This is a genomic window from Sphingopyxis sp. 10G20-10 (assembly GCF_057365075.1).
The window spans coordinates 1,701,623-1,758,699 of record NZ_CP195117.1 but is presented as its reverse complement, the minus strand read 5'-3'; the positions used below and the strand labels follow the sequence as shown (position 1 = coordinate 1,758,699).

Sequence of the window (57,077 nt, the reverse complement as noted above, 5' to 3'; positions counted from 1 at the left end):
TAAAAACCCTGTTGAATGATGGGCCGGGTCGGCCGTCCCCAGTCGTCACGTGCCAGAAACCGCTGGCGAAACCAGCGATCACCATTACTTGGCTTGGTCCAGTCTGAGGGAGCCGTGCTGCCATAAAGGTCATGGGCCAAACGCGCTGCACGATGTACCGCATAAACTAGCCCATGTCTCTCAGCACGCACATCCAGCTTGTTCCAAAACGTCTTGTCCGCCGCAACAAAATCGCGAGTCAGGCAATGAAAATCCCACAGGTTGCGCAGCCCGCCCTGCAAATCGCCGTCCGCCATCATATGCGCCGCGCAATGACAGACCATGTCGGTCGGGGACAATATGCGCAGCCCCGACTCCAGCGTCATCGCTTCCGCCATCATGGCGACGGCGTCGGGCGTCACGCGATGAGTCACTGGCAAAATCGTATGGTGGACATCGATCATGCGGTCGCGGTCCTTGTGGATCAACGGCGGCAGTTCATGCATATGGTCGCGGTAATAAGCGTCGTCATAGGGGTCGGGTTTGACCCATTCCCACCCCGCCGCCAGTAACGCATTTTCCGCCCGCGCGAGATTGTGTACAGCGACCATGATGTCGAGGTCGCCTATCTGACGTCCGGCGGCGCAGGGCATATCGGCGGCGGCATAGGCCGTGCCCTTGAGCAGCACAAACTCAAGGCCGAGCGGCGTCAGCGCACGGCGCGCCATTTCGCCCTCCCACAAAGCCTGTTGCCGCGCCAGATCAGAGGAGACGCGCAAATCGGCAAACAGCGCCGCCACGCTATCGGGCATGTCGTCCGCTTTGAGCTGATGCGCCAGTGTCGATAACAGCGCCTCGGCGCGGGCGACGCTGATCACCGCGTCCCAGTCGCGCGGCGTCAGGCCGCCACTCTTTCGCCGTCCGGCCAGTAAATCGACGAGGCAGCTCATCGCGCTCACCGATCCACCTCCGCCCATAGCTGCTCGACCAGCGCCAGCCCGCTGGCGCTATCGGGATAGGAAACGGCAAAGGCCGGCATGCTACGCACCAAATTGGTCAGCGCGGCAAAGCCAACCTCGCCCAGTGTCCCATAATTTGTCGAGGCTTGGGTCAGACGGACAAAGGCTTCGCCTTCGCCCAATCGCTCAATTCCCGGCGCTCCGCCAAAGGCCGGAAACAACAACAGCGCCGGACGGGCGGGTTCATGCATGGCGGCGATGGCATCGGATCGCGGAATCAGGTGCCGAATATCGCCTTTCGGTGTTCCCGCCAACAACGGCCCCAGTCGCGGCGCATCCACGCGCGCCGCCACTTCGGCAATCGCCTCATTCTTCAAACTGACCGCGCGCGGAAAAGCCAGAGCATCGCCGCTTGTCGGTTCGATCAGCGTGAATTCATCCCCCATCAGCCGCCAGTCACCCTCACCCAGCAGCGCCGCCAGCGTCGATTTTCCCGACCCCGACTCGCCTGACAGGATGAGTGCGCGTCCATCGCGCGCGACCGCGCTGGCGTGGAGCATCATATGCCGCCGCCAGCCGAGCGCGAGCTGCAAATTCATCGCCATTTCCGCAGCGAGCAGCCCCATCGGCAGCGGCAGCGGCAGCGCGTCGGGCACAATATAATCGCCGCCGATATGCACCGACGGCCGCAACCAGCGCCGCCATGGCCGCGCCGCGAACAACCGCACCGTGGCATCGGCGGGGCGTTCAGGATCTTTCGGATAATCGGCGTAGAGCCGGTCGAGCGCGGCAATCGGTTCCGCCCAGTCGCTGCCGATCCGGAATTGCACCGGGCCAACGGCAAGGCGGGTGTGATGCCTCATAGTGACTCGACCAGACCGAGCGCGACCAACTCATTCAGCCGTTCGGTCAGAAGGGCCTTGGCATCACCTTCACCGCCCAGATCAAATTGCTGGGCCAGCCGCTCGGCGATTTCGATCACGCTGCAAATATCGTCGCCCATGGCGCGCAACATTTCGGGCAAAGGCGACGCCAGCACATGCGTCTGCGTCGAACGACGGTCATAAAGGACAACCAGCGGTCCCAAAGCTTCACGTCTCAACGCTTCACGGGGGGCGGCCCGATAGTGCCGTTCAATCATATTCTTCGGCGGCAATCGTCATCTTGGTCAAAAGGGTCATCAACGTCGTGCGCTCGTCATCACTCAACCGTGATTCGAGTCGCGCCTCCATTGCCAGCGTCGCCGGCACAATCTCGTCGTAAAGCGATTGCCCGGCGTCAGTGAGTTCCAAATGGTGCGATCGCCCGTCGGCTTCATGCGCTTGTCGCGCAATCAAGCGCCGGTCAGCCAATCCCTTGGCCGCGCGATTGACCGTCACCTTGTCCATCCGTGTTGCCGCGACAAGCTCGCGCTGGGTCAGCGGCTTGCCCTCACCCAGCACCGCCATCAACCGCCACTCGGGGACTTTAAGCCCGAAGCGGCTTTGATATTCGGATGCCAGCCGCCCGCTGACCGCATAGGACGCAATCGACAGCCGATACGGCAGGAATTGATCAATATTGAGCGAATTAGCAGCCATAGCCCTCATCTTATCGCTTATCTGACGTCTGTGAAGGTCAGAATGACAGGCGCCCACCAATCCACAAGGTGCGTGGGGTCGCACGTTCCAATATGCCCGCCGACGAAATGGCGGCAGGGACAAGCGCATTGAACAGATTTTCGCCGCGCGCTTCGATGCTCATGGACGCCGCAATTTGCCATGCGAGCATCGCATCAACGGTCACCGCATCGTCGAGCACCTGCAGCCCCAGATCATCCTCATTCTGCGCACCGACGTAGCGCAAAGTCGTCGACGCGCGCACCGGTCCGTGGTCATAGCGCAGTGACGCGCTGCCATTATGTCGGGCAATCTGCGCCGGACGGCGGCCATCAAGCGCCGCCGCCACGCCCGACGCGTCAACGCGCGCATTGACATAGGCATAGGTCGCCCGCAGCGTAATCGCGCCAAGCGATTGTTCGACGCTCAACTCCATGCCCTTGCTGGTGATCGCATCTAGATTCTGACGCTGGCTGTAAGTCGCGCCTGCCGCGACAAATCCAACACCCGGAAACAGGCCCGGCCCCTGCCCCAGCGTAACATTCGCAATGGCATTGTTCAGGCGATTCGCAAACAGGGTCGCCGACAATTGGGTACCCTCAGCCTGCCATTCGATTCCGGCCTCTCCGCCCCACAATCGTTCAGGCTTCAGCATCTCATTCGCGGCGGTCGCATCGGGGCCGACCCGAAAGGGGCGATATAATTCATTCAGCGTCGGCAAACGCCACTCGCGATAGGCGGCGGCGCGGAACGCGACAGGTCCGGCGCTCCAACGCACGCCGGCGCGCCCGCTGGCTTCCCAACCCTGCCGCGCCGCAAAACTCTCGTCAGACCGGATACTACCGCCAATGTTGCGTTCGGTGCGATAGCCTGTGCCGAGCCACCAATGGTCGAGCCGACCGCTCACTGTCCACAGCAAGTCGTCGGCGGACGAGCCCGACGTCCATTGGGCAAAGCCGCCCAGCGTATCGCTGGTGCCACCGGCATCGCGATGACGCGCTGGTGTCAGGTCGCTGAACAGGAAATCTTCGGACGTGCGCCCGACAGTGCGCCGCCAATCCATGCCAAGACGCAACGGGTTTGCACCGGCGATGGCGGGCCGCAGTTCGAGCCGCGCGCCAAGCCCCGTTGCTGGCACATGCTGGCGCAGCGCGGGGTTAACGCTGTTGCGGTCGGCAGCGACGCTGCCAAAGCCTGTGTCAAAGGTGCGGAGCTGGATATAGGCCAGCGCAATGGCCTGCGTTTCGCCTGCCGGATCATGGACAAATCGCGCGCTGGCATCGACACCATCGACCTTGCTTTGCGAAAAATCGAACCCGCGATCACGCCGGTCGAAAAAGCCTCGCATGCTGACATCGACCCGGCTGTTGTCGCCCGCATCAATACGCGTGCGCAGCCCCAAACCGCCTTGCTCATAGGGGGCGGCGCGATCAACGAGTCCGCGCTGGCTGGCGACGATCGGAGTGAAACCATCGCCGCGCGCATAGCGGCCATCAATCGCAACTTGCCCGTTTCCAAGGCTTGTCCCAACGCTCGCCGCCGCATCCCAACTGTTGCGGCTGCCATAAGCCAGACTGGCCGCCGCGCCGTCGGTCATATCGGATAGCAGAGCGATGGTTCCCGCCAGCGCACCCGGACCATCGGCCCCGCTGCCGCCGCCACGATTAATCTGGATGCCGCCAAGGCTGATGGCGTCATAGGCGGTCCACGCGACCCAGCCGCCGAACGGATCGGCCTGCGGTATACCGTCGAGTGTCACCAAGGCGCGGCTGGATGCATTGCCGCCGAGACCCCGCAGCGTCACGCCCTGACTCGTCGGGTGGGCCGAGCGTGCATCGGATCGACGGAACTGGGCGATCCCCGCCTCGTCGCGCAATCGGTTTTCAACGCGAACACCCAATCCGGGGTCGAGGTCGGTCAAAAGCGCTCCCGCCTGAATCTCATCGCCGCTATCAATACTCAACAGCCCACTGGTGCGCACGACAATGATCTGTTTGGAGCTTGGGTCCGCCACGCCACTGTTGTCGTCTGCGGACTGTGCCAAGGCCGCCGCTGGCAAGACCAGCGCGGCTGTACCGATCAGGAAACGGATCATTTCGCTTTGACGGCGTCCGGGTGCGCGCGCTGAAAAGCTTCAATTTCGCCGCACGCGGCCTCGATTTCCAGCAGGCGCGGATAGGTGTCGAGCGGCACATCAAATCGCCGGGCGTTATAGATTTGTGGGATCAGGCAGGCGTCGGCGATATTGGGGGCATCGCCGCCCAAAAATGTTCCGTTTCCGGCCATCGCCTCAAGCGCGTCAAATCCTTCGAGAATCCAATGGTGATACCAGCGGTTTTTCGTTTGCTCGTTGAGCCCCAGATCCTTGGTCAGATATTTCAGCACGCGCAGATTGTTGAGCGGGTGGATGTCGCACGCCACGACATGCGCCTGCGCCAGTGCGACGGCGCGGGGCATCGGATCGTCGGGGATCAGGCGCGGATCGGGGTGCGTGCGATCGATCCAGTCGATAATCGCCAGACTCTGGATGATAACATCATCGCCCGCGACAAGCATCGGCACAAAGCCTTGGGCATTTTGCTCCAGATAGGCATCGCTGCGTTGCTCACCGGCGATCAGGCTGACTTCGACACGGCTGTAATCAAGCCCTTTGAGGTTCAGCGCGATACGCACGCGATAGCTGGCGGTGGATCGAAAATAATCGTGAAGGACCAATTCTGTCATGATCCCGCGCCCTGCACGTCTTTGGGCATTTCGGCAATCCATTGCCGCAACAGCGCGACGCCTTCTTTGTGCACCGTCGACCGTCCCAGTTCGGGCATGGCGATACCAGGGTCGAGGCTTTCGAGGCGATAGATCAAGAAACTGCTCTCGGGCTCACCGGGCGCGATGGCAAAGTCGCGGTCGCCGCTCCCGCGCCCTGCGGCCGTCGGGCGCTTGTATATCCCGAAATTGGTTCCCATCGGGTCGGTCCAGCGCAAGAATAATCCGCTGTTTGATGCGCTGCCTTCGGGATTGTGACAGTGGCTGCAATTACCCTCTAGATAAGCGCGCGCGCGTTCGGCCACCGTGCCGGTGCTGGGGTCATCCCAGCGCGGCAAGGTGGGCTTAAGCACCGCGGGGTCGGCAAAGAATCGCGCCAGTTTTTGCGGACTAGCGGCGGGATCGGGCGTGAAGTTGCGCTGTTTGGGGCCGATGGGCAACACGACGCCGGCGCGATTATGACATTCCTTGCACTGGTTCTTGTTCGGAACGGCATAGTTTATGCTGTACGCATCGCCGTCCGGAGCGGTAAATTTGACCGGAACACGGCGTCCCGCGAGCGCCAGCGAGGCGTCCTTGCCATCGGCGTCCCAGATATAGGGCAAACCCACCCACCCGTTCGCGCGGTGGATCAGCAGCCGCGTTTCCACCGGCTTGGCGTCATTGCGCCCGACCCAGCCAAAGCTTTTGATGAGTACACTGCCAACCGGAAAGTCGATCGCGCCATCCTGTCCGACCTTCGCCTTTTGCCCTGCCGGGGTCCACACTCCGCGATGTTTGTCGGCATAATCGCTGAACAACGGCGTTTGCAGCGTATAGGGCAGCACCGCCTCGTCCAGCTTGCTCGTCCCCGGCTGAAAAAAGCCAAAGGCGGACAATTTGGCAGGCATGGTGGTGCCGTCGATCAGCGCCTGATCGGGGGCAGAGGCGGGCAAGGCAGTCACCCCGCTGGCGCAGAGCCAGGCCGCCGCCAGCGCTGCGCCAATCCGCTTCACTTAACCTTGTCTTCCATGCTTGCTGGCAGCGTGATGCCCGGCAAGGCAGGGGGCACTGTCCCTTTCGACAGGTCGACCGGCGTTGGCTTGGCCTCGCTTTGCGGGGTCGATACGTCCGGAAGGTTAAGCGACAATGTGCCGACGCTATCGAGCACGACCGCATTGCCCGACCCGTCCCACAGGATCGGCAAAATGCTGCCGCCCATGGCCTTGGCAATCGCGGCCCCACCTTCGAAATCGGGGGCATATCCGGCTTTGCCATGCATATTGTCGCGGACCACAATGTCACGCGGCAGCGGCAGATATTTGGCGTCGTCCGTTTTGTTGCGATAGCCGACGATCATCACATTGGCGGTGCCGTTATCATTCAGCACATTGTCAAACACCTCGACGTGGCGATTGGCCATCACCAACACCCCGGTGCCGGTCGGTACGCCCGCGACAATATTGCCCTTCGGCGCAAAATTTGGCGTCATATTGTTGAGCACCAGATTATCAAAAACGCGGACATTATGCCCGCCCTGTTGCGGTAGGCTGGGCAGGTCGAACACCAATATGCCGCCCGTATTCATCGTCGCCAGATTATCGTGAACATCGGCATCATAGCAATTTTCAATTTCGATCCCGGCGACATTTTCTTTCGCAATCGAATCGCGCACGACGACATTGCGCGATTGGCCGACATAAATGCCCGCATCCGACGCCCCCCGCACATAGACGCTGTCGACCAGCACATCCTGACTTTCGACCGGATAAATGCCATAGGCGCCATTGGTGGCCTTGGGACCGGCGGTCCATTCGACGCGCAGGTGGTGATAGACGATACGGTCGGCGTCCTTGGACTTGACTCCATCGCCGCGCGTGTTGAGGACAGCGAATTCGGTCAGCATCACATCATCGGATGTGACAAGCAGCCCCTCGCCCGACCCCTGCTGGTTCGTGAAGTCCAATATGGTGCCGCCATCGCCCGCGCCAGCCCCGCGCAGCGTCACGCCATCTACATCGAGCGACAGGCCATCGGTCAGATGCCAAGTCCCCGCGCCCATTTCAACCACGTCACCCGGTTCGGCAAGGATCAGCGCTTCCTGCAATTTTTCGGCGGGTCGATCACTGTCGGCGGATACCGAAAGCGTTTTGGCACAAACCGGACTGGCGGCCAAAACCGCAACACAGGCCAAAGTTGCCAGAGGCCCGCTGCTCAAAGAATGGAATCGCATATCTCTCTCCCTGCTTTTATGCTGTAATGCTTCAATTGCATATTAAAACCAAGTCGCCAAACCGCTCGCTTCCTTTCCCTGATCGAGAATATTATGACCCGCCCCCTTTTATTGGCCGTTGCCGCCTTTTGTTTTGCCAGCCCTGCGCTTGCCGCGCCAACCGCGATCACCGGCCGCTGGACAACCGACGATGGCAAAGCGATCGTAGAGATCGCGTCCTGCGGTGCCAAAATTTGCGGACGCATCGTCCGCTTGCTCGGTACAGAGCCAACGGGCGGCCAACGCGACGAGCGCAACCCTGACAAGGCAAAGCGCGGACGCAAACTGCAAGGTTTGCGAATTTATTGGGATCTGGCGCCCGATGGCGATAGCTGGAAAGGGCAAGGCTATAGCCCAGAAGACGGCCGTTATTACAAAGCCAATTTGAGCACATCGGGCAACCGACTCACCATGAAGGGGTGCGTGGCGATATTCTGCCGCACCGTCACCTGGACACGGATGAAATAGAAACGGCGCCGGTTCTGGCCTTAGGCCGAGTCGCCCACTATCCAATCCACCCCTGCGGCGGCGTGGATGCGTGTGGTGTCGTAAATCGGCAGCACATTGGCGTTGGCATCGACCAATATTTCCAATTCGGTGCAGGCAAGGATCAACGCCTGCACGTCCTGCTTGGCAATATCCGTAATAAAGGTCCGCATCGTCCGGCGCGAATTCTCGGTCACCTTGCCCTGCGTCAACTCGTCATAAATGATGCGGTCGATCTCTTCGGCGCGCGTGGCGTCATAGGGGGCTAGGGTCAGACCATGCTGGACAAGCCGCTGACGATACCAGCGGCCTGTCATCACATTCTGGGTACCAATCACCGCTGCGGCCTTGATGCCATCGACGCGCATGGCGTCACCAGTTACATCGACAATATGGATGAGCGGAACAGAGATGGCCGCAGCGACCTCGCTCGCGACCCGATACATGCTGTTGGCCGCGATCATCACGGCAGTGGCCCCCGCCGTTTCCAACCGCTGTGCCGATTCAATCAGCACATCACGCGCATGGTCCCATTGCTCGGGCGTCGTCAATCGCGCCAAATCGCAAAAATTCAGGCTTTCGATCAGCAAGGGTGCCGAACAAGCAGGTCCGACCCGTTGCTGAATCCCTGTATTGATGCGGCGATAATAACGCTCCGTCGAAGCCCAGCTCATCCCGCCGATTAAGCCAAGCTTTCGCATCAGTGCGCCATCGCTTTGACAATATCGTCGACCATCTTTTTCGCATCGGCGAGCAACATCATCGTCTGGTCCATGTAGAATACGTCATTGTCGACGCCAGCATAGCCGACACCGCCCATGCTGCGTTTCACGAACAATACCGTCTTTGCCTTTTCAACGTCGAGCACCGGCATCCCGTAAATCGGCGATGTCTTGTCGGTTTTGGCCGACGGATTGGTGACATCATTCGCACCGATGACAAAGGCGACATCGGCTTGTGCAAATTCGCTGTTGATATCCTCCAGCTCGAACACCTCGTCATAAGGCACATTCGCTTCGGCCAGCAGCACATTCATATGCCCCGGCATACGACCGGCGACCGGATGGATCGCATATTTGACCGTCACGCCCTCTTTCTTCAGCACATCGGCCATTTCGCGCAGCGCATGTTGTGCCTGTGCAACCGCCATGCCGTAACCGGGAACGATGATGACGCTGTCGGCCTGTTTCATCAGGAAGGCCGCATCTTCGGCGCTGCCCGGTTTCCACGGACGCTGTTCCTTTGATCCGCCATCGCTGGCACCGGCATCGGCCCCAAAGCCACCAGCAATCACGCTGATAAAGCTGCGATTCATCGCCTTGCACATGATGTAGGACAGGATCGCACCCGACGAACCAACTAGGGCGCCCGTAATGATCATCGCGGTGTTGCCCAGCGTAAAGCCCATCGCTGCGGCGGCCCAGCCCGAATAGCTGTTGAGCATCGACACAACGACCGGCATGTCGGCGCCGCCAATCGGTATGATCAGCAAGAAACCGATGGCAAAGCTGAGGCCCGTGATGGTCCAGAACACCCAAGGCGACTGGTCGGCGAGGAAATAGCCGATCAGCCCCAATATGGCGGCCAGAACCGCCAGATTGATGACATGCCGACCAGGCAGGGTAATCGGCGCGCCCGACATGTTCCCGTTAAGTTTAAGGAAGGCGATGACCGAACCCGAGAAGGTGATCGCACCAATGGCTATACCGAGGCCCATTTCGATGCGGCTAACCGCAAAAATCTGACCCGCTGAATCGGCGATATGAAAGGCTGAAGGGTTAAGATAGGCCGCCGCCGCCACCGCGACCGCCGCCAGACCGACAAGGCTGTGAAAAGCGGCAACGAGCTGCGGCATCGCGGTCATCGCAATGCGCCGCGCCATCACGATCCCGATCGTCGCGCCAATGCCGATGGCAATCAGCAGTTCGATCAGCGCCCTACTGTCCAAAGTCCAGCCAGCGCTGCCGACCCCGGCATCACCACCCGATCCCGGAATATGAGTCACCAGCGTCGTGACGACGGCAATCGTCATCCCCAACATGCCAAACTGGTTGCCGCGACGGCTACTCGCCGGTGACGACAGTCCGCGCAGGGCGAGAATGAAACACACCCCCGCGACCAGATAGGCCAGTGCCACCCATGGATTGATTGGTGCAACCTCGTGCATAGTCTTCTTCCCCTGTCGAGCCGGTGCGTAGCCGGGTCTGACCCTTCAAACTAACGTCGTTTTGCGCTTTAACGCTCTTTTTTCTTGTACATCGCCAACATGCGCTGGGTGACCGCAAAGCCGCCAAAGATGTTGATGCTGGCCATCACCACGGCAGCCAGCCCCAGCCACTTCGACGTCGCCGATCCGGCGGCGGCGCTAGCGATCAGCGCCCCGACGATAATCACAGACGAAATGGCATTGGTGACGCTCATCAGCGGTGTGTGCAGCGCCGGCGTCACCGACCAGACGACAAAATAGCCAATAAAACAGGCCAGAACGAAGATCGAAAAAATGGCAATGAAGTCCACGGGCTGTTCCCCCTGTTGATTCCGCAATCCTCCCCTATTGCCGCTCCGCCGCGCCGCTGTCGACCCCCAGAATAGGGCCGCGCCATCTTGCAAGGCAGACATTCCACAGGCTGGCGATTGATTGAGTGCCATGAAGTGATTCCCAGCGACACTTTATTACGTTCGCTAGCTACCAGGTCGGGACCAGCACGCCGTTTACGACATGGATGACACCGTTCGACTGCATGACGTCCGGCGTTGTAATATAGCCCGTACTGCCGCTCATCCCGTCAATCTTTATGCTGGTGTTGACCTGGGTAAAGGCCAGTTTTTCACCCGCAAGCGTAGTCAGCGTGGCGCGCCCGTCGCCCTCTTTGATCTTGTCCATCAGATCGGCAAAGGTGATGCGACCGGGCACAATATGATAGTTCAAAACCTTGATCAGCGTTGCCCGGTTGCGCTTTTTTGTCAGATAACTGGTCACATCTTTCGGCACCGCGGCAAAGGCTTTGTCGGTCGGTGCAAACAGGGTGAAAGGCCCCGCGCTGTTGAGCGTGTCGATCAGACCGGCCGTCGTGATCCATTGCACCAACGTCTTGTGAACCGGTGAATTGGTCACATTATGTATGATTGAGCGATCAGAATACATCGTAGCGCCATCAACTTCGGTCACTACGACTTTGTTTTCAACAACAGGTTCAGGCTGCGCTTCCACGTCGACGCCCGCCGGACCGCTCATCATCGAACAGCCTGCTATCGCAACAGACAGCATGGTAAAGGCGACAAGCTTCGCAACTCGCATAGTTCAATTCTCCATCAGGCGGGAAAACTCCCCCGAACTTATGACGTATGAATCGGGCGAATTGTTGCTGAGAGGAGGAAATAATTTCGCCGCGGATTCAACCCAGAAGGCGTGCGTTCACAACCTTGCCACCCTGCGTCAGTCGCACCGCGTCGCCGATTTCTTCATCAAGCACCGGTTTGCCCGCTTCCTTGTCCCAAAAAGCCGACAGGAAATTGAACAGATTGCGGCTGAACAGCGCACTCGTATCGGCAGGCATCAACGCAGCAATATTCTTTGCCCCAATGACAGTGACACCATGAATTTGCACAGTTTCGCCGGAAACAGCGCCCTCGACATTGCCCCCGCTTTCGGCTGCCATATCAACGATGACGCTGCCAGCACGCATCGTCGCCAGTTGCGCGTCGGAAATCAGCCGCGGCGCGGGGCGTCCGGGAATCAGTGCGGTGGTGATGACAATGTCTTGTTTTGCGATATGCGATGACACCAGCTCTGCTTGCGCGGCCTTATATTCATCGGACATTTCCGTGGCATAACCACCGGCCCCTTCGCCTTCGATGCCCGCGACATCCTCAACAAAGATCGGCTTGGCCCCCAGCGACATAATCTGCTCTTTGGTCGCGCTGCGCACATCGGTCGCACTGACCTGTGCGCCCAGCCGCCGTGCGGTGGCGATGGCTTGCAGTCCGGCGACGCCGACGCCCATGACAAAAGCCTTGGCCGCGCTGACGGTGCCAGCGGCGGTCATCATCATCGGAAAGGCACGGCCATAGGCGCTTGCCGCCATCAGCACCGCTTTATAGCCGGCAAGATTGGCCTGACTCGACAAGATATCCATCGACTGAGCGCGGGTGATGCGCGGCATGAACTCCATCGCCAGCGCCTCGATTCCCAATTTGGCGTAGGCATCAATCCGCTCACGCTCGCCAAAGGGATTAAGGCCTGCCGCAAGCCATGCGCCCTCCGCCATATCTTTCAGCGACGCCGGATCAGGGCCTTGGATCGCAAGGATGATATTGGCGCCTTTCAGGGCTTTGGCGCGCGTTTCGACTGTGGCGCCTGCGGCCTCATAGTCGGCGTCCGAAATCGATGCCGTCACTCCAGCATTGGACTCGACGACAACTTCAGCCCCCAAGCCAATGAATTTACGTGCCGTTTCAGGAGTCGCGGCAACCCGCATCTCACCAGCAGCTTGTTCTTTCAGAACCGCAATGCGCATATCCCGCGTCAGCTCAGCTGATCAGCAGGACGACAATGATGGTCGTGATTGCCACTGCAACGCTACCAACCTTGAACAGCTCGATGAAACTCGAATAGGTTTGCTCTGCTGCTTTCATTTCCTGATTTGCCATGGCGATCTTCCCCTTGTTGATAGGACGGCCCGCTTTATGCCGCGCAATATTACTCTAGCCAAGAATCGGCCTTCGCTGCGGTCTTACCCACGCAGGACGGGATGCTCAATAGATGGTTTGACCTCACCGCGCTCCGCCCAAATAATCTTTTGGCTTAATCGCCCCTTTACCCCTCCCCGTTATGCCGGGCGGACAGAGCGGGGAAAATGGCTCTGTACGGACATTTTACAGGGCGATGAACAAGATGGCATCTGCGCGCGACACGCGAACAGTCATGGTGGTTGACAATGAAGCGGCGCAGCAGCGCTTCATGGCGGCCCTTCTGTCGCGCGGAGGCTGGCGCACTGTTTTGGCCGCCGATACCGATACCGCGCTTGCAAAACTCGGAACCCAGGAAGGACTGGCGCTTGACGCGGTGATCGTCGATCAAGGCGCTCCCGGCATGGCGGTCGACAAATTCGTCACCGAACTGCGCCGCTGGCGACCGGCCCTGCCGCTTATTGTTGTCACTATGCGCAATAATGTCGAAGTTGCCGTAGGCGCCATGCGCGCCGGAGCCAGCGATTTCGTCCAAAAGCCCATCGCCCCCGATCGCCTGCTCGGCGCGCTGGACCGCGTGACCTCTGACACAGGACCGCAAGCAGAGCTTCGTCCGCTGACCGAAAAACTCCGTGCGCCTCTGGCATTCGAAGAAATTATCGGGTCGAGCCCCAATTTCCGTAGCGCACTGGCCATTGCGGCCAAGGCCGCACGCGCACGCGTCCCCGTGCTCATCAATGGCAAGCCGGGTGTAGGCAAGGAAGTCTTTGCCCGCGCCATCCACAGCGCTTCACCGCGTGCCAAAGCGCCGCTGGTAATGGTCGACTGCTCGGCGGTATCACCGGGCCTCATCGGCTCGGGCCTGTTTGGCCATGAACGCGGTGCTTTCCCCGGTGCCTTTGACCATCAGGTCGGACGGTTGGTTCAGGCCGACGGCGGCAGCATCATCATCGATCATATCGAATGCATCCCGCTTGATACACAAGAACGCCTTGTCGAATTCATCAAAAGCGGCGAAGTTCAGACCATAGGCGGCACGATCCGCGCCAGCGTCGATGTGCGGATTATCGCAACCAGTGCCAGTCCGCTCGACCAGTTGATCGAGGCCGGCCATTTCCGCGAAGACCTGTTCTATGCGCTTTCAACCGCGCAACTCATCCTGCCCTCGCTCTCTGAACGACGCAGCGACGTCGGGCCACTCACGCGTCATTTGTTGACCCGGATTGGCGGCTTGCCGACAATGCGGCCGCTGGGCGTTACCGACGATGCGCTGCGCCTCCTCGCCGCCTATGCCTGGCCGGGAAATGTCCGTCAGCTTCAGGACGTCCTGTTCCGCGCCGCTGTCGCCAGCGAAACCGATGTGCTGACCAGCGCCGACTTTCCCGCCATAGAGGCCGCGCTTGGCGGCGGCACATCCAGCAGTGACAGCGATGTCGCTATCAACGGCGAAGCCATCGGCATCACGCTTTATATGCCTGACGGCAATTTGCGCCCGCTCGAAGAGATTGAGGCCGATGTTATTCGGCTTGCGATTGGCCACTATCGTGGCCGGATGAGCGAAGTTGCACGGCGGCTGGGTATCGGTCGCTCGACGCTCTATCGCAAACTCAGCGATCTGGGAATCGACACTGCCGCCTGATAAGCATGGCGAGATTTATCCCCCCGCGAAAGCGTGCTAAGAATCACGCTGCTGCAATCGCCTTTTCAATTTGCACCGTTTCGACATTGGTCAGCGTATTGGGCAGCTCGCCGACCAGCCGCTTTTCCAGTTCGCCATGATAATGGCTACGCATCACGCCCAGAGTGGCGGGGTCCGCGATGACCAGTAATTTTTCAATCTCATGGGCCAGCACCCGGCGATTAAGCAACTCTGCCACACCGGCGGCATGTCCCCGTTCGTCAATGTTGCGCACTTCGGGATTGGCTCCGCTGCGATTGCTGTCGCTGACTTCGGGCGTGGTCGCGTCGACAAGGTTCAATATCGCCTCATCACCATCGTTGCGAAACAGAACAAAGCGCGTGCCGTCGGCAACGGCGATATGGGTTCCGTGGGACAGCTGCATATAAATCTCCAGTTCGATAACGGTCGGAATGACCGTGATAGGAAAGATACGCGGGACCAGCGTCCGAAGTTGCTGCCTAGCCATTAGTCGGCTGCGGTTTTGTCATTTCGGCTGGCACCGATCTGAGAATCGACACCGCCGATTGGCGTCTTTATGATATTGGCATGACCCATGATTTTTCAGGCAAGACTGCGCTCGTTACCGGCGATGCTTCGGGCATCGGGCTAGCAGTCGCAGACGCGCTGCGGGCCGCTGGTGCCACGGTAATCGGCGTCGACCTCGTCCGTGATCAGGATGTCGGCGACCCCACCCTCTGGCAAGCAATGGCCGGTGATCTGGCCGCTATCGATATCGCAATCGTCAATGCGGGGATGAGCGATGCTGCGCCCATTGCCGACATCGAACTAGGGCAATGGCGGCGGTTGATGCACAGCAATCTCGATGGCGCGATGCTGACGCTGCAAGCCGCGCAGCGCGCGATGATTGCGCACGGGCGCGGCGGTGCGATTGTCACGACGGCTTCCATCTCGGGCATAAAGGCCGAGCCGGGAACGGCGGCTTATGGTGCGTCAAAGGCGGCGCTGATTCAAATGACCAAGGTCGCTGCCAAAGAAGGCGCGGCGCATAATATTCGCGTCAATGCCGTTGCACCCGGCGGTGTCGACACACCGATCTGGGACAATATGTCCTTCTTTGCCGATATGATAAAATCAGAGGGCAGCCGTGATGCCGCTATCGCAGCGCTCGCACGCATGGCGACGCCGCTTGGCCGCTATGCCAGCGCGTCGGAAATTGCGGCGCAAATCCTGTTTCTCTTGTCCGATGCTGCCGCGACGATCACCGGAACGGTGCTCACCAGCGACGGCGGATACAGCCTCTAACCGACCAGTGCCGCATCGCGCAGACCGCGCCAGACGCGAAGCGCCTGACGATTTTCGGCGATATCGTGAACGCGCAGCAACTGTGCGCCCTGACTCGCAGCCTGATAGTGAAGCGCCACAGTGCCGCCCAGCCGCTGATCTGCGGCGGCCTCATTGTCGAGCGCCCCAATCATCCGCTTGCGGCTCGCCCCGAACAACAACGGGCAACCCAGCGTGTGGAACAACGCCAATCCGTTGATTAGCGCCAGATTGTCGGCGACGCCTTTGCCAAAACCAATGCCCGGATCGACCAAGATCCGGCCCGCATCAATGCCACCCGCAATGCACGCTGCAACACGCTCGGCCAGCAAATCATAAACATCAAACAGCACGTGCTGATAGTCGCCGCCTTCATGCGGATCGCTCTTGGCGCTAGGCGCGTGCATCAACACCACGGCGCAGCCGGATTTCGCCACCACCTCCATCGCGCGCTCGTCATAGCGAAGCGCCGAAATATCGTTGACCATCGTCGCCCCGGCGGCAAGCGCCGCCTCCATCACCGCGGCTTTGCGGGTATCAACCGACACCGCTACGCCGCCCTTGGCGAGGCCCGCGACCACGGGTTGCACCCGCTCAATCTCGTCACCTTCCCAGATCAACGGTGCGCCCGGTCGGGTGGATTCACCGCCAACGTCGATAATTGCAGCCCCAACCGATGCCATCGCGAAACCGGCATCAATCGCTGCCGCCGCATCGACATGTTTGCCACCATCGGAAAAGCTGTCGGGGGTTGCGTTGATGATCCCCATCAATTGCGGCTCGCTCAGCCGGACATTGCGCTCTCCCAGCGTCAAATTGTCGCGCGGACGCGCGACCGCATCCCGCTGCGCTGCGGCAGAGACGCCCAATGGATCTGGCAGAGCCGCAATCCAGTCATCGAGTGCGGGAGCAGCAATAATTGCGCTTTTGACCGCATCACCATCGTGCACGCTGACGTGCCAGCTGGCGAACCAGACCATCGTGTCGGCAATCCGCAGCGCATCGTCGTCCATTTCGTGCGGACGATCAACAAAACAGGTCGGGCGGCAATAGATGCGGGCTTCGGCAGAAAGCTTGCCAAGATCGGCCTTCGTCAAGGGCTGAAACATCCCCTACGCCTCGTTGGCGAGCAGCCATTCCTGTCGGACCTTGTCGATCAGCCGCAAGCCCTTGGGTGTGTCGACGTGCCAGAATGTCCAGCCGTTACAGCTTGGTGCACCTTGCAGCGCCGCCCCCATCTTGTGGATAGAGGCTTGCTCTCCCTCACAATCAAGGCTGCCATCGGCGCGCACCTTGGCTTTCCAACGCCGCTTGGCGTCGGTCAGTACCGACCCCGGCGCAATCATGCCGCCTTCGACCAGCGTGCCGAACGCAACCCGCGTCGCGGCCTTGGGCGCCTGCATCGTTTTGATCGTGCTTTCGTCAAGCGGCAGTGCCATGGCGATGCGTTCTTCGGCGACAGCGATATAATCATCCTCGCGCTCGATACCGATGAAATGGCGGCCCAAACGTTTGGCCACTGCGCCGGTCGTTCCTGTCCCGAAAAACGGGTCCAGAACGACATCGCCGGGGTTCGAGCAGGCGAGCAGCACGCGATACAGCAAAGCCTCTGGCTTTTGCGTCGGATGCGCTTTGGTGCCGCCCCTTTTGATCCGCTCCTGCCCGCCACAAATCGGGATCAGCCAGTCAGACCGCATCTGCAATTCGTCGTTGAGCGTCTTCATCGCCCGATAGTTGAAAGTATAGCGCGCCTTTTCGCCCATCGACGCCCAGATCAGCGTTTCATGCGCGTTGGTAAAGCGGGTGCCCTTGAAATTGGGCATCGGGTTCGCTTTGCGCCAGACAACATCATTGAGGATCCAATAGCCTTGATCCTGCAACGCAGCTCCGACGCGGAAGATGTTGTGATAGCTGCCTATTACCCAGATGCTGCCACCCGGCTTCAATATCCGGCGCGCTTCGGCCAGCCATGCGTGGGTAAAACGGTCATAGACGGCTAGACTGTCGAATTTGTCCCAATCATCATCCACCGCATCGACCTGACTGCCATCGGGACGATGCAGATCGCCACCAAGCTGAAGATTATAGGGCGGATCGGCGAAGACTAGGTCGACGCTTGCGGCTGGCAGGGCGCGCATCTGTTCGATACAATCGCCCTTCAAAATGCTGTCGAGCGGTAAGCTGGGGGCTGTTTTGCCCGACTTTGCCGTCCGAGTGCCGACGCGTTCCAAAACCCCCATAAATTCCCCCACGATGATGCTGCGATGCGATTTGCACCGCCCATATTCGGGCAAAGTGAATCCGGCAGAGTCCGCCGTCAAGTTCAAAAGCTTAGGGATTCCGCGTCACGAAATGGTTAACGCGGTGAGAACGAAACGAGTCTGGCGCGACATATGGCGTCTGGGTGGTGGTGTAGACTCAAGGACTAGTGGTGTGGCGCGGAAAACTCACACACCCAAAAAAGGGCAAATTTTGTTCGATCATCGAATGTAGCCAACGCTAGTTCACGTCGATCAAATTCCGGGGTCAACTCCAGTCAGATCGACCGATCGTTCCCACAATTCGCGCGCCAGCGCAGGATCGCGCGCTGTACGGGTCGAACGCGCCGGTCCCGATTTCCCCGACACTTCGCCCAGACCCTGTGGTCCCAGATAGTCGCCGCCCTGCACGTCGGCGCCGGTCGCGGCTTGCAATGTCGGCCACGCCCCATGCGCCGCGCTGTTGAAAAAGGGCGCCGCAAGCGGGGTGAACATCCTGAGCGGCAGGGGCACATGACGCGTCAATTCGGTCAAGGCGACGCCGGGGTGACACCCGATGGCTTGCGTCGCCCGTCCCGCTGCGCCGAGCCGACGGTCGAGTTCATAAAGGGTCAGAAGATTGGCGAGCTTGCTCATCTGATAACGCCCCCACTGCTGATAGCCGCGCTCCGCCGGCAGATCGCTATAATCCATCTTGCCGCCCTTATGCGCCAGACTAGCGGTGATGACGATGCGGTCCTCTACATGACCATGGACCAATCCCGTGAACGCAAACGTGCCGAGATGATTGACCCCGAATTGCAGTTCAAAGCCCTGCTTGGTCAGGGTGCGCGGCGGGATCATCACGCCGGCATTGTTGACCAGAACGTCAATGCGCGGCCCCGCCAGCACAGCCGCCGCCGCTTCGCGTATCTGATCCAGATCAGCAAGGTCGAGCGCGAGGAAGGATAGATCGGCATCAGGCAGGTCGGCGCGTATTTTGTCCATCGCCGCGCTCGCTTTGCCCTGGTCGCGGCACGCCAGAATGACGGTCGCACCGCGCGCCGCCAATCTTTTGGTCGTCTCGAACCCCAAGCCAGCGTTGGCCCCCGTAACCAGAAAGGTTCGGCCGGTCTGCGTGCCGACATCATCGGCCGTGAATCCGCTGCTCATGCTAATGCTCCTGCCTTAAACAAGCTGCATTTGCGCCACGGGAGCAAAGCTTGTCCGGTGGAGCGGCGTCGGGCCAATTTGCCGCAACGCCGCCAGATGCTGAGCCGTACCATAGCCCATATTGCGTTCCCAACCATAGCCGGGGTAATCGCGCGCCGCCGCTACCATCATCCGGTCGCGATATTGCTTGGCAATGATGCTCGCCGCCGAGATGCAGGGATGAATAGCATCGCCGCGCACCACCGCGGTTGCGGCGTAACGCCATTGCGGCAACCGGTTGCCATCGACCAGCACTTCGCCGGGCTCGATCCCCAGCGCATCTACGGCGCGCGTCATCGCCAGCATCGTCGCCCGCAAAATATTGATGCTGTCGATTTCGGCGACACTGGCCTCGCCAATAGCCCATCGGCATTTTGCCTTAATCTCGGTATCCAGCGCCTCACGTCGGCGCGCAGAGAGAGTTTTGCTGTCGGCCAGCCCTGATATGCCGCCCTCACACAAAATAACCGCACCCGCGACCACTGGTCCCGCGAGAGGACCGCGCCCTGCCTCATCGACACCGACGATCATATCCGCCACGGCGGAAAACGGCGATATTCACCCGCCTGATACAGGCAAATCGGGTTGCCTGCCGGATCGGAAAACCGCGCCTCGCGCCAGCCCCAATCCTCATCGCGCGGCGCAGAATCAAAGCGCACGCCCTTGCGACACAAATAGGCGTGCCACGCATCGAGCGCACCCGATTCCAGATAGGTCACCGCACCGCCCGCCTGCCCCTCACCGACATGGATCGACAAGGTCACGCCATTGATGGCTTCGAGGCGCGCATAGCCATTTTCCGGGCTGTCAACGATCTGCGTCAGCCCCAGTAATTTGTAAAAGGCCACCGAAGATTCATAATGAGCGGCAGGCAATGTTATCTGATTGAGAGCCGGTCCCGGAAAAAGGCCGTCATTGCGCGTGGCTTGCTGACCCATCGGTCCATGCCCCTGCCCCAAACCGGGCGCATTGAGCAGCGACAGGCGAACAAAATCGCGCGCCCGCGCAACCGCCGGAACCAACGCCATTCCCTGCCCCAGTCCGACCGCAATAGCACTCGCCAAGGTACAGCCGGTGCCGTGCGTATGCAGTGTGTCGATACGCGGCGCTTCCCAGCGCGCAACCTCACCTTCGTCAGGTTCGAGCAGTCGGTCGACAATCGTCTCGCCCTCGCCATGTCCACCCTTAACCAGCAAAGCGCATTGGTGAGCCATGATCGCAACCTCGCCACCCAGCGCTTTCATCTCAGGCAAGTTCGGGGTGGCGATGGTGGCGAGGTCGAGCAATTGTTCAAAGGCAGCGATGGTCGATGCATCGGCGAGGGCCGATCCGCTCGTCGCCACCATCACCGGATCAAAAACAATCGGCACCGCCAAACCGCGCAAGCGATCTGCCACCGCGGCGGCAGTTTCGGCGCTGCCGATCATGCCGATCTTGATCGCATCGACGCCAATATCGCTGACGACACTGTCGATCTGCGCCAGCACCATATCGGTGGGGATTGGATGCACCGTCTGCACGCCCAGCGTATTTTGCGCGGTGATCGCGGTGACCGCGGTCATCGCATGACCACCAAGCATGGTAACGCTTTTGATATCAGCCTGAATGCCTGCCCCGCCGCCGCTATCCGAACCGGCGATGATCAGGATGCGCGCGGTCACGCTGTCACTCCGTCACGCGTTGCGTGCGCCGGGATGTTTGCGCTCGGTCGAGGCCGGGAATTTTGCGAGTTGCGCGCCGTGACGCATCGGCCGGTCGAGAAGGTCACCGCCGCAATTGGGACAAGTTTCTTCTAACTTGTCGGCGCAATTGGCGCAAAATGTGCACTCAAAGGAGCAGATAAAAGCACCGTGCTTATCGGCAGGCAAATCACGGCCGCACCGTTCACAATCGGGTCGCATTTCCAGCATATCAGTTCACTACCTTTCTTACCGCCGCACAGATGCTGTCGACGACAGCTTCAACCTCTGCGGCATCATCACCTTCGGCCATCACCCGGATGAGGGGTTCGGTACCCGACGCGCGGATCACCAGCCGTCCCTTGCCTTCCAATGCGCGTTCGCCATGCGCAATGGCGGCTTTCACACTGGCATCCTCCAATGGTGCACCTCCAGCGAAACGCACATTCTTTAACAATTGCGGCACCGGGTCAAACAGGTGCAGCAATTGGCTCGCCGGCTTGCCCGATGCAACCAGTTCGGCAAGCACCTGCAGCGCCGCCAATGTCCCGTCACCTGTCGTCGCATGATCGGTCAGGATCATATGTCCCGACTGCTCGCCTCCGACATTAAACCCGCCAGCCCGCATTTTTTCTAGCACATGCCGGTCGCCAACCGCAGTGCGCTCCAGTGTCAGTCCCTCGCTTTGCAAGAACCGCTCTAGCCCCAGGTTGGACATCACCGTTGCAACGACACCGCCGCCTGTCAGCCGCCCATCCTTGACCCAGCTTGACCCCAGCAGCGCCATAATCTGGTCGCCATCAATGATCGCGCCTTTCTCATCGACAAGGATAAGACGGTCGGCGTCGCCATCCAGCGCGATACCGATATCCGCCCCGCTAGCCACAACGGTTTCCTGTAACAGGCCGGGTGCGGTCGACCCGCATTTATCATTGATATTGGTACCATTGGGTGTGACGCCAAGCGTCACGACATCGGCCCCCAATTCCCAAAATACCGTCGGCGCGCTGTTATAAGCGGCACCATTGGCGCAATCGAGGACGATTTTCAGTCCATCGAGGCGGACATCCTCGGGCAAGCTCAACTTTACGGCATGGATATAGCGGCCGCGCGCATCCTCGATCCGCTTGGCACGGCCAATCTGTGCTGGCTCGGCAAGCCTCGGTTCACTGGCCAGCAAGAGTTCAATCTGGGCTTCATCCTCGTCAGACAATTTATACCCATCGGGGCCAAACAACTTAATGCCATTATCGTAAAACGGATTGTGGCTCGCCGACAGCATCACGCCCAAGTCGGCGCGCATCGAACGGGTGAGCATTGCCACTGCAGGGGTTGGCATCGGCCCAACCTGCACCACATCCATGCCGACGCTCGTAAAACCCGCAACCAGCGCATTTTCGAGCATATAGCCCGACAAACGCGTGTCCTTACCAATCACAACCCGATGCTTGTGGTCGCCACGCAGAAAATAGGCGCCTGCCGCCATGCCGACCCGCATCGCGACCTCGACCGTCATCGGAATCTGGTTGGTCAGCCCGCGAATCCCGTCGGTGCCGAAAAACTTGCGCATTGCGTAGCCGCTCCTTACGCCCATGAATCATGAAACCAGCGCCTGACGTCCGCCTCCGCCCGTTCCCATCCCGCCTAGGAAAGCAGACCGCGCTTGGCAAGCGGGGCAAGGGCATTCGGGCATGAAAGCAGCGCTGTTTATCGTCGGCGCTTTGCTTGCCGGAATATTGCTCGGCGCGCTGGCGGGGACCACTGTGCCCGATTTTGCCGTTAACTCGGCGGCCATAGCCCAACCAATAGGCGGGCTATGGCTGTCGGCTCTGCAAATGACGATCATTCCGCTGATTGTTTCGTTGTTGATTACCGGCATCAACGCGGCATCAAGCGCCGCGCGCGCCGGACGCATCGCGGCGCGATCGGTCGTGACATTCATTGTCATCCTTTGGTGTTCGGCAATTTTTGCGGCGATTGTCATGCCCTTGATCCTGCAGGCCTTCCCTGCTTCGGCCGAGGCAGCCGCCGCGCTCCGCACAGCGGCGGGGGTTGATAGCGCAGGCGCCAATGTTCCGGGTTTTGCAGACTTCCTGCAATCGCTCGTCCCGACCAACCCGATTGCGGCCGCCGCCAATGATGCAATCCTGCCGCTGATCGTCTTCACCACCGTCTTTGCCTTTGCCATCACACGGCTTCCCGAAGAAAAGCGCGCGCCGCTGACCCGCTTTTTCGACTCCCTGGGCGATGCGATGCTGGTCGTTATCGGATGGGTGTTGCTGGTCGCCCCGATCGGCATTTTCGCACTCGGCTATGCCGTCGCCGTCAAAACCGGACTCGCGGCGCTCGGCGGTCTCGCCCATTATGTTGCGACCGTATCGTCTATCGGCGTCCTGCAAACTCTTATCGCATTGGGGTTGGGAATATGGGTCTCGCGCGGCGGAGCGCGTAATTTTGTCCGTGCCATATTGCCATCGCAAGCCGTGGCCGTATCAACCCAAAGCTCGCTCGCCTCGCTCCCCGCAATGCTTGAATCGGCCAAAGCCATCGGCGTGCCAGAGGAGCGTTCGGACGTGACATTGCCGCTCGCGGTTGCTCTGTTTCGCTTCACCGGTCCCGCGATGAACCTTGCGGTTGTCATCTATGTGGCGCATCTATTCGATATGCCGTTGACGCTGCCCATGTTGGCAGCGGGCGTAGCGGTGGCGGCTACGACAACGCTGGCTTCGGTCAGCCTGCCCGGCACGATCAGTTTTATCACCGCCATCGCGCCGATTGCCGCCGCGATGGGGGTGCCTATCGCCCCGCTCGCCATATTGGTCGCGGTGGAACAACTGCCTGATATCTGGCGGACGGTCGGCAATGTTACGATGGATGTGGCGGTGACCAAAATGGTCAGCAACGGCATCAAAGAAGAGGAAACGGCACCATGAAATATCGCAATCTCGGCCACGGCCTGAAAGTGTCGGCCATCGGCATCGGTTGTATGCCGATGATCAAGGGGGGCAACATCCTCTATGGCGAAGCGGCCGATCTGGATGAATCTACGCACACTATCCACCGCGCCATCGATATGGGCGTCACCTTCTTTGACACCGCACAAATCTATGGCCCGTTCAGCAATGAAGAATTGTTGGGCGCCGCCATCAAAGGCAAACGCGACGGGTTGGTCATCGCCACCAAATTCGGATTCAAATTCGACGGCAATCAAATTACCGGCGTCGATGGGTCGCCCGCCAATGCCCGCGCGACGTGCGAGCAGTCGCTCAAACGACTGGGCGTCGACACCATCGACCTCTTCTATCAGCATCGCGTCGATCCCGCACTCCCCATCGAAGAGGTCGTGGGCGGCATGATGGAATTGGTGAACGAGGGTAAGGTGCGTCACATCGCCCTGTCCGAGGCTGGTCCCGACACGCTGCGCCGCGCTGCCAATGCGGCACCGATCAGCGCCTTGCAGAGCGAATATTCGATCTGGGAGCGCGATGTAGAAGACGAAATATTGGGCATCTGCCACGAACATGGCATAGGTTTCGTCCCCTATTCGCCGCTTGGTCGTGGTTTTCTGGCCGGTGCAGTGCGCAGCCGCGATGAGCTGCCCGAAACAGATTGGCGCCGCAATGATCCACGCTACTCTGATGAGAACCTGCCTGCCAACCTCGCCATCGTCGATGCGATTGGCGCGGTTGCCGATGGACATGGTGTATCAAAGGCACAGGTCGCACTCGCATGGCTGCTTGCGCAGGGCGAAGACATTGTCCCCATCCCCGGCACCAAACGGCGTGCAACGATGGAAGATAGCGTCGGCGCGGCTGACGTTGCGTTGACCGCCGACGATCTCGCCGCCATCGACGCCGCCGCCCCGCGTGGAGGCACCAGTGGTCCACGTTACGGCGAAATGGGAATGCGGATGGTGCGGATCTAACCGATCCAGCGCCAGAATTCGGCGGGCATATAGCCGAGCGCACCATGCGCCCAGCTTGCGGCCAACCACAGCGAGATCCCGCCGAACAGCGCGCGCCCGCGCAGGATTGCATCGCCCCATGGGCTGCGGCCGCTAAACTGGCGTCCCAGCGGAACAAAACTAGTGCGCGCCGCCCAATGCCGCCAGCTATCCCCCATCAATCGCGCCTTTTTGGCGTCCTGCCCAGCCGATCCGGCAAGCGCGAGAAAGGATATGGTGCCCGATAAAATCCATTGTCCAAGCGTTGGCACGACCAAAGCATGTGCCAGAGCCCACAATGTAAAACCCCACATCATCGGATGGCGGGTCATGGCATAGACTCCGCGTGGTGCACCTTGCGCTACTTGAGCCGCATTTGACACAGGCAAGGCAGGATTTCCGACCAGCGATCCGACAAACAGGACCGACGCAAACAGGACCAATATCGAGGAAATCATCCACAAGGCATGGCCCGCCACCCAATAAGGTTCATCGGGCGGCAGGCCCCGAAAGGACTGAACCACTATCAGAAAGGTTGCGATCGCGATGAGCGAATAGACGATCTGGAACCCTGCCGTACCGATGCGATCAGCCAACGGCGCACGCAAGGGATGCGACAACAGGAAATGGGTACCGACGAATAGCAGACAGGCCATCAGTAAGGAATAATGCGGGTCCACAGCCGTTATCCTCCTCGCTATCTTATGAGCGGCGTCACGCTCAATGCGTATAGGCTTTGGGCAAGGCCCCTTCCTGCAGCGTTCTATACCGATCGCGTAACCGATCCTGCCGCGTCGTCAGTGACTGGGGCTTGCCGTCGATCCAAATCGCGGTCGGGCGGCTGCCAAGTTCCAGAGGGTCGCCATCCCAAATTACCACATCGCCGACCCGTCCGGGTTGCAAAGAACCGATTGTGTCGCCCATCCCGACGGCACGTGCCGGCGCGCTGGTAATAGCGGCAAAGGCCTGATCCCAGCTCAACCCCGAAGCGCCTGCTATGCGCGACTGGCCCACGATGTTGCCGGCATATTGCATGGCATAGCCCATTTTGTGCGCGTCGTCGTCGTCAAACACGCCGATGGACACATCCACCCCGGCGGCTTCCAACCGCCCAGCATTGGATTGGGTCGCCGCCAGCCGTTCAAAAGTCTCCGGCAAATCGGTCAGCGGCGACACCAGCACCGGCACCTTTGCCGCAGCTATATCGCGCGCAACCAGCCAGCCCTCGGTCGCACCGACCAGCACCAGTTTCAACGCAGGAAATTCTTGGCGGAGTTTCAGCACATTCAAGATATCGGCGGCGCGGTCGACGCGAACGAACAGACGATCCTCGCCTTTAATCACCCGCACCAGCGCCTCGGCATCGGCACGCTGAATCAGCGCATCGGATGACCATTCGGCAAAGCTTGCCGGATTGCGCGCATAGCTTCGCGCGGCGAGCAATTGCTCGCGAAACAACAGGAAGGTTGCGGCACGACTGCCGCCCGCGTTCGACGCGCCATCCTCGCCAAATTCCACAAATTGGAAAGCGCGCGGTTTGGTCACCATATCATTGTCATCGCCCAAGTCGACGACCGCGCCCAGCCCATCGAACAGGCCGCCACTGTCGCCCGGCGCAACAATGGCGCGGGTGACGCCCGTTGCGCGGTTGACGGCGATCGGCGACCCCATGGGGTTGAGCGCTGGTGAAATATCAATCGCGGCCGAAAAGCGCGACCGGCGCGACGACCTATCATTTGACCCGCTCACCGCATCAACTTCAACCAGCCCTATGCGACTGAAGGCTGCGACAACACCGGGGGTCACATATTGCCCCTTGGCGTCGACGGCGGTCATCCCACCGGGAACCGCAACGCCGCTGCCCGCTGCGACAACCTTGCCGCCACGGATAACGACAGTTCCATTCTCAATCGGCGCACTGCCATCGCCAATCACCAGCTTGGCATGAGTGATGGCGACATCCTGTGCCGCGACCGGAGCAGCGACCAGCATCGCCGCGGACAACATCAATGCGCGGATCATTTCACATCCCCTTCACCGGGTTGGCCGAGTTCGAAATCGCTCACGGGCCGATATTTGGGGTTCAGCGCATCATACATCAGTGCGCCGTCAATCCATACTTTCTCGGGCCGCGAATAGACGCTGAACGGATTGCCGTTCCACAGTACGACATCGGCCATTTTGCCGGGAGTCAGGCTGCCGGTCTTGTCTGCAATGCCCAGCGCTTTGGCGGGATTGGACGACAACCAGGTCCAGGCTTGCGCGTCGCTGATCTGGATGCCCATACGCCGACCCGATGCCAGCGCCTTGGCCGCTTCCTGATTGAGACGCTGGATCTGGTTTTCATCATCCGAGTGGACAATCGCGCACGCCCCGGCATTTTGCACCAGCGCGATATTTTCGGGGATGGCATCATAGGCTTCCATCTTAAAGCCCCACCAGTCCGCCCACATCGCCGCGCAAATGCCCTCTTTCTTGAGAAGGTCGGCAATTTTATAGGCTTCGACGGCATGGTGAAACGCCGTAACCTTATAGCCGAATTCATGGCTCATATCGATGACCTGCGCCATTTCGTCGGCGCGATAGCAGTGGTTCTGAATCAGAATGTCGCCCGACAGAACACCCGCCAGTGTTTCCATCGCCAAATCGCGATCGACCGGCTTCCCGCTATCGAGTTTCTTTTTATACGCCACCGCTTTGGCCCAGGTTTCGCGGTTGACCGCAAAATTGCCCATGCGCGTCGATGGCATACGTCCTTTGCCGCCATAAACACGCTTGGGGTTTTCGCCGCACGCCATTTTCAGGCCATAGGGCGCGCCCGGAAATTTCATCCCCTGAACGGTGCGGGCGGGCACATTTTTGAGCACCACCGACCGACCACCCATCAAATTGGCCGATCCGGGAAGAATTTCCAATGTGGTAATTCCGCCATTGGTCAGCGCACGGCTGAACCCCGGGTCTTGCGGCCACACACTATGTTCGGCCCAGACTTCTGGCGTGGTCGGGTTGGTCGCCTCATTCCCGTCCGACATGCCCTCGACACTCGGCGTGGGATAGACGCCCAAATGGCTGTGAATATCGATGATGCCGGGGGTCACATATTTGCCCGTGCCGTCGATCATTGTCGCGCCATCTGGCGCATCCAGTTCGGCAAGGCTGGCCCCCACCGCCGCGATCTTGCCATCGCGCAACAAGATCGCACCCTTATCGATTCGTCCGCCGACACCGTCAAAAATGGTAACGCCCGTCACCACCGTCGGCACACCGGGATAGGCGTGATAGGTCGACGGATAGGGGTTCTTGTTAAAGGGCGCCGCTTTGTCTGCGGTTGCGGGTTTGTCGCCGGCAGAGGACGGTGTCGTACCCGACGCCGCACAACCACTTATGACCAAGGCAAGCGCAAGCGAAGCCGCGCCGGTACGCATCAAGATCGTCATATTATGCCCCTGGGTTAGTAGGATGTACGCCTGCCGCCTGTGGCTCGCCCAGTTCGGCGCTGCCTTCGAGCTGGCTATCCGCATCGCGCAAGGTGTCGAGATGCATCAGCTTTTTGATCAACGGCGAAATCACGATCACCAGAACGCCAAAGCCAATCGCATACAGGCCGATGGTGCTATAAACCGACAACACCAATTCCTTGCCAGCACCTTCGCCCGTGGCATGTTCAGCACCCGTCGCCGATGAGATCAGCCCCGCCGCAAAATTACCCGTAGCCGAGGCAAAGAACCATGTGCCCATGATCAGGCTCGCCATATGCGCTGGCGCAAGTCGGTTCATCGCGCTCAACCCAACCGGCGACAAGCAAAGCTCACCCGTCGTGTGGAACAGATAGATCAGGAAGATGAAGATGACAGGAGTGGCATTTTCCATCCCGACAGCCTGAGCGCCCCATTTGAGCACAAGAAAACCAAAGCCAAGTTGCAGCATCGCGAGGCCGAACTTAACTGGCGTCGAAGGCTCCATGTTGCGGCGCCCCAACCATGTCCACAAGCCTGCGAACAAGGGGGCCAACAGGACGATATAAATCGCATTGATCGACTGGAACACGGACGCCGGAACCCCGCCACGATCAACATGCCGATCAGTGAACAGGTTGAGCGACGAGCCCGCTTGCTCGAACAAAGCCCAAAACAGGATCGAGCCTAGGATCAGGAACATCGCGGCAAAAATGCGGTCGCGATCTTCGGCAGGCAGTTTGATGACCGCTGTGCCCAGAACATAAAGAACCAACAATCCGCCAGCAACGCCAAGCAAGGTTCCAACCACTGCCTGATTCTGGACAAGCCACCAAACGATCGCCACGGCACCAAGTCCCGCAACATAGAGCAGCCACTCCAGCTTGATCCCCATATAAGGCGCGGCCAGTTTCACCGGATCGGCAGGCTCGCCGCGACCGAGCAGCAAGGGTTTGAAGATGACAAAGACAACAAGGCCGAGCAGCATACCAAATCCGGCAGCGCCGAAACCATATGACCAGCCATAGACCTGACCAAGATAGCCGCAGAGCAACGAACCAAGCGCCGCACCGAGGTTAATTCCCATATAGAAAATGGTGTAAGCACCGTCACGGCGCACATCAGTCCGCGGATAAAGCTGTCCGACAATCACCGAAATATTGGCTTTCAGGAAACCCGAGCCGACAATGATAAACGCCAGTGCAAGCCAAAAGATATTCAGGCTGGCGGCATCTTGTCCGCCATTGCCTTCAAACCCCATCAGGAAGTGACCGAAAGTCAGCAGTACGGCACCATAAAGCACCGCCTTTCGTTGCCCTAACCATCGATCCGCAAGATAACCGCCGATCACCGGCGTGATATAAACCAGCGCCGTATAGGCCCCATAGATGACGCTCGCTTCACCATCAGAATATAGCCAATGCTGGGTCAGGTAGAAAATCAGGAGCGCGCGCATCCCATAATAGGAAAATCGTTCCCACATCTCCGCGAAAAAGAGAACGAACAATCCTTTGGGGTGTCCAAGCCACGTCCCTGCGGCATCTCCATCCTGTGCATAAGCTTCGGTCATCAGCGACCCTTCCCTGGGTAAGTTTGATTTATCGACGGCGAGCGCCGTGCTTTGGGGGGCAACCTAACGAGAAAATTGCGTAAGGGAAGAATCTAATTGCGTGCGTAACCAGTTCGGGTCCGATCACAGGCTTGTCTGGGCCATCCAAAATTGCCACATGCACGCCATGTTCAACGACACATCCTCGCTCCTCGCCCATCTTTCCTCGCGCCGTTCCGGCAAGGCACGCGACATGATTGAGCCCGGCCCGGACGACGCCCAGCTCCGTGCGATCATCGCCCTTGCCTTGCGCACGCCCGACCATGGCAAATTGGCGCCGTGGCGCATTGTAACTGTTGCCGATGAGCAGCGATCCGATCTCGCGGCCCTGCTCAAGCGCGCCTATATTGCCGAGTTCCCGGCCGCAGCCGACATGGATCTGAAGCCTCTCGACGAATTTGCCTTTCAAGCGCCAAGGCTGCTCCTCCTCCTCTCGACGCCAAAGCGCGACTCCAAAATCCCCGTCTGGGAGCAGCAATTGTCAGCAGGCGCTCTTGGCATGAACCTGCTACATGCAGCCCACGCCCATGGTTTCGTCGGTAGCTGGCTGACCGGCTGGGCCGCCTATAACCGCGATGTCGCCGCAGCATTTGGCGCCGGAGAAGGCGACACTATTGTCGGTTATTTCTTCCTCGGCACGCCGAGCAAAGCCTTACAGGAGCGACCGCGCCCTAATTATGATGATGTCGTTGCCATTTGGGACATTTAATTTCGTCATTGACCATCCAGATGCAATGAATCTCGTTTGACTGTGCTGCTGTCTTATGGCATTAAGTCGCCATGCTGGATCAATCAAAACCCGTTTATCAGCGTCTGCGCGACGTGATTGCCAATGCCATTCTCGATGGCACCTATGGCGATGGCGACATGTTGCCCTCGGTCCGCTCGCTTGCGGCAGAGGAAGGCGCCAATCCGTTGACGGTGGCAAAGGCCTACCAAACCTTTCAGGACGAAGAATTGGTAACGGTCAAGCGCGGGGTCGGCATGTTCGTCGCCGAAGGCGCAACCGCGCGCCTACGCACCCTGATGCGCGAAGATTTCCTCACCAATATCTGGCCGCCAGTGGCACAGCAGATTCGCCGCATCGGTTTGGATGCACGGACCCTGTTAGACACATCCGACGCCTGACAAGGGCCACTTTCCTCCACTACTGACCAATTGCCGCCGCCTTGTCCCTCAGGTCGCGTGCGGCCTGACCGTCGTCCTTTTTCGCTAGCAAATTCGCATAGATTCGCATGATGCCCGCATTCAGCGGCTGCAAGTGATAGGCGAGCGCAATAAATTGCAGCGCGCGTCCATCATCTCCCTTGGCCGACCAAGCCAGCGACAATTCGCGCAGCACCACAACATCGCGATTACCGATGCGTCGCCGTACCCGTTCAAAATGGCCTATGGCGTCATCCCAATGTTCCAGATCCATGGCCAGATGTCCGGCCAATCGGTCAGCAGCGATGCTCGACGGCTCGCTGTCGCGCAGGGCCAATATCGTTGCCCCCGACCCCGCTTCGTCACCCGCACGGCGTTGGGCGTTGGCAAGGCGCAAAGTTGTGCGCTCGCTGGCATCAAGGTCCCGCGCCGCACGATAAGCAAGAATCGCCTTGGTCATATCCCCCGCCGCCATTGCCGCATCACCGACCAGCAACTGCGCTTCGGTGACGCCGCGATTGGCCGCCCGCAATTTTTCGGCGCGAGCCAGTGCTGAACGGGTCTGCCCTGCCGACATTTCGGCGGCAATGGCGGGGATAACGACCGCCGGGTCAAGCGGGTTCGCATTGGCATCTGCCGCCAATTGACCATAGCGATTGTCCTCCGCAAAGGGTTCAGCCTCGCCGCGCTGCAAGCTTGCGCCGCGCGCCAGAAATGCGGCGGCCCCTTTCGGTTTGTCCAGTTCGGCGGCAACGCGCGCTGCCAGTTGCAGCGACCAGCTGTCCGCGTCGCCACGGGCCACCAGCGGAGCCAGCGCCTCTTCCGCTCCATCGGGATCGCCGCTGGCCCAATTTGCCACCGCCAGCAATCGCCGTGCGGTCATATTATTCGGTTGCTGGTCGAGCAGCTTTTCCGACAGATCAGCCGCCACGGCCTCCCCGCCCAGTTGCAGCTCGACAATGGCGCTCACCAACAGAAAGGATGGCTGGTTATCGAGCATCCCGCGCGTCCTTTGTAACAGGCTACGGGCCAGCAAATAATTGTCGGCGCGTGCCGCGAGCACCGCCTGCAGGAAATAGGGACGCGGATCGCGCGGCGCCAATTCGGTCGCACGCCGCACAGCCACCAGCATGTCTTTATATCGTCCAAGGTCGCCCAGCGTCGCCGCCCGGTCGATCAGCGCCGACACATTGTCAGGGTCCGCCGCCAACGCAGCCTCATACCAGGGCAAAGAAGCATTTAATCCCGCCTGCGTCCGCACCAAATTGGCCTTGAACGCCAGCGCCCGACTGTTCCCCTTGTCGAGTTCGATGGCAAAATCGATTGCATCGCGCGCACCCAGCGCCTCGGCATTGGCATTGCGAAACCGCGCCACGTCGACCCACAGGCTCGATTCTCGTGGCAACTCCTTGACTGCAATATCCAGCGCGTTGCGGGCTGCATTCAAGTCGCCACGATCCAGATAAATCGAACCGGCAATCCAGGCCCCCTCGCCATACATATCGTCTGCGATCGGCCCTCCATCCATGATCGCCAGCGCTCGGTCGCTATCACCCTGCATCGCCACCGCTTTGGCAAACAGCGGACGCAGTTCCTCTTCTGGATCGCCTGCGGCCCGCGCCGCGTCGAGCGCCGCCTCGGCTCCGATACCGTCGCCGGAGTCAAACAACACGCGTGCAAGCTCCACTTGCGCGGCGGCATTTTTGGGATCGTCTTTCAGGGTGGTGAGCAGATCAATGCGCTTCGCCTCGCGCTGCTCGCGTGGGCTCACATCATCCTGTCCGCCGCACGCGGCCAAACAGGCCGTCAGCAACAGCGGCGCAACCAGTCGCGTCCATCGGATAAATGGACGCGTCATTCAGCCCTGCATCTGATATTGTTTGAGCAGATCATATAGCGTCGGGCGGCTGATCCCGAGCAGTTTTGCCGTCGTGGATATATTGCCTTCGCTTTGGGTCAGGGCGCGACGGATCGCGACCCGGTCCGCGGCCTCGCGCGCGCTACGCAGGTTAAGGTAAGCCGTATCGCCATCGCCACTCTGCGCCGCCATATCCAGATCGTCGCGCGTCACCAGCTTGCCATCGGCCATGATGACGGCGCGTTTCAGTCTGTTCTCCAACTCGCGCACATTGCCCGGCCACGCAGCCTCGTCGATGGCCTGCAGCGCATCGGGTGCAAGTCCGCGTACCGCCGGGTTCATCTCGGGCGCATATTGGTGCAAGAAATGGCGGGCCAGCAGCACGGCATCCCCCGGTCTTTCGGAAAGCGCTGGGATCTTTATGACCATTTCGGCAAGACGATAATAAAGGTCGTCACGAAAATCGCCCGTTGCGATCATCGCATCAAGGTCGCGGTGCGTGGCACAAACGATGCGCGTATCGACCGCAATCGGCTTACGCCCGCCAATGCGCTCGATCGTCCGCTCTTGCAAAAAGCGCAGCAATTTGACCTGTAAGGGCAGCGGGATATCGCCCACTTCATCAAGGAACAAAGTGCCGCCATGCGCCAGTTCGATCTTGCCTTCGGTCATTTTGACCGCGCCGGTAAACGCCCCTTTTTCATGCCCGAACAATTCGCTTTCGAGCAGATTTTCAGGGATGGCAGCGCAGTTAATGGCGACAAAGGCGCCGTCACGCCGATCGCTTGCCTGATGCAGCCCGCGCGCCAGCAACTCTTTGCCGGTCCCACTGGCCCCCAACAGCATGACACTGACAGCCAGATTGGCGACGCGCTCTATCGTCCGCGCGACTTTCAGCATTTCGGGCGCGCCGGTAATCATCCCGCCAAGCACGCGATTGTCACCGCTTCCTTCGGATGCGAGCCGCAGGTTTTCCAGTTCCAGCGCGCGGACATGAAAGGCGCGGCGCACGATCAGTCCCAATTCCTCTATGTTGATCGGTTTCTGGTAAAAATCCCACGCACCCGCCGCGATGGCCGACAAGGCGCTTTCGCGCGCGCCATGCCCCGATACAACAATGACTTTGGTGTTCGGCTTTTGCGCCAAAATCGCCGTCAGGGTGCGAAACCCCTCACTCGTTCCGTCGGGATCAGGCGGCAGACCAAGGTCAAGCGTGACCACAGCAGGCTCTTCGGCGCGCAGCATATCGAGCGCGCTGTCATGGTCGCCAGCAATAACGACCTCATAATCGTCATAGGCCCATTTGAGCTGTTTCTGCAGCCCCGGATCATCTTCGACAACCAACAGCTTGCGCGGTTCGGTGGAGGGGTTGATGGTCATGAATTGGCGGCCTTTACACACATTTCAGGGTCGCCCGGCTCGGCAGTAACTTTGTCGGCAGGCAGCCAAAGGGTGAAGCTGCTCCCTTTTCCGGGCTCGCTCACCACCTCGATGGTGCCGCCCATCGCCTGCGCAAGTTGCAGGGCTTCAAACGCGCCAAGGCCAAATCCCGCATCTTTGGTCGAGACAAAGGGCTTGAACAATTGGCCACGAATAAAGTCAGCGCTCATTCCTTCGCCCTGATCGAGAATGTCGATCCGAACACGACCCCGATCGCTCGCGGCAATAATCTGAACCGGCGCGTCGCTGCTGCTGGCATCAATAGCGTTCGCTATGAGGTGGTCGATAATTTGGCTGATCCCCTCGGCATCTCCCCATGCCGACAAACCGAAGCTCACCCCCAAAAAGACCGGGTGCCGTTGCCGCGCTCTGGCCGCGACGCTTTCCAGCAACGGTTCGAGAGCGACTGCGTCCGCTTCGCTGGCGCGGCTGCGCTGCCGTGGAGACAATCGGGCAAGCAGTTCGTTGAGCCGTCCGACCGACAGCCGCAGCGTGTCGATCATGTCAGCACGAAACTCGGGATTGTCGGCATGACGTTCGGCATTTGCTGACAACAGACTCAGCTGACTCGCCAGATTTTTGATGTCATGCATGATGAAAGCAAATCGGCGATTGAACTCGTCGAAGCGTTTGGCTTCCGACAACGCCTGTTGGCTTTGCGATTCGGCCAAATAGCTCGCTGCCTGTTTGCCCGCGATGCGCAGCACATCCAGATCTTCCCAATCGAGTGTCCGTGTTACGGCCGGTCGTTGCACGATAACCACCGCCATCATCCGCCCAAAATGCAGCACGGGCACGATAACCCATGCTCGCAGATCGGTCATCAACCAGTCAGGGATCGCAAGATCGATATGTTCGGGCGCATCGCCATGGCGTAGTTCGTCAAGGTCGACGATATGCTCGGATTCCTGCAGCATAAACCCCGACCGCAAAGGCAGGACCGCCTCACCTTCGCCATCAATCGGCCAATGCCAGCGATCGGTGACGCGAAACTCACCTTGCGTGTCCGGCAGCATCACCAGCGCCCCCGGACTACCGCTCAGTTCCGCTAACGCCTTGCCTGCCTGGCGATAAATATCGCGGTCGCCGCCTTCATCCTGGCCCAGCGTCGCAGTAAAGCGCATCCATTCAGTGCGATAATCATAGCGGTGCTCGAAAAAATGTTTCGAAATCATCACAGACAACCACGCCCGCGACTTGACCGAGGCGAACAACACTCCTCCAACGCCCAGCGCGACAATCAGGAACATGCCCTGCGCCAACTGGCCATAGTCACCACCAAGCAAGCGCGCGAAGGCACCCGTCAGCCCGATCAATACCAGATAGGCCGCGACCACCAGCAAGATGATCGCGCGCACCGCCACGCTTCGCGACAAACGCAATTTTTCGCGCCCGACATCCATTGCCGCCAATATGAAAGTCGGGAGAATCAATAACGCCACGGCTGGCAAGAGCAGCGCCAACATTGTCGCCGGTTGTCCGGTGAGCGCTCCGATCAACTGAGCATTTAGTTCGTAAGCCCACAGCATCGCAAAGCCGCCAGCCACCGACAGCACCGGCATACGCAACCCCGTGCTGTTGCGTCGCACCCCGTAATCGATCAACAACAATCCGCCCGAAGCAGCGAGCATCGCGACCAACGCAAGCCCCGGATACATCCAGTCTTCATCCAGCACGACTGGCGAACCGCGCGCCATCACCATGGCGACGATACCAAAAAGCAGCGCCACACCGCAGATCGTCATCAACAACCTGATGGTCAGACGAAGGGTGCGCGGCGGCGGCGCAGCCCCCCAAAAGGTTGCAGCCAGCCAGCCGAGCATAGCCATATTACGAAGCGCCACGCCAACCAGAGCATCGGAGCCTTCAGACCCAAAGCCATAGAGTGCGCCGCACCAGCCCGTCATCGCAGCAGCCGCGAGCACCAGCCAGCGATGCGAAGGCATCAGCGCGGCCATGCGATCGCGCGGTCGCATCATCAGCCACAGTGTCACGCCGGCAAAGCTGAGCAATGCCAGACCCGATAAAATGGAATAGATGTTGGCGAGCGCAGCCGACATGATCAGCGCGCCCCTTCCGGCCACAGCACCACGCGGACCGTCTGCAACAGGATCAACAGGTCGAGAAAAGGCGAATAATTTTTGGCGTAATAAAGATCATATTCCAGCTTGGTCCGTGCATCCTCGACCGAGGCACCATAGGGAAAGTTGATTTGCGCCCAACCGGTCAGCCCTGGTTTGACCATGTGGCGTTCGGCATAAAAGGGCAGCTTTTCTTCCAGCTCATCGACGAAGCTTGGACGTTCGGGCCGCGGCCCGACAAAGCTCATATCGCCTTTTAGCACGCACCAGGTTTGCGGCAATTCGTCGATCCGTAGCTTGCGGATGATGTTGCCAACCCGTGTAATGCGGGGGTCATTTTCGGACGCCCAAACCGCTTTGCCCGCTGCTTCGGCATCGGTGCGCATCGACCGGATTTTGAAGATATCATAGGGTTCGCCGAACAATCCGACGCGCGATTGGCGATAGAATATCGGCCCCTTGCTATCCAGTTTGACGGCAAGGCCCGCGATCAGGATCAACGGCAGACCAATAACCAGCAGCAACAGGCTGACGACAATGTCGAACACGCGCTTGCTCACTTTTGAAATGCGTTGGCCGGCCGAAAATCCGTCGGAGAAAATCAGCCCGCTTGGATTGGTAGTCTCCAGATCAACACGCCCGGTTTCCCGTTCCAGAAAACTGGCAATATCGTTGACATGAACCCCCGTCGTCTTGATCCGCAACAGGTCGCCGAGCGGCAGCGCATTACGCCGTTCTTCCAGCGCCAATACCACTTCGCCAGCCTCAAGCGCGACCACATGGTGCGACAGATTGCTAATCGCCTCACGCGAGACGGCGCGCTCTACCGAGCGCTCGCCCGCATTCATCGCGACATAACCGACGACGACGAGCCCACTCCCCGGCTCGGCAGCCAAAGCGCCCAGCCGCGCCGCACGCGGACCTGCCCCCAAAACCAGTATCCGCCGCCGAAAGGCATCGGCCCCGGCCGATTGGGTCAGCAGTAAGCGGATGACAAATAATAGCGCGATCGCCAGCACCATCGCGTAGATGCTGTTCGCGCGCCACAGCGTGATGGTCGGCAGCACAAAGCGCAGCACCGACAGAAAGATCACGCCCAGCGAAATTGCGGCGAGCAAACGCGCGGTGCCAAACCGCATCGAACGCAGCGCCTCATTGCCGTACATACCGGTCGCCATCATTGCGAGCATATTGGCGAGAGCAAAGGTTGTGAGCGGTAAGGCGCGGTCGATGATGATGCCGGAATCGATGGCCACTTGCTGCGCATAAAGCTGCCAGCCTGCCTCTGCCGAAACAAGCAGCGCGCAAAATTCTATAAGCGCCAGCCAGACAACGGCACGCGGCACATAATGTTTGAACAGTCTGAACATCGACGCACGTGCCCTTTCATCTCTGTTTACTAGTTGCTAGGCATGAAGTGTCGGTTAATTTTACACATAAAATTGGCGCCATTTTGGAGGTGACCAGAGAGCACCGAGGCGATAGACCGCGGCCATGACCCAAATGACCCAACCTGTTATCCTGTGCGGCGGCGCTGGCACACGGCTCTGGCCCGAATCGCGCGGCACCCATGCCAAGCAATTTCTATCTTTGGCCGGCCCCTCGGGCAGCCTGTTTCAACAGACGCTAACACGCGCTCCGCAAGACGCTGGTTTTGCAGCACCGCTCATCCTTTGCGGCGCCGCGCATGTCTCCACTGTGCGCGATCAGCTTGGTGGCTGCCAGGCCAAACTGATCATAGAGCCCATGCCGCGCAACACCGCCGCCGCCATTGCGCTTGCGGTGGCGCAGGCCGACACCGATACCTTGCTCCTTGTCATGCCCAGCGACCATGTCATCCTTGATATTCCTGCGTTTCAAGCCGCCGTAGCCAAGGCGGCCCGACTGGCAGAACAGGACTATCTGGTCACATTCGGCATCACCCCTGACCGTCCCGACACCGGTTTTGGCTATATCGCGAGCGGCAAGGCGGTTGGCGACGACGGATTTGCCGTCGCCCGCTTTGTCGAAAAACCGCCACTCGCCGACGCCCAGGCCATGCTCAGTCACGGCGGATATAGCTGGAATGCAGGCATTTTCCTGTTTCGTGCCGGACGTATGCGCGACGCGATGCTAAAGCATTGCCGTCCCATTTTCGAAGCGGCTGACAAGGCTCTTGCTGCTGGCCAATGGGACGGCGACGCCCTATATGCCGACGCCGACCAGTTTGGACACGCACCCAGTGACTCGATAGACTATGCCGTGATGGAAAAAGACGCGCGCGTCGCAACCGTTCCGACATCGATGGGCTGGTCTGACCTGGGCAGCTGGCAAGCCGTTCACACGCTTGCCCCGCGTGACGACGCGGGCAACGCAACACGCGGCGATGTGTTTGCCCATGACAGCCGGAACTGCCTCGTCCGCGCCGGAGACAAGCGCGTGTCGCTGGTCGGGATGAACGATGTCGCCGTGATCGTCGATGGCGACGACATATTGGTCATGCCACTCAACCGCTCACAGGATGTCCGGGCCGCCGCAAAAGCTCGGGAGTAGAATTTCCCTTTTGGCGGTACTGCGGTCAATGGAGCGAAGGTCGAGGAAGAGTGAAATCGGACGCGCCAGTCGCAACGATATAAGAACGACTCAAACGCGACTTGACTGCAACTGTTGGCGGAGTCAAAAGCCCGCTCGATGAATAAAGCCAAGCGTCTTTTCTCCGCCGCTCCCGAAGGAACGGCAGTACTCTTCTTCATTCAGATATTTTGCACCCTCGGGTTCGCTGTTCTTTTATCGACGTTCATTCTCTACGCGACGAAGCACCTGAACCTTTCGGTAAAAATAGCCACAACATTGTTGGGCGTGTTTGGCGCCTTCAACTATGGCCTGCATCTCTTCGGCGGCTATCTCGGGGGCAGATTCCTTTCGAACCGCAACCTCTTCGTCGGGGGCATGGCACTGCAAGTCATGGGCTGCGCCAGCATAGCGTTGGGTTCGCTCTCAATGTTCTATATCGGCCTCGCCTTGTTCCTCACCGGAAGCGGTCTCAACGTCACCTGCATCAACATGATGCTCACCCAGCGTTTCACCTCCGATGACCCACGGCGCGAGGGTGCTTTTCTGTGGAATTACGCTGGCATGAACGTCGGCTTTTTCATCGGCTTCACGGTCGCCGGTTACTTTCAGGGAACCGAAAGTTACGGAGAGCTTTTTCTCTTCGCAACACTCGGCAATTTCGTGGCCATTCTTCTGGCATGGTTTTCGTGGAAGACTCTTGCGGACCGGAACACGCCGCTACTTGAGGTCACGGTAAAACAGTTCCGTAGGCGCCTGCTCGCCGGTGTTGCCATTGTCCTCGGGATAATCCCGATTGTCTGGATCATGCTTCAGCACCCCGGCAGGACCGAGACATTCATCAAAGGCATCTGCGGCATCGTCGCCCTCTCGCTTTTATATCTCACAATTCGTCATCAGGATCGCCGCGAGCGAAGAAATATGGCGGCCTATTTGATACTCGCCATGGGTTCGCTCGCCTTTTAGTCCCTCTATCAAATGGCGCCAAGCGGCCTGCAGCTCTTCGCGGTTAACAATGTGGACCTGACGATCGGGTCCGTCATGATTTAGCCGCAGTGGATTCAAAACATCAACACAGCCTGCATCGTAATCGGCGGACCCTTGCTTGCGGCGATGTTTACCCGGATGCGTGCAAGAGGGTGGCCTGTGGACATTCCCCAGCAGTTTGCAACATCACTCATATTAATGGCGCTGGGCTTCCTCATTCTCCCGCTTGGCATAGAGATAGCCGGTAACGCAAAAAGTGCGTTCGCCTGGCTCTTCATCAGCTACGTGCTTCAAAGCATAGGAGAGTTGCTCATCTCGCCTGTCGGCTACGCGATGATCGGTAAGATCGCGCCGAAACAATATCAGGGCGTAATGATGGGGTCCTGGATGCTGATCACCGGAGTGGCGTCGCTCTTTGCCGGTGATTTCTCGGGCATGATACCCGAGCCGTCTCACACCACGCTAGCGGACAGCAATCACCAATATGCCGAACTCTTTGGTGCGCTTGGGGTCGGCAGCCTCGTGGTCGGTATCGCACTCATTCTGCTCATTCCCTTTCTACGCAGACTGATCACGGACAAGGCCGAGATCAGTCCGGAGGACGCACCAACGCCTATCGGCCCCGCCACTGTCGTGGCGTGAAATCGCGCGAAATCTGCGCCGCATAGGAGGCAAATTCAAAATCTGGCCCTTCTGTGCTATTAGGACGGATGCCCAAGAATATCCTCATCGCTCTCATAGGGATGTTGTTTGCAATGGCGGCGCCCGCCCATGCGCAATCCACTGGATCGAGCGCTTTTTGCTCCGCCTCGCCGACAGCGGCACTGCAGGCGCTCGACGGCACGTGGAAGATTACGCAAAGCCCGGGTACTGCCACAGCACGTACATCACAAGGCGCGATGGCGATTCCCCTGCCCGGCCATGGCCCCCAAAGCCTGTCACTTGACTATAATCCATCGAACGGAACAGCCTTGCTTGAAGGGGCTGCGCCAGATGAATCGCTGTTGCTTTTGCCTGCCAATGCACAAAATGCCCAAATTGCCGCCGATGCGCTTGAACAGGCAGGCGGCGGACCGACGTCTGCGGGTGGGTGCAACTGGTCGACTCTTCCGCTCATGATCGGAAGCAACATTTATGACCTGCGGCCTGGCCCGCAAAGCCCCAGCAACGGCGTATTTGGTCAGGTTTTGGGCGTGAGCTTCGGCTATTGCTACAATGGGTCAACCGATGCCGCGACCTCCAACTTCCAGATATTTCAGGGAGGCTTCGCTCCAGTCCCCGTTATTGTGCAAGAGGGGGAATCCGACTATTGCAATCCTCCACCAGAGGCTCCTGAGCCTGCTCCCGGACAGATGGTCATGACGATGGTCGTGAGGTTCGACAGCCCCAACTCGGGCAACGGTGTGTTGCTGTTTAAAGGCTATCAGGGCGACTCGCAATTTTCCGCCAGCGCCCCCATTTCAATTTCACGCTAATAGTTCATCGGGAACGCCACATATTTGGTGCAAGGTGCAGCGTGATTTGTGCGAAATGATTGAGCGATCGGCCCAAAACCAGTCCCCTCATCTTCTCAATCCCCGGCGAAATCAAACGCACTAACCCCGCGTTCGCCGTCGCGGAAACGTAAGGGGCGCCCCATCGGCGGGGCCGAGCGCTGAATACAACCAGTGCGCGTACAACGGCGACAGCCCAACCCAATGGGCGTTGCGGTATCGCGCATCAAATCAATGCCGCGCGCGGCCACTAGCGACGGCGCGACCTTGGCATCGACGCCAACGCAAATCGCAAAACGTGCCGGTGGTCCCGACCCGGACTCGCCCGGCGCAGTGACGATGCGCGACTGGCTGAACCAGCGCGACCCATCCTCCAGCTCGACCAGATCAGCCACCACTTCACCGGGCCGGGCAAAGGCTTCGTGAATCGCCCACAGCGGACAGCGCAGGTCACTCTCGACCAGCGGTGACTGGCTGGCCCCGACATAGCGTTTCGACCCCTGCCCCGCGCGGTCGATCCGCAACATGAAAAAGGGAAGTCCGCGCGCGCCTACGCGCTGCAACGTGGTCAACCGGTGCGCCACTTGCTCAAATCCTGCACCAAAGCGGCGCTGAAGCAGCAACAGATCATAACCGGTGGCATCGCAGGCCCGCAGGAATCGACCATAAGGCATCATCAGGGCCGCAGCGAAATAATGGATCAAATGACGCCGGAACAGCCGCTCCGCCGCAGGCTGGGTAAAGTCAGCTCCCGCAACCAGTGCGTCTATCTCATCCTTTGCTTCGATTTGCGCCAATGTCGCAGCAGCCTGAAAGGTTCGCGAAGCGGGCCGCAGCAATTCGGAAAGCTGCAACTGCCGCGCATGCCAGTCGAGCCAGCGCAACCGATCGGGCATTACGTCGCTCGGCAGGATGCGAATGCCCAGCTGATGCTGCACACGCAGTCGCTCAGATATGGTGCCATAAAGATCGCCACCGGTGAGCCGCAATTCATCAAACAGCATTTCGGCCTGACCATCGAGGTCGGCAAAATGGTTGCGCCATTTTTCGATGGCCAGCCTGACCTCATGCACTTCGGGCGCATCGGCCAGCTCGGTACCGGTCGCTGCAGGAGCCTGATCCTGCCCGTCGAACAATCGCGCAAAGGCGGCGGCAGTGGTCGGCGCGCTCGCCAGCCACTCCTCGGCGTCCTGCGCCTCGATACCCAGATCGGCAAAGCGCGGATCGGAAAGACGTCGGCGCAGACCGGTCAACCCACCAGGCACAATATCATCGGTCAACCGCGCCGGATCGAAATCAAAACGCTCTGCTAGACGCACGATCAGCGCCGCCGACAAAGGCCGCTGGCCATGCTCGATCAGATTGAGGTAACTCGGCGAAATATCGAGCGCCTCGGCCATCGCGACTTGCGTCAGACCTGACCGCCGCCGCAATCCGCGAATGGCGGGGCCGGCAAAGATGCGCTGTGCAGCCATTGTAACATCCTTTACATCTTTACACTACTATTCACACAATTTTGAAGTTATTGACAAGATATATTCACAAAACTTTTCAAAGCCAGCCCTTCCCCAGCTACAACCGTCTCATGGTTTCTGCCTCTCAACAGGCAGCTTCAACGAAGGGATCACATGATGGGCTACAACGAAGACATGGCACAGGCTGGCCGTCTCATCCGCGATTATGACGGTACATGGGATGGCATCAGCGCCGAATCGATCGCCCGTATGCGGCACCAGAACCGCTTTCGCACCGGCCTCGACGTGGCCCGCTACACCGCCCGCATCATGCGCACAGATATGGCTGCTTATGACGCAGACCCCGCCAACTACACCCAGTCGCTGGGTTGCTGGCACGGGTTTATTGCGCAGCAAAAAATGATTTCGGTCAAAAAGCATTTCGGCACCACCAAGGGTCGTTACATCTATCTGTCGGGCTGGATGATTGCTGCGTTGCGTAGCGAATTTGGCCCCCTGCCCGACCAGTCTATGCACGAAAAGACCAGCGTTCCGGCGCTGATCGAGGAAATCTACACCTTCCTGCGTCAGGCCGATGCCCGCGAACTGGGCATGATGTTCCGCGAACTCGACGCCGCGCGCGAAGAAGGCGACGAGCTGAAAGCCAAGCAGATTCAGGCTAGCATCGACAATCATGAAACCCATGTTGTCCCGATCATCGCCGACATCGACGCAGGCTTTGGCAATGCCGAAGCGACCTATTTGCTCGCCAAAAAGATGATCGAAGCTGGTGCCTGCGCGCTGCAGATCGAAAATCAGGTCAGCGACGAAAAGCAGTGCGGGCATCAAGACGGCAAAGTCACCGTTCCGCACGAAGACTTCATCGCAAAAATCCGCGCTTGCCGCTATGCCTTCATGGAATTGGGCGTCGAGGATGGCATCATCGTCACCCGCACCGACAGCCTCGGTGCAGGCCTCACCAAGCAGATCGCCTTTTCCAAGGAACCGGGCGATCTGGCCGACCAATATAACAGCTTCCTCGATTGCGAAGAAGTCGACGGCGCGGGCAACCCCGGCGACGTTCTGATCAACCGCGATGGCAAACTGATGCGTCCGAAGCGCCTGCCCTCGAACCTCTATCAGTTCCGTTCCGGAACCGGTAAAGACCGCTGCGTGCTCGATTGCATCGCAAGTCTGCAAAATGGTGCGGACTTGCTGTGGATTGAAACCGAAAAGCCGCACATCGAGCAAATCGCCGGCATGGTCGACCGCATCCGCGCTGTCGTCCCCAATGCCAAGCTCGCCTATAACAACTCACCCAGCTTCAACTGGACGCTCAACTTCCGCCAGCAGGTTTATGACGCCTGGGCAGAGGAAGACCGCGACCTTTCGGCCTATGACCGCGCCAAGCTGATGAGTGTTGATTATGACGGCACCGAACTCGGCAACGAAGCCGACAACCGCATTCGCACCTTCCAGCGCGACGCGGCGAAGCGGGCGGGCATCTTCCACCACCTCATCACCTTGCCGACCTATCACACCGCGGCGCTGTCGACCGACAATCTGGCGCGTGAATATTTCGGTGACGAAGCCATGCTGGGCTATGTCAAAAACGTCCAGCGCACCGAAATCCGTGAAGGCATCGCCTGCGTGAAGCACCAGAACATGTCCGGCAGCGACATTGGCGACGATCATAAGGAATATTTCGCCGGCGACGCCGCGCTCAAAGCCGGTGGCAAGCACAACACGATGAATCAGTTCGCCGCCTGACCCTGTTTCGCGGCGGGCCTGTCGGCTAACCGCACCCGATCTTTCCTGGGGAGGAAAGCCTGCCCGTCAGATGTCCTCGGACGTCTGGCGGGCATTTTTCCGGGCGCGGCGCCCTCAATTGAAATCAGGCGAAATCGCGCGCCAGTTCGTGACGGGCTTCGTCGCCGATCACGGCCAAATGGCCATAGGCGGGATGGTCGATACCGACCGTCACCATGCCTTCGCCGCTTTTGAAGGCGACAATCGCTTCGGCGGAGAAGTGAAAGTGCAGGAATTGCACCGCGCTGGCCTTGCCGTCATCGCGCGTCCTCTCGACATCGCCCTCTGGGGACGCCCCCACGCGCAGACCGGCAATATCGATAAAGATATGATCCTCGACCCCGCCCAATTGCTTTAGAAAAGCGGTGCGGCGCACCGGATCATCGACCTCGAACAACAGGGTCGCGGTCAGCTCGCTTCCATCAGGCACCATCGGGTTATAGGCCGCCAGCTCATCGGCGATCTGTTCCTCCCCGCCCTTTTCGATGCGCAGCATTTCATGGACCTGCCACCACATGCTGTCCCAATTTTCAAAGATGATCGTCGCGTGTGGTCCGATCGACAGTCGCCGAAATTTCTTGCGCAGCACATTGTCCTGCCGCTTTTCGGGGCGGATCGTCTCATATTGGTCGAGCGGCATGATGTCTTCGCGGGTGATGTTCCGTTTATCGCGGGGCATATCAGGTCAATCCATAAGCTTTGGCGACCACTTCAATCGGGTGACTGATGCGATCGGGTCGTTTGTCGGGGTTGGACGCCGCAATCACCTGTTGCAGGTGCGGACCGGCGAGCGGACATTCGCTGACGACCAGGTCGGGGTCATCCTTCATCAGGTTACGCGCGGCCGGACGGCCGATCTTGACCGCCTTGTCGAAATTTTCCTTGAAGATCCCCCATTTGCCGCCGTGGCCCGAGCAACGATCGGTGAGTGCCGGTTGCGCTCCGGGGATCAGCCGCAGCATCTCCAGCGCCTTTGGCCCCATATTCTGCGCCCGTGCGTGGCAGGCGAAATGGACCGCAATTTTTGCTTCCATTTCGGGCAACGGCACCAGCCCCGCCTCTTTCGACAGCCGCACCATATATTGCGACAGATCATAGCAGTTGGCAGCGAGATGCCCAACGGCTTCATTCTCGGGCTCCAACAGCGGCCATTCGAATTTCAGCATCAGTGCACAACTGGTGGTCAGTGGTACGACATCCCAGCCGTCATCAATCAACGCGCCAAAATGAGCAGCCACCCGTTCCGCCGCACTGGCGACAGCAGCCAGATCACCATTTTCAAATTTGGGCATACCGCAACATTCGGGATGTTCGATGCGGATCTGCACGCCATTATGCGCCAGCACCTTCATCGCCGCTTCGCCCGGCGTCTGGTCGTTGAAATTGCCATAACAGCTGGCATAGAGCGCGACCTTGCGGCCAAAGCCCGGCGCATCGGGATTGGGCGCGGGAATGTGGGCCGTATGAGTCAGCGGTTCGGCAGCAAAGCTGGGCAGATGGGCGCGCGTGTCGATGCCGACTGTCGCCTCCATCAACGGGCGCGTCAGCCCATTGCCATCTTTCGTGGCCCAATTGGCGACCCCGCTCAACATGCTGCCGAATTGCCCGTTGCGATCGGTCTTGGCGAGCTCGCGGTCGGCAAAGCCAGTTTGGCCTTTGCGATGTTCAACCGCGCGGTGGCGCAACATCAGGTGCGGGAAGTCCAGTTCCCATTCGTGCGGCGGCACATAGGGACATTTGGTCATGAAGCACATGTCGCACAAAGTGCAGCCATCGACGACGGCCTTCAGATCACCCGTCGTCAGGTCGTCGACACTCTCGTTCGGACTTTCATCGACCAGATCGAACAGGGTCGGAAAACTATCGCACAAGTTAAAGCAGCGTCGGCAGCCGTGGCAGATATCAAAAGTCCGGCGCAGCTCTTTGTCGAGCGCGGCCTCGTCGTAAAAGCTCTCTTCGGCCCACGCAATCGGGTGGCGGGTCGGCGCGTCAAGGCTGCCTTCCTTCATCGCTGGCTCCTAGGCGTCAAAATGAAGTAGCTCCCGTGTCCTGGGAGGGGGGGGCTGGACACGGGAGCGGTTTCCCCGCAATTCAGCGCGGGGATCATTGCGGCAAACAAGGGATAGATGCCGCAAAAGCCTTTGGTCAGGCGTTCGCCATCACCTCGTCGAGCGTCTTTTGGAATTTGCCGGCATGGCTCTTTTCTGCCTTGGCCAACGTTTCAAACCAATCGGCGATCTCGTCGAAATTCTCGTCACGCGCGGTACGCGCCATGCCGGGATACATATCGGTATATTCGTGGGTTTCACCCGCGATCGCCGATTTCAGATTGTCCACGGTGTTGCCGATCGGCATGTCGGTTGCGGGATCGCCGCCGCCGCCTTGCAGAAATTCCAGATGCCCATGCGCATGGCCCGTCTCACCCTCGGCGGTCGAGCGGAACACCGCCGAAACATCATTATGGCCTTCGACATCGGCCTGCTGTGCAAAATAGAGATAGCGGCGATTGGCTTGACTCTCGCCGGCAAAGGCAGCTTTCAGATTGTCTTCGGTTTTTGATCCTTTGAGATCCATGATTTCTCTCCTTATTTGCGACAACAGACGTGCTGACGGAACCGCCAGCCTCTTACCTGCCTTACGCGCACGAGCGGGCGCGCACTAACAAGGAAAATGCGTCACACTGATTGACTAAGTCAATGAAAAACAGGGATGTTATTGCGACTTAGTTGCAGGAATGCTTGGCGTCTTGGGATGTGTCCCACCGTTCCGGCTCCGCTATTCGCCAATCAACTGCCTCACTTCGCCATTAATTTCAACGTCATCGCGGTCAGGGCCTCCGTTGCTGTTGCTACGACAGCAGGCGCGTCCGGAGCCCAGAAGGGCGAGTGCAGGCTGGGCAGCGTCCGCCCTTCCTTCTTCGCCGCATCCATCTCTGCTTGCGGAACGCCGCCAACCCAGATGATCAGGCTTTTGATGCTCGGGTCAGCGCGGACATAGCGCCCGAAATCTTCACCGCCCATTACCGGAGGCATTTGGGCAACCCGCTTGTCGCCAAATTCACCTTTCAACAGGCCCGCCATGTCCTTGGTGAAATCGGGCGTGTTGAACGTCGCGGGAGTATATTCATCCTTTTGCACCGACACGACCGGCATCTTGTCCTCGGCCATACCGGCGGCAATCGCCTCGCCTTTGGCTATCCGTGCAATGCCTGTCAGCAAATGGTCGCGCACTTCGTCGGTGTAGCTGCGCACTGTTAGTTGCAGCCGCGCCTCGTCGGAGATGATGTTGTGTTTCGCACCCGCGTGAAAACTCCCCACCGTGACGACGGCAGAATCAAGCGGGCTGATCTCCCGCGACACCAAAGTCTGCAGGGCAGTGACAATCCGGCTAGCGAGCACAATCGGGTCTTTGGTCGCCTGCGGATAGGCTCCATGCCCACCGACCCCTTTGACCAAAACATCGACGCTATCGACATTGGCGAGGGCATAGCCGGGGGTATAGCCGATCTTGCCTGCCGGAAACTGCGCCGCATCGTGAAACGCCAGCGCATATTGCGGTTTGGGAAAGCGGGTGAACAGCCCATCCTCCAGCATCATCCGCGCACCCGCACCGCGTTCTTCGGCGGGCTGGCCAATCATCACCAGCGTCCCCGACCATTTATCCTTGTTCGCGGCCAGTCGCCTCGCAACGCCGACCCAGGTCGTCATATGGGTGTCGTGGCCACAGGCGTGCATGACGCCGGTCTCGATGCCTTCTGCCGTCGTCACGCGGACCTTGGATGCACCAGGCAGGCCCGTCTGTTCGGTCACCGGCAATCCGTCCATATCGGTACGCAGCATCACGACGGGTCCGGGGCCGTTCTTCATCACAGCAACGATGCCGGTGCCGCCGACTTTTTCGGTCACGTCAAAACCCAAAGAACGTGCCTCGGCGGCGAGGATTCCGGCCGTCCGCACTTCCATAAAGCTGAGTTCAGGGTGCGCGTGCAGATCCTTATAGATCGTCATCAGCGAGGGCAGATCCGATTGCACTTGCTCGCTCAGGCTTTGCGCCATCGCCGGTGTGGTAAAGGCCAGCGCCGCCGCGCTCATCGCAATCCATCGCATCTGTTATCCCCTGTTCATTGTTCTCTTGTTTATCCTCAGTCCGCAGGCCGCAATTCAATCACATCCAGCAAAGATTCATAGGCCGGTGCTGGCAAAACCAAACGCCAGCGCTCCTCGCCGATCCGTTCGATCAGACCCGCCATATCACGCATCCGGTCGCTGCCATAATCCACTGGTCGCTGCTCATCGCCCAATTCCAGCGTGCCCAAAAACACCTGACGTTTCAGATTGTCCGGAAAAATCAGGCCGATCGGACGCTGCGACCCGCTGAGTTTGGTCAGGCTGAAAATTCCCTGCTCCGCCTTCACCTGACATCGGAACCAGCCATAGGCGATATAGCCCAACGCACCAGCCTGAGCCCCTATCTTGATCGTCCGGCATCGATACTCACCGGCCGGCAAATAGGCATTGGGCAGCCCCGCCATAGGGTCAAGCAATGCACCCTCCTGCTCAATTGCTGCGCCATAGCCTTTGGCCCGCGCATCGGCGAGCGCGGCAAGCCAACTGCTATGCCATCGGCGAATACGCAGGCGATCGGCATCGGTCGCCGTGCCGCGCCATGTTCCCGCCTCAGCCGGTCTGTCTGCCGCTGACGGCGGCACAATTGGCACCGACTGACAGGCCGCCAGACCGGCGAACGACCCAGCAAGCGACATAATGGCTAAAAATTTTGACGTGCGACCCGTCATTATTCGTCTCCCCCGGTCCGGTTTTGCATAAAGCTTAGGTGCACACACCAAAATCCTCAAGCCGTTGATTATTGAGCGGTCCAGCCGCCATCAATGCTCATATTGGCACCGGTGATATTCGCCGCCTCGTCACGGGTCAGAAAGCTCGCCATTGCCGCGACCTGTTCGACCGTCACAAAGGACTTCGTCGGCTGACCGGCCAGCAACACATCGTTGATAACCTGTTCGCGCGTCATTTTGCGTGCCTTCATCGTATCGGGAATCTGGTTCTCGACCAGCGGGGTCCAGACATAGCCGGGGCTGATACAATTGACGGTAATCCCGGCATCGGCGACTTCCAGTGCAACCGTTTTGGTCAGCCCGGCCAGCCCATGTTTCGCGGTGACATATGCCGATTTGAACGGCGAGGCGACCAACGAATGGGCCGATGCGGTTGCGATAATCCGGCCCCATTTCTTTTTGCGCATACCCGGCACGGCGTGGCGAGTGGTGTGAAAGGCGGCGGTCAGGTTCAGCGCGAGAATCAGATCCCATTTCTCGACAGGAAATTCCTCGACCGGCGCGACAAATTGCGTGCCCGCATTGTTCACCAATATGTCGACGCCGCCCATATCCTTGTCGGCGCGCGCGAACATGGCCTCGATTTCATCGGGCTTGGTGAGGTCTGTTCCGTCATAAATGACTTTGCCATTGTTGAGCACTTCCAGCGCGGCGCGTTCGGCCTCGATCGCATCGGCGTCGCCAAATCCGTTGATGATGATGGACGCGCCGTCCGCTGCCAGCGCCTTTGCGATGCCGAGTCCAATGCCCGAAGTTGAGCCGGTCACAAGGGCAGTTTTGCCTTTCAGTCGCATCAAATTTTCCTTTCAGTTCTTGGGGGAGAGTTTCGATAGTTTACAGCATCAAACAGGCTTTGGTCGCAGCGCCTCTGATTGGATAGAAAAACTGTTTGACCGGCCTTCTGCGATACTTTCGGCCAGCAAATGACCGTCTTTCATTGCATCCTCGACCGCCGCATGACCCAGCTTCCAATTGACCTCCATCGAGGAACGCGAAAACTCGAAATCGCGCGCGCCGGTCTGCCATGCAGGCGGCTGGTGGATCAGTTGGACGACATTGAGCGCCTTACAGTTGACCATCTTTTGCACCGCCTTCACCTCGGCCAGATCAAACGCCTCATCGGGCAGAGCCTTCAGCATTTTGTCGACCAGTCGGTGCTCTTTGCGCTGCCGCATCAGCCCGTCGGAAATCCGGCGGGTGCGGCTGGAAAAGCGAATGTCTTTCTCACGCGACCAGGCCTCTTGCATATCATGCGGGCGCGTTCCTCGTGCAGGAAACAGGTCAACCTGAAAGGCCAACATATCTTCGTGCGCCGACTGGACGACATGCTCCAGCGGCGTGTTGGAAACCAGCCCGCCATCCCAATACCAGACGCCATCTATCTCGACCGGCGGCAATCCCGGCGGCAGAGCGCCGGAGGCGAGTATGTGGCGCGCGTCGATTATGTCGGTCTGTGTATCGAAATAACGAAAATTGCCCGTCTCGACGGCAACAGCGCCCACCGACAGGCGGACGTTTCCATTGTTCACCCGGTCCCAGTCTACCAGACGGTTGAGTGTATCGACCAGCGGCCCGGTATCATAAAGGCTGACCGCAGCCGGTGTCTGCCGCTCGGCAAAAAATGATGGCGGCCAACGCGGGGTAAAAAATCCGGGCACACCAAAGGTCGCGACCTGTCCGGCCGCCGCCAAATGGCTCCATTCGCGCGCATTGTCATTGTCGAGCGTCGGGAGCGAGGGCAGCGACGACGACACGCCATCCCAAAATTCGCGCAACCGACCGACCGCCTGTTCGCGCGGATTGCCCGCGATGATCGCCGAATTGATCGCTCCAATCGAAATCCCGGCAACCCAGTCCAGTTCGATGCCCAGATCGATCAGCGCCTCATATACACCGGCCTGATAGGCCCCCAAGGCTCCCCCCCCTTGCAAAACCAACACGACGAGGTCGGGAAGCGGAAGGGTGGCGGGCGCGGCGCGACGGGGCATGGACTCGGGTAATCCCATTTGGCTGGAGGGGGCAACGGGCTGCTCGTTGCACCCCTCCCCCGTTCATTGCAAGCCAATGTCCCGCCGCCCTGCCGAAGACACTTCCAATTGCCCGGTGCTGCTGCCACAAACAACGCACAAGAATTTTTCAACGGCTGGAGAGCATGGATGCGCCTCGACGATTATGAGCCCGGAGACGATATTCGTGATCTGGGGCGCGGCGGCGGTGGATTTGGCGGCGGGCGCGGCGGCGGGGGTGGCATGGGCGGTCTCATATTCGCACTGCTGCCGATGTTGCTTAGCCGCAAGATGGGCTGTGGCTCAATCCTGATCCTCGGCGTGCTCGCCCTTGTCTTTTTTGGCGGCGGCGCAAATTTTCTCAGCGGTGGTGGCGGTGGCACGGTCGATCCGATGGCAGACAGTCGCAGCGGTGCCACACCCGTTGCCTGCGATACGGCTGCTGAAAAATTTGCCTGTAATGTCTTTGGGTCGACACATCAGGTGTGGGGCAGTCTGATCAACAATTATCGCAAACCGACGCTCAACTTTTACACCGATAAGAATCAGTCAGGTTGCGGCGCAGCGCAATCCGCAATGGGTCCCTTTTATTGCCCCGCCGATCAGGGCGTCTATCTCGACACCGCCTTTTTCGACGAACTCGCCCAACGTTATGGCGCAGCGGGCGATGCGGCGCAGGCCTATGTCGTCGCGCATGAAGTCGGCCACCATATCCAAACGCTGACCGGCATTTCGGACAAGGTCCGCCGCGCCCAGCAACGCGCCTCGCAGACTGATGGCAATGCGTTGCAAGTCCGCATGGAATTACAGGCCGACTGCTATGCCGGCGTCTGGGCCAACCGCGCGCGCACCAGCGATGGTCAAAGGTCCATCGAACCCGGCGATATCGAAGAAGCGATGGCCGCCGCCAACGCCATTGGCGACGACACGCTGCAACGTTCGGCGGGCCAACGTCCGGTGCCCGAAAGCTTTACGCATGGGTCGAGCGAGCAACGTATGGCGTGGCTGCGCAAGGGACTGCAAACAGGGGATCCACAACAATGCGACACATTCAACGGCACGCTTTAGGTTCGGCGCTGACGGCGGTATTCGCGGCAACGCTTGCCGCCGCGACGCCCGCATCGGCGGCAACGCTATATGTGGAGACAGGGCGGCTGATTGATGGCCTAACCAATGAAGTCCGCACCGGCCAGTGCGTCACCATTACCGATGATCGCATCACCGCCGTTGCCGGCTGCGTCGACACGCCCGACGGGGCAACGCGGCTCGACTGGTCGGCCTATACCGTCCTGCCCGGCCTCATCGATTTGCACACCCACTTGGCCGATACCGGACAAAGCGCCGACCTTGCCGCGCCGCTCAAGGCTTCACCCGCAGATACGGCGTTAATGGGCGCCCGCCATGCCCGCATTACGCTCGATGCCGGATTCACCGCCGTACGCGATGTCGGCACCTATCGCGGGCTCACCGATGTTGCCTTGCGCGATGCGATTGAGCGCGGCGATGTGCCGGGGCCGCGCATGTGGGTTGCGGGGGCCTATATCACGATCCCCGGCGGCGGCGGCGAGTTGAACGGCGTGCTCGATGACAATAGCAAGCTGCCCGCCGATATGCGTCTCGGGGTCGCCGCGACACCCGAAGAAGCCGCCGAAAAGACCGCTTTCCTGCTCGACCATGGCGCCAATTTCATCAAGACCATCGCCACCGGCGCCGTGCTCGCCATCGGCACCGAACCCGGCGCGCCAGAGCTGACCGAGGCGCAGCTTCGTGCGGTTGTGAAGGTCGCCCATGCCCGCGGCAAGCGCGTCACCGCGCACGCCCACGGCGCGCAGGGCATCAGAAATGCCATCACCGCCGGTGTCGACAGCATCGAACATGCCAGCCTTGCCGATGAAGAGGCGCTGCAAATGGCCAAGGCGCATGGCACATGGCTGGTAATGGATATTTTCAACGGCGATTATATCAATGAAATCGGCACCAAAGAGGGCTGGCCGGAAGAATATCTGCGCAAGAATCGCGAGACGACCGACGAACAGCGAAAGGCCTTCAGTCGCGCCGTTCAGATCGGCGTCAAACTCGGCTTTGGCACTGACGCCGGCGTCTATCCCCACGGTATAAACGCCCGCCAATTCGCCTATATGGTCAAATATGGCATGACCCCGATGCAGGCCATTCAGGCCGCGACCGGAAATGCCGCGATTGAAATGGGCCGCGACGATATCGGGGCCATCGCACCGGGGCGCTATGCCGATATGGTGGCGGTCAAGGCCGACCCGCTCACCAATATCCGCAGCCTCGAACATATCGACCATGTGATGAAAGGCGGCGCGGTCGTGCGCTGATTTCAACCTGTTGGCTTGCATCATGGCGGCACCACGCTAAACCCGTTTCATGCGAAACCTTATCCTGACGAGCGCCATCGCGCTCTCCGCCGCCCTTGCCACGCCCGCTCTTGCGCGACCGATGACTGCCGTCGATCTGGCCACGCTCAAACGTGTTGCCGCGCCGACCGCGTCGCCCGATGGCCGCTGGGTCGTGTTTCAAATGACCGAAACGGCGCCTGAAACCTATGACCGCACGACCGGCCTGTGGCTCGTCGACCGTAGTGCAAAAGAGGCCAAGCCTGTGCGCGTGGCCGATGTCGCCGGCAAGAATGAAAGCTCCCCCAGCTTTGGCAAGGACGGCACGCTATTCTTCATCTCCGATGCCTCGGGCAGTGACCAGATCTGGAGCATCAACACCCAATCGATAAGCACACCCGCCGTTCAGGTCACCAATGAAAAGGCCGATGTCGCGGGCTTTAAACTGTCGCCCGACGGCAGCAAAATTCTCGCTTGGGGCGATATCTCCCGTGAATGCACCAGCTTCGGCTGCGACGCCAAAGACAAGGGCGCCCTCGTCGGCCCCGGTAGCGGTCGCCTCTACAAGGATGGCGTCGGCTTTGTCCGCCATTGGGACAAATGGGAAACCCCCGGCACCTATAGCCGCCCCTTCGTCTTCAACCTTCAGGACGGCAAAGCGGTCATGGGCCGCCCGATGGATGCGGGGCTTGTTGGCGATACCCCGTCAAAGCCCTTTGGCGGTGGCGAAGAACTGGCGTGGGGGCCTGACAGCCGCACCCTCTATTTCACCATGCGTAAATCGGACGCGGTCGAGCCGCGTTCGACCAATCTCGACATCTACAAGGTGCTTGTCGATGCACGGATGATGCCGACCAATCTTACCGCCGAAAATCAGGCGACCGATACGCTGCCCGCCCCTTCACCCGACGGCCAATGGCTCGCCTATGCCGCGATGGCGCGCCCAGCGTATGAATCCGACCGGCAAGTGGTCATTCTACGTAACCTGAAAACGGGAGAGGAGCGCAGATTGACCGATGCCTGGGATCGATCGGTCGGCTCGATTGCCTGGGCACCCGACGGCAAATCGCTCTATGTCACCGCGCAGGATATGCTCGACCATCCCGTATTCCGTGTCGATGTGGCCAGCAGCAAAGTATCACGGCTGAAGGCGACAACCGATACCAATGACGGCAATATCGGCAGTGTCACGCCGCTGTCGGACGGCAGCTTGCTCTATACCCACAACAGCATCACCGACCCGACCGATGTTTTTGTCCGCGATGCCAAGGGCAAGGTCCGCCAGTTGACCGACGTAAATCGCGAACAAATGGCCGAATTGGACCCCATTTCCGTCACCCGCATGAAATTTGCCGGTGCCAATGGCGACACAATATGGGGGCAGATTATCAAGCCCGCCAACACAACCGGCAAACTCCCCGTCGCTTTCCTCGTTCACGGCGGACCGCAGGGCAGTTTCGGCAACAGCTGGTCGACGCGCTGGAACCCGCGCATTTATGCCGAACAGGGCTATGGCGCCGTCACCGTCGATTTCCACGGGTCCACCGGCTATGGTCAGGCCTTCACCGACAGCATCAACAAGGATTGGGGCGGAAAGCCGCTCACAGACCTGAAACTCGGCCTCGCCGCGGCAGGCGCGCAGGACAGCCAGCTTGATATCGACAACGCCTGTGCGCTTGGTGCCTCCTATGGCGGCTATATGATGAACTGGATTGCCGGCAAATGGACCGATGGCTTCAAATGTCTGGTTCAGCACGACGGCGTCTTTGACGCCCGCGCCATGGCCTATGAAACCGAGGAATTATGGTTCGACGAATGGGAACATGGCGGCGCTTATTTCGAAGTGCCGCAAGAATTTGAAAAATGGAATCCGGTCAACCATGTCGACCAGTGGAAAACGCCGATGCTGGTGATCACCAGCGAAAAGGATTTCCGCATCCCTTACACCCAAGGCCTCGCCGCTTTTACCGCGCTGCAGCGGCGCGGTGTGGAATCGCAATTGCTGGTCTTCCCCGACGAAAATCACTGGGTGCTCAAGGGCAAGAATAGCATCCAGTGGCACAACACCGTCTTCGGCTGGCTGGCCGCGCACCTCAAGAAATAGCTACGCAAGGGGGTGCGACCGCTTGCACCCCCTTGCCGCGCTGCACCATGACTGGCAAAGCGCCGTCCATTATGACGATGGAAAAAATATTCGATCCCGCCGCGATAGAGGCGAAATGGGCCACGCATTGGGAGGCGGAGGGACTGTTCCGCCCCCACCGCCCCGACGCGACCCCCTTCACGATCGTCAACCCGCCGCCGAACGTCACAGGCGCGCTGCATATCGGCCATGCGCTCGACAATACGTTGCAGGACGTGCTTGTCCGCTATGAACGGCTGCGCGGCAAGGATGCGCTGTGGGTTGTCGGCACCGACCATGCGGGCATCGCAACGCAGATGGTGGTCGAACGCCAACTCAACGCCCATCAGCAAAAGCGCACCGATTTCAGCCGTGAAGATTTCGTCGCCAAAGTTTGGGAATGGAAAGAGGAAAGCGGCGGCCAGATTACGCGCCAGCTGCGGCGTTTGGGCTGTTCGATGGACTGGAGCCGCGAGCAGTTCACGATGGACCCGCATTTCACCAAAGCGGTGGTGAAGGTCTTTGTCGACCTCTATAATCAGGGCCTGATTTACCGCGACAAACGGTTGGTCAATTGGGATCCTGGTTTCAAGACTGCGATTTCCGACCTCGAAGTCGAAACGGTCGAAAAACAGGGGCATTTCTGGCATTTCCGCTATCCGCTCGCTGACGGTGTGAAAACCACTGACGGCAAAGACTATATCGTCGTTGCGACAACGCGCCCTGAAACGATGCTCGCCGACATGGCGGTTGCGGTGAACGCCAGCGACGAACGCTATGCCAGCCTGATTGCATCAGACGCAAAGGTCGTGCTGCCGATTACCGGACGTATCATCCCGATCATCACCGACGATCATGCCGACCCTGCACTGGGGTCAGGCGCGGTGAAAATCACCCCCGGTCATGATTTCAACGATTTCGAGGTCGGCAAGCGTGCGGGCTTCAAGGCCGGCGAGATGCTCAACATGTTCGACGGCGATGCCAATGTCATCCAGACCAGCGACGGTCGCATCCCCGACGAATTTATCGGCCTGCACCGCTTCGCCCGCGACGGGGTCGATGGTGCCCGCGAAGCGGTTATCAAGCGCCTCAAG

53 protein-coding genes (2 of these 53 running past the window's edge) are annotated in these 57,077 nt (G+C 59.5%); 16 read left to right on the top strand and 37 right to left on the bottom strand.

All coding sequences use genetic code 11. The annotated features are described in order from the left end of the window. The 8 genes in view from ACR3XE_RS08595 to ACR3XE_RS08560 are tightly spaced (at most 37 nt apart) and all read right to left on the bottom strand, a layout consistent with a single transcriptional unit that may run on beyond the window. On the bottom strand, positions 1-929 hold the 5' portion of the coding sequence (locus ACR3XE_RS08595) for a nucleotidyltransferase domain-containing protein (RefSeq protein ID WP_473700328.1). 76 nt of this gene lie to the left of the window's left edge; 929 of the gene's 1,005 nt are visible here — the first part of the coding sequence; the start codon lies at positions 927-929; its stop codon lies beyond the left edge, outside the window. 5 nt (positions 930-934) lie between these two features. Then, complete coding sequence (locus tag ACR3XE_RS08590) at positions 935-1,801, bottom strand: HprK-related kinase A (protein ID WP_473698055.1); 867 nt, start codon at positions 1,799-1,801, stop codon at positions 935-937. Beyond that, the gene (locus ACR3XE_RS08585; protein WP_473698056.1) at positions 1,798-2,079 is read right to left on the bottom strand and encodes an HPr-rel-A system PqqD family peptide chaperone; all 282 of its coding nucleotides are present in this window, start codon (positions 2,077-2,079) and stop codon (positions 1,798-1,800) included. Before ACR3XE_RS08585 ends, ACR3XE_RS08590 begins: the two co-directional genes overlap by 4 nt. Continuing rightward, positions 2,072-2,518, bottom strand: a complete 447-nt coding sequence (locus ACR3XE_RS08580; RefSeq protein WP_473698057.1) for a MarR family winged helix-turn-helix transcriptional regulator — start codon at positions 2,516-2,518, stop codon at positions 2,072-2,074. Before ACR3XE_RS08580 ends, ACR3XE_RS08585 begins: the two co-directional genes overlap by 8 nt. Before the next feature lie 37 nt (positions 2,519-2,555). Beyond that, positions 2,556-4,631, bottom strand: a complete 2,076-nt coding sequence (locus ACR3XE_RS08575; RefSeq protein WP_473698058.1) for a TonB-dependent receptor — start codon at positions 4,629-4,631, stop codon at positions 2,556-2,558. Further along, positions 4,628-5,260 (bottom strand): maleylacetoacetate isomerase, encoded by a 633-nt coding sequence (gene maiA, locus ACR3XE_RS08570; protein ID WP_473698059.1) that lies wholly within the window; start codon positions 5,258-5,260, stop codon positions 4,628-4,630. Before maiA ends, ACR3XE_RS08575 begins: the two co-directional genes overlap by 4 nt. Beyond that, positions 5,257-6,294 (bottom strand): SO2930 family diheme c-type cytochrome, encoded by a 1,038-nt coding sequence (locus tag ACR3XE_RS08565; RefSeq protein WP_473698060.1) that lies wholly within the window; start codon positions 6,292-6,294, stop codon positions 5,257-5,259. The genes maiA and ACR3XE_RS08565 overlap by 4 nt, the downstream gene beginning before the upstream one ends. After that, the gene (locus ACR3XE_RS08560; protein WP_486185649.1) at positions 6,291-7,511 is read right to left on the bottom strand and encodes a parallel beta-helix domain-containing protein; all 1,221 of its coding nucleotides are present in this window, start codon (positions 7,509-7,511) and stop codon (positions 6,291-6,293) included. Before ACR3XE_RS08560 ends, ACR3XE_RS08565 begins: the two co-directional genes overlap by 4 nt. 93 nt (positions 7,512-7,604) lie before the next feature. Between ACR3XE_RS08560 and ACR3XE_RS08555 the strand changes: the two genes are divergently transcribed. After that, positions 7,605-8,018: a DUF2147 domain-containing protein gene (locus ACR3XE_RS08555; protein WP_473698063.1), complete on the top strand. Its 414-nt coding sequence runs from the start codon at positions 7,605-7,607 to the stop codon at positions 8,016-8,018. A gap of 20 nt (positions 8,019-8,038) precedes the next feature. Here ACR3XE_RS08555 and ACR3XE_RS08550 read toward each other — a convergent pair whose 3' ends face one another. The 5 genes from ACR3XE_RS08550 to ACR3XE_RS08530 all read right to left on the bottom strand — a co-directional run bounded on the left by ACR3XE_RS08550 (position 8,039) and on the right by ACR3XE_RS08530 (position 12,553). After that, on the bottom strand, positions 8,039-8,737 hold the full coding sequence (locus ACR3XE_RS08550; RefSeq protein WP_473698064.1) for an aspartate/glutamate racemase family protein: 699 nt from the start codon (positions 8,735-8,737) through the stop codon (positions 8,039-8,041). Continuing rightward, positions 8,737-10,203, bottom strand: a complete 1,467-nt coding sequence (locus tag ACR3XE_RS08545; RefSeq protein ID WP_473698065.1) for an NAD(P)(+) transhydrogenase (Re/Si-specific) subunit beta — start codon at positions 10,201-10,203, stop codon at positions 8,737-8,739. The genes ACR3XE_RS08550 and ACR3XE_RS08545 overlap by 1 nt, the downstream gene beginning before the upstream one ends. A 68-nt stretch (positions 10,204-10,271) precedes the next feature. Next, on the bottom strand, positions 10,272-10,553 hold the full coding sequence (locus tag ACR3XE_RS08540; RefSeq protein ID WP_486185648.1) for a proton-translocating transhydrogenase family protein: 282 nt from the start codon (positions 10,551-10,553) through the stop codon (positions 10,272-10,274). A gap of 169 nt (positions 10,554-10,722) precedes the next feature. After that, on the bottom strand, positions 10,723-11,334 hold the full coding sequence (locus ACR3XE_RS08535) for a fasciclin domain-containing protein (RefSeq protein WP_473698066.1): 612 nt from the start codon (positions 11,332-11,334) through the stop codon (positions 10,723-10,725). A gap of 97 nt (positions 11,335-11,431) precedes the next feature. After that, positions 11,432-12,553, bottom strand: coding sequence for an NAD(P) transhydrogenase subunit alpha (locus tag ACR3XE_RS08530; RefSeq protein WP_473698067.1), 1,122 nt, complete (start codon positions 12,551-12,553; stop codon positions 11,432-11,434). A gap of 377 nt (positions 12,554-12,930) precedes the next feature. Here ACR3XE_RS08530 and ACR3XE_RS08525 point away from each other — a divergent pair, with 377 nt between their 5' ends. Next, the gene (locus tag ACR3XE_RS08525) at positions 12,931-14,364 is read left to right on the top strand and encodes a sigma-54-dependent transcriptional regulator (RefSeq protein ID WP_473698068.1); all 1,434 of its coding nucleotides are present in this window, start codon (positions 12,931-12,933) and stop codon (positions 14,362-14,364) included. A gap of 43 nt (positions 14,365-14,407) precedes the next feature. Here the strand turns inward: ACR3XE_RS08525 and ACR3XE_RS08520 are convergent, their stop codons facing one another. After that, complete coding sequence (locus ACR3XE_RS08520) at positions 14,408-14,788, bottom strand: baeRF12 domain-containing protein (RefSeq protein WP_473698069.1); 381 nt, start codon at positions 14,786-14,788, stop codon at positions 14,408-14,410. Positions 14,789-14,952: 164 nt separating this feature from the next. On the opposite strand from ACR3XE_RS08520, the gene ACR3XE_RS08515 reads away from it, so the two are divergent. Beyond that, positions 14,953-15,669 carry an SDR family NAD(P)-dependent oxidoreductase gene (locus tag ACR3XE_RS08515; protein WP_473698070.1) on the top strand — a complete coding sequence of 239 codons (717 nt, stop codon included), beginning with the start codon at positions 14,953-14,955 and terminating at the stop codon, positions 15,667-15,669. Here the strand turns inward: ACR3XE_RS08515 and folP are convergent. The 7 genes from folP to glmM form a co-directional block, all read right to left on the bottom strand. Then, complete coding sequence (gene folP, locus ACR3XE_RS08510; RefSeq protein WP_473698071.1) at positions 15,666-16,796, bottom strand: dihydropteroate synthase; 1,131 nt, start codon at positions 16,794-16,796, stop codon at positions 15,666-15,668. The genes ACR3XE_RS08515 and folP overlap by 4 nt on opposite strands. 3 nt (positions 16,797-16,799) lie before the next feature. Then, entirely contained in the window at positions 16,800-17,927 is a 1,128-nt protein-coding gene (locus tag ACR3XE_RS08505; protein WP_473700329.1) for a site-specific DNA-methyltransferase, read from the bottom strand. Positions 17,928-18,200: 273 nt separating this feature from the next. Then, positions 18,201-19,097: an oxidoreductase gene (locus tag ACR3XE_RS08500; protein ID WP_473698072.1), complete on the bottom strand. Its 897-nt coding sequence runs from the start codon at positions 19,095-19,097 to the stop codon at positions 18,201-18,203. 15 nt (positions 19,098-19,112) lie between these two features. Continuing rightward, the gene (locus ACR3XE_RS08495; RefSeq protein WP_486186020.1) at positions 19,113-19,667 is read right to left on the bottom strand and encodes a ribonuclease HII; all 555 of its coding nucleotides are present in this window, start codon (positions 19,665-19,667) and stop codon (positions 19,113-19,115) included. Then, positions 19,664-20,797: a bifunctional hydroxymethylpyrimidine kinase/phosphomethylpyrimidine kinase gene (gene thiD, locus ACR3XE_RS08490; RefSeq protein WP_473698073.1), complete on the bottom strand. Its 1,134-nt coding sequence runs from the start codon at positions 20,795-20,797 to the stop codon at positions 19,664-19,666. Before thiD ends, ACR3XE_RS08495 begins: the two co-directional genes overlap by 4 nt. Positions 20,798-20,809: 12 nt before the next feature. Continuing rightward, a complete protein-coding gene (locus ACR3XE_RS08485) occupies positions 20,810-21,046 on the bottom strand; it encodes a DUF1272 domain-containing protein (RefSeq protein ID WP_473698074.1) in 237 nt (78 codons plus the stop codon). Position 21,047: 1 nt separating this feature from the next. After that, complete coding sequence (glmM, locus tag ACR3XE_RS08480) at positions 21,048-22,385, bottom strand: phosphoglucosamine mutase (RefSeq protein WP_486185647.1); 1,338 nt, start codon at positions 22,383-22,385, stop codon at positions 21,048-21,050. A gap of 121 nt (positions 22,386-22,506) precedes the next feature. Here glmM and ACR3XE_RS08475 point away from each other — a divergent pair, with 121 nt between their 5' ends. Further along, positions 22,507-23,748 carry a dicarboxylate/amino acid:cation symporter gene (locus ACR3XE_RS08475; protein ID WP_473698075.1) on the top strand — a complete coding sequence of 414 codons (1,242 nt, stop codon included), beginning with the start codon at positions 22,507-22,509 and terminating at the stop codon, positions 23,746-23,748. After that, positions 23,745-24,740 (top strand): aldo/keto reductase, encoded by a 996-nt coding sequence (locus tag ACR3XE_RS08470; protein WP_473698076.1) that lies wholly within the window; start codon positions 23,745-23,747, stop codon positions 24,738-24,740. The genes ACR3XE_RS08475 and ACR3XE_RS08470 overlap by 4 nt, the downstream gene beginning before the upstream one ends. On the opposite strand, the gene ACR3XE_RS08465 is transcribed toward ACR3XE_RS08470, so the two are convergent. Genes ACR3XE_RS08465 through ACR3XE_RS08450 form a run of 4 tightly spaced genes read right to left on the bottom strand, consistent with a single transcriptional unit; the run spans position 24,737 to position 29,783 of the window. Next, the gene (locus ACR3XE_RS08465; protein WP_473698077.1) at positions 24,737-25,438 is read right to left on the bottom strand and encodes an NnrU family protein; all 702 of its coding nucleotides are present in this window, start codon (positions 25,436-25,438) and stop codon (positions 24,737-24,739) included. The genes ACR3XE_RS08470 and ACR3XE_RS08465 overlap by 4 nt on opposite strands. A gap of 40 nt (positions 25,439-25,478) precedes the next feature. Next, positions 25,479-26,780, bottom strand: a complete 1,302-nt coding sequence (locus ACR3XE_RS08460; protein WP_473698078.1) for an amidohydrolase family protein — start codon at positions 26,778-26,780, stop codon at positions 25,479-25,481. Further along, on the bottom strand, positions 26,777-28,195 hold the full coding sequence (locus tag ACR3XE_RS08455) for an amidohydrolase (RefSeq protein ID WP_473698079.1): 1,419 nt from the start codon (positions 28,193-28,195) through the stop codon (positions 26,777-26,779). Before ACR3XE_RS08455 ends, ACR3XE_RS08460 begins: the two co-directional genes overlap by 4 nt. A 1-nt stretch (position 28,196) precedes the next feature. Continuing rightward, positions 28,197-29,783 carry a peptide MFS transporter gene (locus ACR3XE_RS08450; protein WP_473698080.1) on the bottom strand — a complete coding sequence of 529 codons (1,587 nt, stop codon included), beginning with the start codon at positions 29,781-29,783 and terminating at the stop codon, positions 28,197-28,199. 166 nt (positions 29,784-29,949) lie between these two features. Between ACR3XE_RS08450 and ACR3XE_RS08445 the strand changes: the two genes are divergently transcribed. Both ACR3XE_RS08445 and ACR3XE_RS08440 read left to right on the top strand, forming a co-directional pair. Next, on the top strand, positions 29,950-30,531 hold the full coding sequence (locus ACR3XE_RS08445; protein WP_473700330.1) for a nitroreductase family protein: 582 nt from the start codon (positions 29,950-29,952) through the stop codon (positions 30,529-30,531). Between the two features lie 71 nt (positions 30,532-30,602). Continuing rightward, a complete protein-coding gene (locus ACR3XE_RS08440; protein ID WP_473698081.1) occupies positions 30,603-30,950 on the top strand; it encodes a GntR family transcriptional regulator in 348 nt (115 codons plus the stop codon). Positions 30,951-30,969: 19 nt separating this feature from the next. On the opposite strand, the gene ACR3XE_RS08435 is transcribed toward ACR3XE_RS08440, so the two are convergent. The 4 genes from ACR3XE_RS08435 to ACR3XE_RS08420 are packed head-to-tail and all read right to left on the bottom strand — an operon-like array spanning position 30,970 to position 37,717. Then, complete coding sequence (locus tag ACR3XE_RS08435; RefSeq protein ID WP_473698082.1) at positions 30,970-32,826, bottom strand: tetratricopeptide repeat protein; 1,857 nt, start codon at positions 32,824-32,826, stop codon at positions 30,970-30,972. Further along, positions 32,827-34,206 carry a PEP-CTERM-box response regulator transcription factor gene (prsR, locus tag ACR3XE_RS08430; protein ID WP_473698083.1) on the bottom strand — a complete coding sequence of 460 codons (1,380 nt, stop codon included), beginning with the start codon at positions 34,204-34,206 and terminating at the stop codon, positions 32,827-32,829. Continuing rightward, the gene (gene prsK, locus ACR3XE_RS08425; protein WP_486185646.1) at positions 34,203-36,326 is read right to left on the bottom strand and encodes an XrtA/PEP-CTERM system histidine kinase PrsK; all 2,124 of its coding nucleotides are present in this window, start codon (positions 36,324-36,326) and stop codon (positions 34,203-34,205) included. The genes prsR and prsK overlap by 4 nt, the downstream gene beginning before the upstream one ends. Before the next feature lie 2 nt (positions 36,327-36,328). Further along, complete coding sequence (locus ACR3XE_RS08420; protein WP_473698085.1) at positions 36,329-37,717, bottom strand: TIGR03013 family XrtA/PEP-CTERM system glycosyltransferase; 1,389 nt, start codon at positions 37,715-37,717, stop codon at positions 36,329-36,331. A 124-nt stretch (positions 37,718-37,841) separates the two neighbouring features. On the opposite strand from ACR3XE_RS08420, the gene ACR3XE_RS08415 reads away from it, so the two are divergent. The 4 genes from ACR3XE_RS08415 (at position 37,842) to ACR3XE_RS08400 (ending at position 41,359) form a co-directional block, all read left to right on the top strand. Then, positions 37,842-38,879 carry a mannose-1-phosphate guanylyltransferase gene (locus tag ACR3XE_RS08415; RefSeq protein ID WP_486185645.1) on the top strand — a complete coding sequence of 346 codons (1,038 nt, stop codon included), beginning with the start codon at positions 37,842-37,844 and terminating at the stop codon, positions 38,877-38,879. Positions 38,880-39,017: 138 nt separating this feature from the next. Continuing rightward, positions 39,018-39,863: an MFS transporter gene (locus tag ACR3XE_RS08410; protein ID WP_486185644.1), complete on the top strand. Its 846-nt coding sequence runs from the start codon at positions 39,018-39,020 to the stop codon at positions 39,861-39,863. Between the two features lie 93 nt (positions 39,864-39,956). Continuing rightward, complete coding sequence (locus tag ACR3XE_RS08405; RefSeq protein WP_486186019.1) at positions 39,957-40,526, top strand: POT-type proton-dependent oligopeptide transporter; 570 nt, start codon at positions 39,957-39,959, stop codon at positions 40,524-40,526. Positions 40,527-40,639: 113 nt separating this feature from the next. After that, positions 40,640-41,359 (top strand): hypothetical protein, encoded by a 720-nt coding sequence (locus ACR3XE_RS08400; protein ID WP_473698089.1) that lies wholly within the window; start codon positions 40,640-40,642, stop codon positions 41,357-41,359. Positions 41,360-41,454: 95 nt separating this feature from the next. Here the strand turns inward: ACR3XE_RS08400 and ACR3XE_RS08395 are convergent, their stop codons facing one another. Then, complete coding sequence (locus ACR3XE_RS08395) at positions 41,455-42,852, bottom strand: helix-turn-helix domain-containing protein (protein WP_473698090.1); 1,398 nt, start codon at positions 42,850-42,852, stop codon at positions 41,455-41,457. 156 nt (positions 42,853-43,008) lie between these two features. On the opposite strand from ACR3XE_RS08395, the gene ACR3XE_RS08390 reads away from it, so the two are divergent. Then, positions 43,009-44,601, top strand: a complete 1,593-nt coding sequence (locus ACR3XE_RS08390; protein WP_473700331.1) for an isocitrate lyase — start codon at positions 43,009-43,011, stop codon at positions 44,599-44,601. Between the two features lie 124 nt (positions 44,602-44,725). Here ACR3XE_RS08390 and ACR3XE_RS08385 read toward each other — a convergent pair whose 3' ends face one another. The 7 genes from ACR3XE_RS08385 to ACR3XE_RS08355 form a co-directional block, all read right to left on the bottom strand. Next, entirely contained in the window at positions 44,726-45,319 is a 594-nt protein-coding gene (locus ACR3XE_RS08385; protein ID WP_473698091.1) for a DUF3501 family protein, read from the bottom strand. A 1-nt stretch (position 45,320) separates the two neighbouring features. Continuing rightward, complete coding sequence (locus ACR3XE_RS08380; protein WP_473698092.1) at positions 45,321-46,649, bottom strand: heterodisulfide reductase-related iron-sulfur binding cluster; 1,329 nt, start codon at positions 46,647-46,649, stop codon at positions 45,321-45,323. A 136-nt stretch (positions 46,650-46,785) separates the two neighbouring features. Continuing rightward, on the bottom strand, positions 46,786-47,214 hold the full coding sequence (locus ACR3XE_RS08375; RefSeq protein WP_473698093.1) for a rubrerythrin family protein: 429 nt from the start codon (positions 47,212-47,214) through the stop codon (positions 46,786-46,788). 221 nt (positions 47,215-47,435) lie between these two features. Continuing rightward, on the bottom strand, positions 47,436-48,746 hold the full coding sequence (locus tag ACR3XE_RS08370; RefSeq protein WP_473698094.1) for an amidohydrolase: 1,311 nt from the start codon (positions 48,744-48,746) through the stop codon (positions 47,436-47,438). 35 nt (positions 48,747-48,781) lie between these two features. Further along, on the bottom strand, positions 48,782-49,435 hold the full coding sequence (locus ACR3XE_RS08365; protein WP_473698095.1) for a DUF4893 domain-containing protein: 654 nt from the start codon (positions 49,433-49,435) through the stop codon (positions 48,782-48,784). A 68-nt stretch (positions 49,436-49,503) separates the two neighbouring features. Continuing rightward, a complete protein-coding gene (locus ACR3XE_RS08360) occupies positions 49,504-50,289 on the bottom strand; it encodes a 3-hydroxybutyrate dehydrogenase (RefSeq protein WP_473698096.1) in 786 nt (261 codons plus the stop codon). Between the two features lie 48 nt (positions 50,290-50,337). Further along, entirely contained in the window at positions 50,338-51,483 is a 1,146-nt protein-coding gene (locus tag ACR3XE_RS08355) for a patatin-like phospholipase family protein (RefSeq protein ID WP_486185643.1), read from the bottom strand. A 168-nt stretch (positions 51,484-51,651) separates the two neighbouring features. Here ACR3XE_RS08355 and ypfJ point away from each other — a divergent pair, with 168 nt between their 5' ends. From ypfJ to ACR3XE_RS08335, 4 genes are all read left to right on the top strand, one after another. Next, a complete protein-coding gene (ypfJ, locus tag ACR3XE_RS08350; RefSeq protein ID WP_473698098.1) occupies positions 51,652-52,569 on the top strand; it encodes a KPN_02809 family neutral zinc metallopeptidase in 918 nt (305 codons plus the stop codon). Beyond that, entirely contained in the window at positions 52,542-53,843 is a 1,302-nt protein-coding gene (locus ACR3XE_RS08345; protein WP_473698099.1) for a Xaa-Pro dipeptidase, read from the top strand. Before ypfJ ends, ACR3XE_RS08345 begins: the two co-directional genes overlap by 28 nt. A 49-nt stretch (positions 53,844-53,892) precedes the next feature. Continuing rightward, the gene (locus ACR3XE_RS08340) at positions 53,893-55,965 is read left to right on the top strand and encodes a S9 family peptidase (RefSeq protein ID WP_473698100.1); all 2,073 of its coding nucleotides are present in this window, start codon (positions 53,893-53,895) and stop codon (positions 55,963-55,965) included. Positions 55,966-56,036: 71 nt separating this feature from the next. Then, positions 56,037-57,077, top strand: partial view of a valine--tRNA ligase gene (locus ACR3XE_RS08335; protein ID WP_486185642.1) — the 5' end (the start) only. 1,752 nt of this gene lie beyond the right edge of the window; 1,041 of the gene's 2,793 nt are visible here — the first part of the coding sequence; the start codon lies at positions 56,037-56,039; the stop codon falls past the right edge of the window.

Bases quoted from the DNA above. Each gene is read 5' to 3' on its own strand.
- ACR3XE_RS08485 (WP_473698074.1), bottom strand. From the start codon at position 21,046: ATGCTGGAAATGCGACCCGATTGTGAACGGTGCGGCCGTGATTTGCCT.
- ACR3XE_RS08535 (WP_473698066.1), bottom strand. From the start codon at position 11,334: ATGCGAGTTGCGAAGCTTGTCGCCTTTACCATGCTGTCTGTTGCGATA.
- folP (WP_473698071.1), bottom strand. From the start codon at position 16,796: ATGTTTCAGCCCTTGACGAAGGCCGATCTTGGCAAGCTTTCTGCCGAA.
- ACR3XE_RS08495 (WP_486186020.1), bottom strand. From the start codon at position 19,667: ATGATCGTCGGTGTCGATGAGGCAGGGCGCGGTCCTCTCGCGGGACCA.
- glmM (WP_486185647.1), bottom strand. From the start codon at position 22,385: ATGCGCAAGTTTTTCGGCACCGACGGGATTCGCGGGCTGACCAACCAG.
- prsR (WP_473698083.1), bottom strand. From the start codon at position 34,206: ATGACCATCAACCCCTCCACCGAACCGCGCAAGCTGTTGGTTGTCGAA.
- ACR3XE_RS08470 (WP_473698076.1), top strand. From the start codon at position 23,745: ATGAAATATCGCAATCTCGGCCACGGCCTGAAAGTGTCGGCCATCGGC.
- ACR3XE_RS08575 (WP_473698058.1), bottom strand. From the start codon at position 4,631: ATGATCCGTTTCCTGATCGGTACAGCCGCGCTGGTCTTGCCAGCGGCG.
- ACR3XE_RS08395 (WP_473698090.1), bottom strand. From the start codon at position 42,852: ATGGCTGCACAGCGCATCTTTGCCGGCCCCGCCATTCGCGGATTGCGG.
- ACR3XE_RS08555 (WP_473698063.1), top strand. From the start codon at position 7,605: ATGACCCGCCCCCTTTTATTGGCCGTTGCCGCCTTTTGTTTTGCCAGC.
- ACR3XE_RS08440 (WP_473698081.1), top strand. From the start codon at position 30,603: ATGCTGGATCAATCAAAACCCGTTTATCAGCGTCTGCGCGACGTGATT.
- maiA (WP_473698059.1), bottom strand. From the start codon at position 5,260: ATGACAGAATTGGTCCTTCACGATTATTTTCGATCCACCGCCAGCTAT.
- ACR3XE_RS08355 (WP_486185643.1), bottom strand. From the start codon at position 51,483: ATGCCCCGTCGCGCCGCGCCCGCCACCCTTCCGCTTCCCGACCTCGTC.
- ACR3XE_RS08475 (WP_473698075.1), top strand. From the start codon at position 22,507: ATGAAAGCAGCGCTGTTTATCGTCGGCGCTTTGCTTGCCGGAATATTG.
- ACR3XE_RS08410 (WP_486185644.1), top strand. From the start codon at position 39,018: ATGAATAAAGCCAAGCGTCTTTTCTCCGCCGCTCCCGAAGGAACGGCA.
- ACR3XE_RS08525 (WP_473698068.1), top strand. From the start codon at position 12,931: ATGGCATCTGCGCGCGACACGCGAACAGTCATGGTGGTTGACAATGAA.
- ACR3XE_RS08380 (WP_473698092.1), bottom strand. From the start codon at position 46,649: ATGAAGGAAGGCAGCCTTGACGCGCCGACCCGCCACCCGATTGCGTGG.
- ACR3XE_RS08385 (WP_473698091.1), bottom strand. From the start codon at position 45,319: ATGCCCCGCGATAAACGGAACATCACCCGCGAAGACATCATGCCGCTC.
- ypfJ (WP_473698098.1), top strand. From the start codon at position 51,652: ATGCGCCTCGACGATTATGAGCCCGGAGACGATATTCGTGATCTGGGG.
- ACR3XE_RS08420 (WP_473698085.1), bottom strand. From the start codon at position 37,717: ATGTTCAGACTGTTCAAACATTATGTGCCGCGTGCCGTTGTCTGGCTG.
- ACR3XE_RS08560 (WP_486185649.1), bottom strand. From the start codon at position 7,511: ATGCGATTCCATTCTTTGAGCAGCGGGCCTCTGGCAACTTTGGCCTGT.
- ACR3XE_RS08365 (WP_473698095.1), bottom strand. From the start codon at position 49,435: ATGACGGGTCGCACGTCAAAATTTTTAGCCATTATGTCGCTTGCTGGG.
- prsK (WP_486185646.1), bottom strand. From the start codon at position 36,326: ATGTCGGCTGCGCTCGCCAACATCTATTCCATTTTATCGGGTCTGGCA.
- ACR3XE_RS08400 (WP_473698089.1), top strand. From the start codon at position 40,640: ATGGCGGCGCCCGCCCATGCGCAATCCACTGGATCGAGCGCTTTTTGC.
- ACR3XE_RS08550 (WP_473698064.1), bottom strand. From the start codon at position 8,737: ATGCGAAAGCTTGGCTTAATCGGCGGGATGAGCTGGGCTTCGACGGAG.
- ACR3XE_RS08415 (WP_486185645.1), top strand. From the start codon at position 37,842: ATGACCCAAATGACCCAACCTGTTATCCTGTGCGGCGGCGCTGGCACA.
- ACR3XE_RS08455 (WP_473698079.1), bottom strand. From the start codon at position 28,195: ATGACGATCTTGATGCGTACCGGCGCGGCTTCGCTTGCGCTTGCCTTG.
- ACR3XE_RS08505 (WP_473700329.1), bottom strand. From the start codon at position 17,927: ATGGGGGTTTTGGAACGCGTCGGCACTCGGACGGCAAAGTCGGGCAAA.
- ACR3XE_RS08460 (WP_473698078.1), bottom strand. From the start codon at position 26,780: ATGATCCGCGCATTGATGTTGTCCGCGGCGATGCTGGTCGCTGCTCCG.
- ACR3XE_RS08450 (WP_473698080.1), bottom strand. From the start codon at position 29,783: ATGACCGAAGCTTATGCACAGGATGGAGATGCCGCAGGGACGTGGCTT.
- ACR3XE_RS08370 (WP_473698094.1), bottom strand. From the start codon at position 48,746: ATGCGATGGATTGCGATGAGCGCGGCGGCGCTGGCCTTTACCACACCG.
- ACR3XE_RS08340 (WP_473698100.1), top strand. From the start codon at position 53,893: ATGCGAAACCTTATCCTGACGAGCGCCATCGCGCTCTCCGCCGCCCTT.
- ACR3XE_RS08435 (WP_473698082.1), bottom strand. From the start codon at position 32,826: ATGACGCGTCCATTTATCCGATGGACGCGACTGGTTGCGCCGCTGTTG.
- ACR3XE_RS08445 (WP_473700330.1), top strand. From the start codon at position 29,950: ATGTTCAACGACACATCCTCGCTCCTCGCCCATCTTTCCTCGCGCCGT.
- ACR3XE_RS08515 (WP_473698070.1), top strand. From the start codon at position 14,953: ATGACCCATGATTTTTCAGGCAAGACTGCGCTCGTTACCGGCGATGCT.
- ACR3XE_RS08580 (WP_473698057.1), bottom strand. From the start codon at position 2,518: ATGGCTGCTAATTCGCTCAATATTGATCAATTCCTGCCGTATCGGCTG.
- ACR3XE_RS08345 (WP_473698099.1), top strand. From the start codon at position 52,542: ATGCGACACATTCAACGGCACGCTTTAGGTTCGGCGCTGACGGCGGTA.
- ACR3XE_RS08590 (WP_473698055.1), bottom strand. From the start codon at position 1,801: ATGAGGCATCACACCCGCCTTGCCGTTGGCCCGGTGCAATTCCGGATC.
- ACR3XE_RS08500 (WP_473698072.1), bottom strand. From the start codon at position 19,097: ATGAGCAGCGGATTCACGGCCGATGATGTCGGCACGCAGACCGGCCGA.
- ACR3XE_RS08375 (WP_473698093.1), bottom strand. From the start codon at position 47,214: ATGGATCTCAAAGGATCAAAAACCGAAGACAATCTGAAAGCTGCCTTT.
- ACR3XE_RS08520 (WP_473698069.1), bottom strand. From the start codon at position 14,788: ATGCAGCTGTCCCACGGAACCCATATCGCCGTTGCCGACGGCACGCGC.
- ACR3XE_RS08390 (WP_473700331.1), top strand. From the start codon at position 43,009: ATGGGCTACAACGAAGACATGGCACAGGCTGGCCGTCTCATCCGCGAT.
- ACR3XE_RS08360 (WP_473698096.1), bottom strand. From the start codon at position 50,289: ATGCGACTGAAAGGCAAAACTGCCCTTGTGACCGGCTCAACTTCGGGC.
- ACR3XE_RS08530 (WP_473698067.1), bottom strand. From the start codon at position 12,553: ATGCGCATTGCGGTTCTGAAAGAACAAGCTGCTGGTGAGATGCGGGTT.
- ACR3XE_RS08545 (WP_473698065.1), bottom strand. From the start codon at position 10,203: ATGCACGAGGTTGCACCAATCAATCCATGGGTGGCACTGGCCTATCTG.
- ACR3XE_RS08585 (WP_473698056.1), bottom strand. From the start codon at position 2,079: ATGATTGAACGGCACTATCGGGCCGCCCCCCGTGAAGCGTTGAGACGT.